At 62.8% G+C, this 55,957-nt stretch carries 53 protein-coding genes, 1 pseudogene and 1 riboswitch (2 of these 55 only partly in view); of the genes and pseudogenes, 30 read left to right on the top strand and 24 right to left on the bottom strand.

All coding sequences use genetic code 11. From position 1 onward, the window contains the following. The 5 genes and pseudogenes from dnaN to BVH06_RS12900 all read left to right on the top strand — a co-directional run. Positions 1-47 carry the 3' end of a DNA polymerase III subunit beta gene (gene dnaN / locus BVH06_RS12920; protein ID WP_027904129.1) on the top strand. 1,057 nt of this gene lie to the left of the window's left edge, so the window shows 47 of its 1,104 coding nt (coding positions 1,058-1,104); its start codon lies beyond the left edge, outside the window; the stop codon is at positions 45-47. A gap of 136 nt (positions 48-183) precedes the next feature. Continuing rightward, positions 184-1,287, top strand: a complete 1,104-nt coding sequence (gene recF, locus BVH06_RS12915) for a DNA replication/repair protein RecF (protein ID WP_027904128.1) — start codon at positions 184-186, stop codon at positions 1,285-1,287. A 3-nt stretch (positions 1,288-1,290) separates the two neighbouring features. After that, the gene (gyrB, locus tag BVH06_RS12910) at positions 1,291-3,708 is read left to right on the top strand and encodes a DNA topoisomerase (ATP-hydrolyzing) subunit B (protein ID WP_075929006.1); all 2,418 of its coding nucleotides are present in this window, start codon (positions 1,291-1,293) and stop codon (positions 3,706-3,708) included. Positions 3,709-3,839: 131 nt separating this feature from the next. Further along, complete coding sequence (locus tag BVH06_RS12905; RefSeq protein WP_075929144.1) at positions 3,840-4,079, top strand: type II toxin-antitoxin system RelB/DinJ family antitoxin; 240 nt, start codon at positions 3,840-3,842, stop codon at positions 4,077-4,079. Beyond that, positions 4,069-4,355 (top strand): annotated as a pseudogene (locus tag BVH06_RS12900) (type II toxin-antitoxin system RelE/ParE family toxin). The gene BVH06_RS12905 and the pseudogene BVH06_RS12900 overlap by 11 nt, the downstream one beginning before the upstream one ends. A 120-nt stretch (positions 4,356-4,475) precedes the next feature. Here BVH06_RS12900 and BVH06_RS12895 read toward each other — a convergent pair. The 10 genes from BVH06_RS12895 to glyQ all read right to left on the bottom strand — a co-directional run bounded on the left by BVH06_RS12895 (position 4,476) and on the right by glyQ (position 15,122). Further along, on the bottom strand, positions 4,476-5,408 hold the full coding sequence (locus tag BVH06_RS12895) for a phosphatidate cytidylyltransferase (RefSeq protein WP_075929005.1): 933 nt from the start codon (positions 5,406-5,408) through the stop codon (positions 4,476-4,478). A 1-nt stretch (position 5,409) separates the two neighbouring features. Then, entirely contained in the window at positions 5,410-6,030 is a 621-nt protein-coding gene (locus BVH06_RS12890) for a lysophospholipid acyltransferase family protein (RefSeq protein WP_075934316.1), read from the bottom strand. Between the two features lie 10 nt (positions 6,031-6,040). Further along, positions 6,041-6,496: a hypothetical protein gene (locus BVH06_RS12885; RefSeq protein ID WP_075934315.1), complete on the bottom strand. Its 456-nt coding sequence runs from the start codon at positions 6,494-6,496 to the stop codon at positions 6,041-6,043. Further along, on the bottom strand, positions 6,486-7,835 hold the full coding sequence (locus BVH06_RS12880) for a phosphatase PAP2/dual specificity phosphatase family protein (protein WP_075934314.1): 1,350 nt from the start codon (positions 7,833-7,835) through the stop codon (positions 6,486-6,488). The genes BVH06_RS12885 and BVH06_RS12880 overlap by 11 nt, the downstream gene beginning before the upstream one ends. Further along, a complete protein-coding gene (locus BVH06_RS12875; protein WP_075934313.1) occupies positions 7,835-9,592 on the bottom strand; it encodes a bifunctional alpha/beta hydrolase/class I SAM-dependent methyltransferase in 1,758 nt (585 codons plus the stop codon). The genes BVH06_RS12880 and BVH06_RS12875 overlap by 1 nt, the downstream gene beginning before the upstream one ends. A 10-nt stretch (positions 9,593-9,602) precedes the next feature. Further along, the gene (locus tag BVH06_RS12870) at positions 9,603-10,220 is read right to left on the bottom strand and encodes a CDP-alcohol phosphatidyltransferase family protein (RefSeq protein WP_075934312.1); all 618 of its coding nucleotides are present in this window, start codon (positions 10,218-10,220) and stop codon (positions 9,603-9,605) included. Between the two features lie 369 nt (positions 10,221-10,589). Continuing rightward, a complete protein-coding gene (locus tag BVH06_RS12865) occupies positions 10,590-11,366 on the bottom strand; it encodes a 1-acyl-sn-glycerol-3-phosphate acyltransferase (protein ID WP_075928999.1) in 777 nt (258 codons plus the stop codon). A gap of 35 nt (positions 11,367-11,401) precedes the next feature. Further along, on the bottom strand, positions 11,402-11,935 hold the full coding sequence (gmhB, locus tag BVH06_RS12860; protein ID WP_075928998.1) for a D-glycero-beta-D-manno-heptose 1,7-bisphosphate 7-phosphatase: 534 nt from the start codon (positions 11,933-11,935) through the stop codon (positions 11,402-11,404). A gap of 188 nt (positions 11,936-12,123) precedes the next feature. Next, the gene (gene glyS, locus BVH06_RS12855) at positions 12,124-14,178 is read right to left on the bottom strand and encodes a glycine--tRNA ligase subunit beta (protein ID WP_075934311.1); all 2,055 of its coding nucleotides are present in this window, start codon (positions 14,176-14,178) and stop codon (positions 12,124-12,126) included. Continuing rightward, a complete protein-coding gene (gene glyQ, locus BVH06_RS12850) occupies positions 14,175-15,122 on the bottom strand; it encodes a glycine--tRNA ligase subunit alpha (RefSeq protein ID WP_073263672.1) in 948 nt (315 codons plus the stop codon). Before glyQ ends, glyS begins: the two co-directional genes overlap by 4 nt. A 316-nt stretch (positions 15,123-15,438) precedes the next feature. Between glyQ and BVH06_RS12845 the strand changes: the two genes are divergently transcribed. The 7 genes from BVH06_RS12845 (at position 15,439) to BVH06_RS12815 (ending at position 20,791) form a co-directional block, all read left to right on the top strand. Continuing rightward, positions 15,439-17,085 (top strand): PepSY domain-containing protein, encoded by a 1,647-nt coding sequence (locus BVH06_RS12845; RefSeq protein ID WP_075934310.1) that lies wholly within the window; start codon positions 15,439-15,441, stop codon positions 17,083-17,085. After that, a complete protein-coding gene (locus BVH06_RS12840; protein ID WP_075928995.1) occupies positions 17,082-17,378 on the top strand; it encodes a DUF3649 domain-containing protein in 297 nt (98 codons plus the stop codon). The genes BVH06_RS12845 and BVH06_RS12840 overlap by 4 nt, the downstream gene beginning before the upstream one ends. Beyond that, entirely contained in the window at positions 17,375-18,181 is an 807-nt protein-coding gene (locus tag BVH06_RS12835) for a DUF3325 domain-containing protein (RefSeq protein ID WP_075928994.1), read from the top strand. Before BVH06_RS12840 ends, BVH06_RS12835 begins: the two co-directional genes overlap by 4 nt. Before the next feature lie 99 nt (positions 18,182-18,280). Then, positions 18,281-18,844, top strand: coding sequence for a DNA-3-methyladenine glycosylase I (locus tag BVH06_RS12830; protein ID WP_075928993.1), 564 nt, complete (start codon positions 18,281-18,283; stop codon positions 18,842-18,844). Beyond that, the gene (locus BVH06_RS12825; protein WP_075928992.1) at positions 18,841-19,455 is read left to right on the top strand and encodes a pyridoxamine 5'-phosphate oxidase family protein; all 615 of its coding nucleotides are present in this window, start codon (positions 18,841-18,843) and stop codon (positions 19,453-19,455) included. The genes BVH06_RS12830 and BVH06_RS12825 overlap by 4 nt, the downstream gene beginning before the upstream one ends. A gap of 86 nt (positions 19,456-19,541) precedes the next feature. Then, positions 19,542-20,429 (top strand): lysophospholipid acyltransferase, encoded by an 888-nt coding sequence (locus BVH06_RS12820; RefSeq protein WP_075928991.1) that lies wholly within the window; start codon positions 19,542-19,544, stop codon positions 20,427-20,429. A 95-nt stretch (positions 20,430-20,524) separates the two neighbouring features. Then, the gene (locus BVH06_RS12815) at positions 20,525-20,791 is read left to right on the top strand and encodes a PilZ domain-containing protein (protein ID WP_075928990.1); all 267 of its coding nucleotides are present in this window, start codon (positions 20,525-20,527) and stop codon (positions 20,789-20,791) included. Between the two features lie 45 nt (positions 20,792-20,836). Here the strand turns inward: BVH06_RS12815 and choX are convergent, their stop codons facing one another. Further along, positions 20,837-21,763, bottom strand: a complete 927-nt coding sequence (gene choX, locus BVH06_RS12810; RefSeq protein ID WP_075928989.1) for a choline ABC transporter substrate-binding protein — start codon at positions 21,761-21,763, stop codon at positions 20,837-20,839. Positions 21,764-22,099: 336 nt separating this feature from the next. On the opposite strand from choX, the gene BVH06_RS12805 reads away from it, so the two are divergent. Then, on the top strand, positions 22,100-22,555 hold the full coding sequence (locus BVH06_RS12805) for a C40 family peptidase (RefSeq protein WP_371915289.1): 456 nt from the start codon (positions 22,100-22,102) through the stop codon (positions 22,553-22,555). A 288-nt stretch (positions 22,556-22,843) separates the two neighbouring features. Then, positions 22,844-23,494: a 7-cyano-7-deazaguanine/7-aminomethyl-7-deazaguanine transporter gene (locus BVH06_RS12800; protein WP_075934308.1), complete on the top strand. Its 651-nt coding sequence runs from the start codon at positions 22,844-22,846 to the stop codon at positions 23,492-23,494. A gap of 70 nt (positions 23,495-23,564) precedes the next feature. On the opposite strand, the gene BVH06_RS12795 is transcribed toward BVH06_RS12800, so the two are convergent. Beyond that, complete coding sequence (locus BVH06_RS12795) at positions 23,565-24,719, bottom strand: MFS transporter (protein WP_256575176.1); 1,155 nt, start codon at positions 24,717-24,719, stop codon at positions 23,565-23,567. Positions 24,720-25,027: 308 nt separating this feature from the next. On the opposite strand from BVH06_RS12795, the gene BVH06_RS12790 reads away from it, so the two are divergent. Then, on the top strand, positions 25,028-25,927 hold the full coding sequence (locus BVH06_RS12790) for a LysR family transcriptional regulator (protein ID WP_075934307.1): 900 nt from the start codon (positions 25,028-25,030) through the stop codon (positions 25,925-25,927). Positions 25,928-25,949: 22 nt separating this feature from the next. Here the strand turns inward: BVH06_RS12790 and BVH06_RS12785 are convergent, their stop codons facing one another. The 5 genes from BVH06_RS12785 to def form a co-directional block, all read right to left on the bottom strand. Next, positions 25,950-26,267, bottom strand: a complete 318-nt coding sequence (locus tag BVH06_RS12785) for a lipopolysaccharide assembly protein LapB (RefSeq protein WP_075934306.1) — start codon at positions 26,265-26,267, stop codon at positions 25,950-25,952. Positions 26,268-26,278: 11 nt separating this feature from the next. Next, positions 26,279-27,652: a Trk system potassium transporter TrkA gene (gene trkA, locus BVH06_RS12780; RefSeq protein WP_013789171.1), complete on the bottom strand. Its 1,374-nt coding sequence runs from the start codon at positions 27,650-27,652 to the stop codon at positions 26,279-26,281. Continuing rightward, positions 27,649-28,965: a 16S rRNA (cytosine(967)-C(5))-methyltransferase RsmB gene (gene rsmB, locus BVH06_RS12775; RefSeq protein ID WP_075934305.1), complete on the bottom strand. Its 1,317-nt coding sequence runs from the start codon at positions 28,963-28,965 to the stop codon at positions 27,649-27,651. Before rsmB ends, trkA begins: the two co-directional genes overlap by 4 nt. Then, positions 28,962-29,903 carry a methionyl-tRNA formyltransferase gene (gene fmt / locus BVH06_RS12770; protein WP_075934304.1) on the bottom strand — a complete coding sequence of 314 codons (942 nt, stop codon included), beginning with the start codon at positions 29,901-29,903 and terminating at the stop codon, positions 28,962-28,964. Before fmt ends, rsmB begins: the two co-directional genes overlap by 4 nt. A gap of 70 nt (positions 29,904-29,973) precedes the next feature. Further along, complete coding sequence (gene def, locus BVH06_RS12765; RefSeq protein ID WP_027904102.1) at positions 29,974-30,480, bottom strand: peptide deformylase; 507 nt, start codon at positions 30,478-30,480, stop codon at positions 29,974-29,976. A gap of 153 nt (positions 30,481-30,633) precedes the next feature. Between def and BVH06_RS12760 the strand changes: the two genes are divergently transcribed. From BVH06_RS12760 to BVH06_RS12750, 3 genes are all read left to right on the top strand, one after another. Continuing rightward, the gene (locus BVH06_RS12760; RefSeq protein ID WP_075934303.1) at positions 30,634-31,668 is read left to right on the top strand and encodes a LysM peptidoglycan-binding domain-containing protein; all 1,035 of its coding nucleotides are present in this window, start codon (positions 30,634-30,636) and stop codon (positions 31,666-31,668) included. 69 nt (positions 31,669-31,737) lie between these two features. Next, a complete protein-coding gene (gene dprA, locus BVH06_RS12755) occupies positions 31,738-32,838 on the top strand; it encodes a DNA-processing protein DprA (RefSeq protein WP_075928980.1) in 1,101 nt (366 codons plus the stop codon). Positions 32,839-32,873: 35 nt separating this feature from the next. Further along, positions 32,874-33,431: an L-threonylcarbamoyladenylate synthase gene (locus BVH06_RS12750; RefSeq protein ID WP_075928979.1), complete on the top strand. Its 558-nt coding sequence runs from the start codon at positions 32,874-32,876 to the stop codon at positions 33,429-33,431. Between the two features lie 306 nt (positions 33,432-33,737). On the opposite strand, the gene BVH06_RS12745 is transcribed toward BVH06_RS12750, so the two are convergent. After that, the gene (locus BVH06_RS12745; protein WP_075934302.1) at positions 33,738-34,715 is read right to left on the bottom strand and encodes an NADPH:quinone reductase; all 978 of its coding nucleotides are present in this window, start codon (positions 34,713-34,715) and stop codon (positions 33,738-33,740) included. Positions 34,716-34,887: 172 nt separating this feature from the next. On the opposite strand from BVH06_RS12745, the gene hemF reads away from it, so the two are divergent. From hemF to BVH06_RS12730, 3 genes are all read left to right on the top strand, one after another. After that, entirely contained in the window at positions 34,888-35,808 is a 921-nt protein-coding gene (gene hemF / locus BVH06_RS12740; RefSeq protein ID WP_075934301.1) for an oxygen-dependent coproporphyrinogen oxidase, read from the top strand. Positions 35,809-35,866: 58 nt separating this feature from the next. Then, complete coding sequence (aroE, locus tag BVH06_RS12735) at positions 35,867-36,691, top strand: shikimate dehydrogenase (protein WP_075934300.1); 825 nt, start codon at positions 35,867-35,869, stop codon at positions 36,689-36,691. Between the two features lie 130 nt (positions 36,692-36,821). After that, positions 36,822-37,826 carry an Ldh family oxidoreductase gene (locus tag BVH06_RS12730; RefSeq protein WP_075934366.1) on the top strand — a complete coding sequence of 335 codons (1,005 nt, stop codon included), beginning with the start codon at positions 36,822-36,824 and terminating at the stop codon, positions 37,824-37,826. Here BVH06_RS12730 and BVH06_RS12725 read toward each other — a convergent pair. The 6 genes from BVH06_RS12725 to cobG all read right to left on the bottom strand — a co-directional run bounded on the left by BVH06_RS12725 (position 37,819) and on the right by cobG (position 43,344). Further along, positions 37,819-38,319 carry a hypothetical protein gene (locus tag BVH06_RS12725; protein ID WP_075934299.1) on the bottom strand — a complete coding sequence of 167 codons (501 nt, stop codon included), beginning with the start codon at positions 38,317-38,319 and terminating at the stop codon, positions 37,819-37,821. The genes BVH06_RS12730 and BVH06_RS12725 overlap by 8 nt on opposite strands. 110 nt (positions 38,320-38,429) lie before the next feature. Further along, positions 38,430-38,759, bottom strand: coding sequence for a low molecular weight protein tyrosine phosphatase family protein (locus BVH06_RS12720; RefSeq protein WP_075934298.1), 330 nt, complete (start codon positions 38,757-38,759; stop codon positions 38,430-38,432). 3 nt (positions 38,760-38,762) lie between these two features. Continuing rightward, positions 38,763-40,421 carry a precorrin-3B C(17)-methyltransferase gene (cobJ, locus tag BVH06_RS12715; RefSeq protein WP_075934297.1) on the bottom strand — a complete coding sequence of 553 codons (1,659 nt, stop codon included), beginning with the start codon at positions 40,419-40,421 and terminating at the stop codon, positions 38,763-38,765. 162 nt (positions 40,422-40,583) lie between these two features. Beyond that, positions 40,584-41,336 (bottom strand): precorrin-2 C(20)-methyltransferase, encoded by a 753-nt coding sequence (locus BVH06_RS12710; RefSeq protein ID WP_075934365.1) that lies wholly within the window; start codon positions 41,334-41,336, stop codon positions 40,584-40,586. A gap of 23 nt (positions 41,337-41,359) precedes the next feature. Next, positions 41,360-41,992, bottom strand: coding sequence for a precorrin-8X methylmutase (locus BVH06_RS12705; RefSeq protein WP_075934296.1), 633 nt, complete (start codon positions 41,990-41,992; stop codon positions 41,360-41,362). Continuing rightward, entirely contained in the window at positions 41,989-43,344 is a 1,356-nt protein-coding gene (gene cobG / locus BVH06_RS12700; RefSeq protein ID WP_075934295.1) for a precorrin-3B synthase, read from the bottom strand. The genes BVH06_RS12705 and cobG overlap by 4 nt, the downstream gene beginning before the upstream one ends. 95 nt (positions 43,345-43,439) lie before the next feature. Continuing rightward, a riboswitch (cobalamin riboswitch) is annotated at positions 43,440-43,773 on the bottom strand. A gap of 162 nt (positions 43,774-43,935) precedes the next feature. Between cobG and cbiE the strand changes: the two genes are divergently transcribed. The 9 genes from cbiE to BVH06_RS12655 form a co-directional block, all read left to right on the top strand. Beyond that, positions 43,936-45,141 carry a precorrin-6y C5,15-methyltransferase (decarboxylating) subunit CbiE gene (gene cbiE, locus BVH06_RS12695; protein WP_075934294.1) on the top strand — a complete coding sequence of 402 codons (1,206 nt, stop codon included), beginning with the start codon at positions 43,936-43,938 and terminating at the stop codon, positions 45,139-45,141. Continuing rightward, positions 45,138-45,863 carry a cobalt-precorrin-6A reductase gene (locus BVH06_RS12690; RefSeq protein WP_075928971.1) on the top strand — a complete coding sequence of 242 codons (726 nt, stop codon included), beginning with the start codon at positions 45,138-45,140 and terminating at the stop codon, positions 45,861-45,863. Before cbiE ends, BVH06_RS12690 begins: the two co-directional genes overlap by 4 nt. Before the next feature lie 140 nt (positions 45,864-46,003). Then, positions 46,004-46,714 carry a ferredoxin gene (locus tag BVH06_RS12685; RefSeq protein WP_075934293.1) on the top strand — a complete coding sequence of 237 codons (711 nt, stop codon included), beginning with the start codon at positions 46,004-46,006 and terminating at the stop codon, positions 46,712-46,714. Between the two features lie 82 nt (positions 46,715-46,796). Then, positions 46,797-48,554, top strand: coding sequence for an ATP-binding protein (locus tag BVH06_RS12680; RefSeq protein WP_075934292.1), 1,758 nt, complete (start codon positions 46,797-46,799; stop codon positions 48,552-48,554). A 346-nt stretch (positions 48,555-48,900) separates the two neighbouring features. Further along, positions 48,901-50,085, top strand: a complete 1,185-nt coding sequence (locus BVH06_RS12675; protein ID WP_083652019.1) for an HlyD family secretion protein — start codon at positions 48,901-48,903, stop codon at positions 50,083-50,085. An 892-nt stretch (positions 50,086-50,977) separates the two neighbouring features. Continuing rightward, positions 50,978-51,313 carry a hypothetical protein gene (locus BVH06_RS25405; protein ID WP_139315632.1) on the top strand — a complete coding sequence of 112 codons (336 nt, stop codon included), beginning with the start codon at positions 50,978-50,980 and terminating at the stop codon, positions 51,311-51,313. Between the two features lie 169 nt (positions 51,314-51,482). After that, complete coding sequence (locus tag BVH06_RS12665; RefSeq protein WP_075934289.1) at positions 51,483-52,637, top strand: JmjC domain-containing protein; 1,155 nt, start codon at positions 51,483-51,485, stop codon at positions 52,635-52,637. Between the two features lie 12 nt (positions 52,638-52,649). Then, entirely contained in the window at positions 52,650-54,737 is a 2,088-nt protein-coding gene (locus BVH06_RS12660) for a peptidase domain-containing ABC transporter (RefSeq protein ID WP_075934288.1), read from the top strand. Positions 54,738-54,796: 59 nt separating this feature from the next. Then, positions 54,797-55,957 carry the 5' portion of a TolC family outer membrane protein gene (locus BVH06_RS12655; RefSeq protein WP_168172909.1) on the top strand. Its footprint extends 93 nt past the window's final position, so only the first 1,161 of its 1,254 coding nucleotides appear in the window; the start codon lies at positions 54,797-54,799; its stop codon lies off the right edge, out of view.

Below are 55,957 nucleotides of genomic sequence, written 5' to 3'. Positions count from 1 at the left end.
CCGACAATGATGACTCCGCTTACGTCGTCATGCCGATGCGTCTGTAATTCAAGCTGCTGAAAGGCAGCTATCCAGTGTCAGATAATCAGCCTTGGTGTGTTCGGATGCAGCTCTGATCCGTAACATCCAAGGCTGATTTCGTTTCAGGTGGCGTGATCGCTGCCCTTCTCTTCCGGCCTGTTCATGTCCCTGACCCGCATCAATTTCACTGCCGTTCGCAATCTTGAGCCGTCGACCCTGTTGCCCTCGCCACGCATCAATATCCTGTATGGCGATAACGGCAGCGGCAAGACCAGCGTGCTCGAGGGCATTCACCTGCTCGGTTTAGCGCGTTCCTTTCGCAGCGCTCGCCTGCTGCCGGTGATCCAGTATGAGCAGCAGGTTTGTACCTTGTTCGGGCAGGTGCAGCTAAATGACGGTCGGCTTAGCAACCTCGGCGTATCACGGGATCGGCAGGGTGAATTTCAAATTCGCATCGATGGGCAGAATGCGCGTAGCGCTGCGCAGCTTGCCGAAACGTTGCCATTGCAGCTAATCAATCCGGATAGCTTCAGGTTGCTTGAGGGCTCACCAAAGATCCGCCGGCAGTTCCTCGATTGGGGAGTGTTCCACGTGGAACAGCGATTTCTGCCCGCCTGGCAGCGCCTGCAGAAGGCCCTCAAGCAGCGTAATTCCTGGCTTCGCCGTGGTACACTTGACGCCGTTTCTCAAGCGGCCTGGGATCGCGAGTTGTGCTTGGCCAGCGACGAAATAGACAGTTTTCGGCGATCCTACATACAGCAATTGAAGCCCGTCTTCGAGCGTACCCTCAGTGAACTGGTTGATCTGCAGGGGCTCACATTGAGCTATTACCGGGGATGGGATAAAGAGCGTCCCCTGAGTGAAGTGCTGACGTCGTCGTTATTGCGTGACCAACAGATTGGGCACACCCAATCCGGACCGCAACGCGCCGATCTCAGGTTAAGGTTGGGTGCGCACAACGCGGCAGATATCCTCTCCCGTGGCCAGCAGAAGTTGGTGGTGTGTGCCTTGCGAATCGCCCAGGGGCATCTGGTTGATCAGGCCAAGCGCGGCCAATGCATTTATCTGGTGGATGACCTGCCGTCAGAACTGGATGAACAGCATCGCCGCGCCTTGTGTCGTTTGTTGGAAGATTTGAACTGCCAGGTATTCATCACCTGTGTAGACCATGAATTGTTGAGCGATGGCTGGCAAACGGATACGCCAGTTTCCATGTTCCACGTGGAACATGGGCGTATCACCCAGACCCACGACCACCGGGAGTAAGGCATGAGCGAAAACCAAACGTACGACTCCAACAGTATCAAGGTACTGAAAGGCCTGGATGCCGTACGCAAGCGGCCAGGCATGTACATCGGTGACACCGACGATGGCAGCGGCCTGCACCACATGGTCTTCGAGGTGGTCGACAACTCCATCGACGAAGCCTTGGCTGGCCACTGCAGCGAGATCACCATCACCATCCATCCGGATGAGTCGATCAGTGTGCGCGACAACGGCCGTGGTATTCCGGTCGATATGCACAAGGAAGAAGGCGTCTCGGCAGCCGAGGTCATCATGACCGTGCTGCACGCTGGCGGTAAGTTCGACGACAACAGCTACAAGGTATCCGGCGGCCTGCACGGCGTGGGCGTATCCGTGGTGAACGCCCTCTCCAAGGAGCTGGTGCTGACCATTCGCCGTAGCGGGAAGATCTGGGAGCAGACCTACGTCCACGGCGTGCCCCAGGCACCTCTGGCGGCGGTTGGCGACACCGATGGCACGGGTACCCAGATCCACTTCAAACCGTCCGAAGATACCTTCGCCAACATTCACTTCAGCTGGGACATCCTCGCCAAGCGTCTGCGCGAACTGTCGTTCCTGAACTCAGGTGTCGGTATCCTGCTCAAGGACGAACGCACCGCCAAGGAAGAGCTGTTCAAGTACGAGGGCGGCCTGCGGGCGTTCGTCGAGTACCTGAACGTCAACAAGACCGCGGTGAACCAGGTGTTCCACTTCAACGTTCAGCGTGACGATGGCGTGGGTGTGGAAGTCGCCCTGCAGTGGAACGACAGCTTCAACGAGAACCTGCTGTGCTTCACCAACAATATTCCGCAGCGTGACGGTGGTACCCACCTGGCGGGCTTCCGCTCGGCGCTGACCCGTAACCTGAACAACTATATCGAGCAGGAAGGTCTGGCCAAGAAGCACAAGGTCTCGACCACCGGTGATGACGCTCGTGAGGGCCTGACCGCAATCATTTCGGTGAAGGTGCCGGATCCGAAGTTCAGCTCTCAGACCAAGGACAAGCTGGTCTCCTCCGAGGTGAAAACCGCGGTGGAACAGGAGATGGGCAAGTACTTCGCCGATTTCCTGCTCGAGCACCCGAACGAAGCCAAGGCGGTGGTCGGCAAGATGATCGACGCTGCCCGCGCCCGTGAAGCGGCCCGCAAGGCCCGCGAGATGACCCGCCGCAAAGGTGCTCTGGATATCGCTGGCCTGCCCGGCAAACTGGCCGACTGCCAGGAGAAAGACCCTGCCCTCTCCGAACTGTACATCGTGGAGGGTGACTCCGCGGGCGGTTCTGCCAAGCAGGGCCGTAACCGCAAGACCCAGGCCATCCTGCCGCTCAAGGGCAAGATCCTCAACGTCGAGAAGGCGCGCTTCGACAAGATGATTTCCTCCCAGGAGGTTGGCACGCTGATTACCGCCCTGGGCTGTGGCATCGGCCGCGAGGAATACAACATCGACAAGCTGCGTTACCACAACATCATCATCATGACCGATGCTGACGTCGACGGTTCGCACATCCGTACCCTGCTGCTGACCTTCTTCTTCCGTCAGCTGCCGGAGCTGGTCGAGCGCGGCTACATCTACATCGCCCAGCCGCCGCTGTACAAGGTCAAGAAGGGCAAGCAGGAGCAATACATCAAGGACGACGAGGCCATGGAGGAATACATGACCCAGTCGGCTCTGGAAGACGCCAGCCTGCACGTCAACGAAGCGGCCCCTGGCCTCTCCGGTGAGTCCCTGCAGCGCCTTGTCGGTGATTACCGTACGGTGATGAAGACCCTCAAGCGTCTGTCGCGCCTGTACCCGGAAGAGATCACCGAGCACTTCGTCTACCTGCAAGGCGTGACCCAGGAGATGCTCGCCGACCAGGACGTCATGGAAGCCTGGCGCCTGAAGTTCGATGCTCGCCTGAAAACCATGGAGCGTTCCGGCCTGGCCTACAAGACCAGCCTGCGCGAAGACACCGAGCGCCACCTGTGGCTGCCCGAGGTCGAGCTGATCTCCCACGGCAACTCCAGCTACATCACCTTCAACCGTGATTTCTTCACCAGCAACGATTACAAGACCGTCACCAGCCTGGGCGACCAGCTGAACAGTCTGTTGGAAGAAGGCGCCTACGTGCAGCGTGGCGAGCGCAAGAAGCCGGTCACCACCTTCAAGGAAGCCCTGAGCTGGCTGATGGCCGAAAGCACCAAGCGCCACAGCATCCAGCGATACAAAGGTCTTGGCGAAATGAACCCGGACCAGCTGTGGGAAACCACCATGGATCCGGAAGTGCGCCGCATGCTCAAGGTACGTATCGAGGACGCCATCGCCGCGGACCAGATCTTCAACACCCTGATGGGCGACGAAGTCGAGCCGCGTCGTGACTTCATCGAGACCAACGCCCTGGCGGTGTCTAACCTCGACGTCTGACCATCGCTTCAGGGGGCTACCGTTCTGGTAGCCCCCTCTTCTACCGGCCAGCAGACAGCCTGTTAGCTCGGTTGCCAAGCCTGTGCAAGACTGGCATCGTAATGACAATTGTCATTACAGAGTCTGAAGCCATGGCTTCCATCAATATCCGTATCGACGACGAACTCAAAGTTCGTGCTTTTCGCGAGCTGGAAAAACTCGGCGTCACTCCCTCCGAACTTATGCGTCAAGCCTTGCAGTACGTTGCCGAGCGTGGGCAACTGCCATTTCGCCCGGTGTTGATGACTGAAGAAGATGAAGCATTGATTGCTACTGTCCGGGAGCGTCTCGCAGCCCCTCAGCGCGTCAAGGTAACGCTGGATGATCTATAGCCTGGAGTTCGACGCGCGCGCACTCAAGGAGTGGAACAAGCTGGGCGATACCGTTCGACAACAGCTCAAGAAAAAACTGGCTGAGATACTACTTAGCCCACGAATCGAAGCGAGCCGCCTAAGCTCGCTACCCGACTGCTACAAGATCAAGTTGCGCAATAGCGGCTACCGGTGGTGTATCAGGTGCTCGATGAGGAAGTGGTGGTTCTGGTAATCGCTGTCGACCGCCGCGATCGAGAGAAGGCCTACCGCAAGGCAAGTGACCGGTTCAGCTAGCTACGTGTTCTGTATTGATCGAGACCCCGAGATGGCCCCGGTCATTTCTCGCCGAGGCCGACGCTACTCAGGTTTAGCCTGCGCTTCTGGTAGCAAAGACCCGCTTGGCTGAAGCGAGCCTCAGCCCCACCAGTAACGCACCATATGGAAGAACACCGGCGCGGCAAAGCAGACCGAGTCGAGGCGGTCGAGCATGCCGCCGTGGCCCTCGATCATGTGGCCCCAGTCCTTCACGCCGCGGTCGCGTTTGATCGCCGACATCACCAGGCCGCCGGCGAAGCCGAGCAGGCACACCAGCAGGGCGAACAGGGCGGCCTGCCAGAAGGCGAACGGGGTGATCCAGTACAGCGAGGCGCCGACCAGGGTGGCCAGGGCCACGCCGCCAAAGAAGCCTTCCACGGTTTTCGACGGCGACAGGTTGGGGGCGATCTTGCGCTTTCCGGCCAGCTTGCCGCACACGTACTGCAGCACGTCGGAGATCTGCACGACGATCACCAGCCAGGCGATCAGCAGCAGGTTGCGGCCTTCATAGCCGGCGATCTCCAGGGTCAGCAGCGCCGGTACGGTGGATATGCAGTACACCGCGATCATCAGGCCCCACTGCACCTTGGACGTGCGTTCGAGGAAGCGTGTGGTATCACCACCCAGAGACGACAGGATCGGCAGCAGCAGAAACACATAGACTGGAATGAAGATGGCGAACAGGCCGTACCAGCCGATGCCGATCAGCAGGTACTGCATCGGCAGCGCGAAGTAGAAGGCGGCAACCAGCGCCGGGTAGTCGCTGCGCCGGGTGGGGGTGAGCGTCATGAACTCGCGCAGGGCGTAGAACGACACGCAGTAGAACAGCACCACCACGCCGATATTGCCGAACAGGAAAGCGAAGCCGATCACCGCCACCATCGCCCACCAGGCATTGATGCGTGCGTTGAGGTTGTCGATGACCGAATGGGGCCCTGGGCCGGCACGCAGCTTGAGCAACCAGCCGATCAGGCTGGCGAGCAACAGCAGGCCACCGATACCGGCGAACAGCAGCAAGGTATTACGATCCATCTCAAGCCTCCTCGGGAGCCAGGGCCAGCAGGCTGTTGCGGGCGCGTTCGAGATAGGCGTCTTTGCCCTCCTCCTCACCCATGCCCAGTGGCGCGCCGAAATTCAGGGTGCACAGCAACGGCAGTGGCAAGGCACGGCCCTTGGGCATCACCCGGTTGAGGTTGGCGATCCATACCGGAATCACCTCGACATCCGGGCGTGCCTTGGCCAGGTGGTAGAGGCCGCTCTTGAACGGCAGCAGGCCGTCTTCGAGGTTGCGCGTGCCTTCGGGAAAGACGATCAGTGAGTCGCCTTCGCCCAGCGCATCGAGCATCGCCTGCAGCGGGTTGGCGCCGGGGTCGCTGCGTTGTCGATCGACCAGCACGCCGTTGAACACGCGTTGGATCAGAAAGCTGCGCAGTGCGCCCTTCATCCAGTAATCGGAGCCGGCCACCGGGCGGGTTCGCTTGCGCAGCTCGGCGGGCAGCGATGCCCAGAGCAGCACGAAGTCGCCGTGGCTGCTGTGGTTGGCGTAGTAGATGCGTTGAACCGGCTGCGCGGTGCTGCCGAGCCATAAGGCTCGAGCACCGGTGAGCAGTCGCGCACCAGAGGTGATGATAAAGGCGACCAGCGAGGCGAGCATGACAGAGTCCTTATCCGAATCGAATGTGTGAGAGCCATGGCATCAGCACGATGGCTGCCAGTGCGACCAACAGTTGCAGAGCCAGCCACAGCGCCTGCAAACGCAGCAGGCGCACGGCACCCTGGGTGCGTTGTTCCCAGCTGCGCGCTGGCTCGATCTGGCGGCCCAGGGACGCCAGCGCCTGGTCGAGCTCTGCGGTACGCCGATCCAGCTGCTCGGGCGCTGCAGCCAGGCTGGCGAGCAGCTCGGCATCGAGGGCGACGCGCAGGGCGTAATACTTCTGGATCAGCCCGCACGCCAGCAGTGCGATGCATACGGCCGCGCCCGTGCTCAGCGCCATGAAACCGAGCAAGGGGCCCAGACCGATGACCAGCGCCAACAGGCTCAGGGCGCTGGATGCGCGGTCGAGGGCTTTACCGCGGCGCAGCATGGCGGCGATCAGCCTGAGGTGCATCTCACTGGCCATGCAGCACGCCTCCGTCTGTGGATAAGTATGGCGCTGGAAGGCCTTCCAGCGCCTGCAGATGCACGCTTCCCAGTACGACCTGTGGGCGAGCCTGGCGCAGCGTCGAAACGGCCTCTGCGACGCTCCTGCAGCGACCGCTGTGCAGTAACCAGGCGGCGATGGCGGTGGCGCTGCGTGAGTAGCCCAGGGCGCAACACACCAGCACCGGCCCGTGACGACGCAGATCCTCGATGGCCAGGGCCGCCTGCAGGCAATGTTTGCTGCTGGGGGCGATCAGGTCGAGGTTGCCCAGTTCGCGGTAGGCCTTGCCCTCGACCCGGCACGGCAGCTCGGCGCAGAGATCAGCGATGGCGGCGAAGTTCTGCGCTTCCTCCCTGCCGGGAATACGCCCCAGCCATACGCCATCGGCCACTTCATCGGGCTGCGGATGCTTGCGCGTCCAGGCACGGGAATTGATCCAGGCGGCGGCCAGATAGGGGGCCAACAGCCAGGTGCTGGCGGCGCTTAGGCGGCCATCGGCACGCTTCTGGAAACCCGCGGCGCCGAACAGCGCGTAATTGAGCGCCACCATCAGCAGCGACAAGGCCGGCCACAGCAACCACAGGGCCGCGCCGCTGAAATGGATCGCCAGCGCGCTGCACAAAGCCGCGCCAAAGGCATAGCGCAGGGCCAGCCGCCAGCGCTTCGGATCACGTGCCAGGCGCCAGGTCAGCAGCGGGCTGCGGCCTTCGCTGGGCCACAGCCATAGACACAGGAAGCCGGCGAGCATGCCGGTCGGTACGTCGATGAAATGGTGCTGCCAGGTGGTCAGTACCGACAGGCCGATCAAGAAAAACCAGATGTGCACAACCACGCGCCGCAGGCCACTGGCGTGCTGAGCAAAGCACGCCCAGAGCACCACCAGCAGGGTGATATGCAGCGAAGGCGCTTGGTTGAACGGTTTGTCGAAACCCATCAGCACATCGAACATCAGCCCGAACAGCCCATCCAGCGCCGGCCGGTCGAAGGTGAAACGCAACGGCCAGAGCAAAAAGCAGGTGATGCAGATCACCTGCGCGGTGAGCAGTCGCAGGCCGAGGCGATCCACCGCAGTACGGGTAGCCGGTAGCAGGAAGGCCAGGCCGTAGAGCAGGTCGATCGACCAGTAGGGAATGATCGTCCACGGCCATAGGGGAATCTGCCGCTCCCAGCCGAACACCAGGCTGCCGACGTCGTCGCGTTGGGCGGTGTAACCGTTGGCGAAGCCGTAGGTGCCAAAGAACAGCGGCGCGAGCAGCAGCAGCCAGAGTACGCCGCGCTTCCATAGGCCGGTTTCCGGGGCGACCGCTACGGGCGCCATCAGGACACCCGCTGCGCCAGGGACACGCTGAAGATGCCCCACTCGTCGATGCGCTGGGTGATCTTGCGAAAACCGGCCGCCTCGACCAATTGGTCCATCTCCGCCTGGCTGCGCCGGCGCATCACCCAGGCTTCGCCGCCGCGGTGGCTGGTCAGGGCACGGGCAATCAGCTCCAATTGCGGGTGCCAGGGTTGGCCGGTGTAGATCAGGTAACCGCCCTCTTCCAAGGCCTCGGCCAGACCAGCCAGCGAGTTGCTGACCATCGCGTTGCTGGCGAACAGTTCATAGAGGCCGGAGACCACCGCCAGGGTCGGTTTGGGATCCAGCGCTGCCAGGTCGGCCTTGTCGAAAGCGTCGCCTTTGACGAAGCGGGCGATTCTGCCCAGGCCTTTCTGCTCGATCAATGCCGAGCCGTCACGTACGTTGATGTCGCTGTAGTCGCGCAGCAGGATCGAATCCGGCTTGTCGTTGCCCTGCTCCAGTGCTTCGAGGATGTAGCGGCCATGACCGGCAGCGATGTCGACGATACGCACCTCGCTGCCGCTCTCGCGCAGTTTGCCCATGGCCAGACGCAGCAGCTCCTCGGCGTGCACCTTGCGCTGGCGAATGCCCCGCCAGCCGATGGAGTTCAGGTAGTTGCGGTCGATCAGCCGACCAATCGGCGAGCTACCGGTCGGCGTGTTGCGGTACACGTAGTCCAGGGTGCTGCCCGAATCGAAGCCAGTCTCGAAGCCCAGTTTCACACCAGCGGAAAGGTTACTGCCGAGGCGCATGCTGGCCCGCGTAGCGCGCCAGTAAAGGTCGCGCGGGGAGTTTACTGGTAGCGGCGCCGCCAGCTCTTCGGCTTCGGCACAGCTCCAGCCGAGTCGGTCAGCATTGAGCAGTGAAGGGCGCTGCAGCGACTGCTCGAACGCCTTGAGCACGAATCGGCGGACGCGACTGAGGGCATGGGCACGATCACGCTCGCCCAGGGTGTCGTGAAAGAACCCGGGCAGGATGTGCATTTCCTTGTCCAGGCTGCCCAGACGTGCGAAGAATTGCTCCTGGGGTTTGCGGTGCACCACGAAGTCGCTGCCGGAGATCAGCAACTGGGTGGGAATCTGAATCGCCTGGGCATCGGCGACCACACGTTCGGCAGCGTCGTAGAGGCCCAGCAGCATGTTCACCGAAATCGGTCGGCTGATCAGTGGGTCGGCCTCGAAGGAGGCGATGCGCTGCGGGTCGTGGCTGAGAAACCTGGCCTTCACGTAGCTGTTGACGAAGAAATTGCCGCGCCAGGCGCGCATCAGCTTCAGGCCCGGGCGAGCGAAGGGTACGTACAGCTTGACCTTGAAGGCTGGTGAGGCGAGCACCAGAGCACGGATCTTCGGTGCATAGTCGTGGGCCCAGGTAGAAATCACCACGGCGCCAACGCTCTGGGCCAGCACCACCATGTCCGCGGTGTCGATACCGTAGGTGGCCGCGATATGGTCGATGAAGGTCTGCACGTCGCGCACGCTGGTGGCGAAGCTCGGGCTGTCGCCCCGCTCCCCAGGCGATTCGCCATGGCCACGGGCGTCCCAGGCGAAGAAGTCGAAGCCCTGCAGGCCCAGTTCCTCGACCAGGTGGGCCATGCGCCCGCCATGCTCGTGGCCGCGGTGAAACATCACGATAGCGCGGCGGGCTGCCTCCGGCTGCATAGCCTCCGCTGGCCAGTGCCGGTAGAACAGGCTTACGCCGTCGTGGGTCGTGAAGGAATTGGAGCGAACTTCAGTCATCGAGGCATTCCTATTGCGCAGAAGAAGACGCTTGCGCCAGACCCTGGCGTACGCGGTTGAACAGCGTGTACAGCAGCAGCGCGGTGATCACCGCCAGAATCGGATCGATCCAGCCCAGCGGCAGCAGCGCGCTGGCGACCCCGGCACCGAGCACGCCGAAGCAGAAGGCGCGGTCGCTCTTGCCCATCGGGCCGTCGTAGCGGCGTGAGGCGCCGACCATGGGGCCCATTACCCCGGCGTACTCGCTGATCAGCGCGAACAGCACCAGCACCACGACCAAGGTCGGCGACACGCCAGGCAGCAAGGCGAAAGGCAGGAACAGGGCGGCATCGGCGATCACGTCGCACAGTTCGTTGAGGTAGGCGCCCAAAGTGGATTGCTGGCCGAACTCGCGGGCCAGCATGCCGTCCACGGCGTTGAGGGCCATGCGCAGAATCATCCACAGCGGGATCAGTGCGAACAGCCAGAGGCGGTCGGGAAAGAGCGCCAACAGCAGGCCGATGAGCACCGACACCATGGCAGCGGCCAGCGTCACCTGGTTGGCAGTGACGCCACGGTCGTAGAGGCGTTGCACCAAGGGGCGCAGCAGATTCTGAAAGCGAGGTTTCAACTGATAGATCGAAAGCATGAACACGAACTCCGTTTCGCCATGTTTCTCAGAACGTGCCACAGCCTGCTGCGCGTCCGCGCTGCGGCGTTTAACGCGGGCTTCAGATGCTCATTTACCGCAGTAAACTCCGCTTCCTCGCCCGCGCTTGCCTTAAACCGCGATAGCTCGCGAGGCTGTGAACACGTTCTGCAATAATTTGCGTCAGCTTAGCCGTTTAGGCCCCTGCCAGGCGATATGCCAACGTGAACATCGTCATGTGCCGCGCAAAAAACTTATGCCCACTTTATCGACAGAATGGGTACCTATAAAAATCCTTATTTATCAGTACCCTGGATGCGAAAACTCAATTAAATGGGAAATTGCTCAACAGGTTATCCACAGAACGCGTCAGGCTAGATCGTTGGCCGTTTCCACCGCTTCTGTCTGTGGGTTGAGCGCGCCGATCTGGCACTGGGCCTGGCTGACCCATTCGAAGACGCGATCGTTGAGGTTGGCGATTGCCCGCGGGCCCTCGCCCTCGGCGTACATCGCCGGGCCGATCACCACCTGTACCACGCCCGGTTTCTTGCTCCAGCCGTCCTTCGGCCAGAACTGCCCGGCGTTGTGGGCAATCGGCAGCACCGGCAGATTGCTGTTCACCGCCAGAGCGGTGCCGCCGCGGGAGAACTTGCCGATCTGGCCATCGGGAATGCGCGTGCCTTCCGGGAACACCAGCACCCAAGCGCCCTGCTCCAGACGCGTACGGCCCTGTTGGGCGAGTTGCTTGAGTGCGGCCTTGGGGTTGCTGCGGTCGATGGCGATGGGCTTGAGCATGGACAGCGCCCAGCCGAAAAACGGCACGTACATCAGTTCGCGCTTGATGACCTGGCTCAACGGCTCGAAGTAGGCGCACAGGAAGAAGGTCTCCCAAGTGCTCTGGTGCTTGGCGAGAATCACACAGGGGCGCTCAGGGACGTTTTCTGCACCCGTGACCTCGTACTTGATGCCGGCAACCACCTTGGCCAGCCAGACCGCACTGCGGCACCAGGCCTGCACCACGAAGCGGTAGCGGGCACGGAACGGCAGGAAGGGTGCGACGAACACGCTGATGATGCACCAGACGAACGAGCTGGAAGACAGCAGCAGGTAGAAGAGTACGGTTCTGAGGGACTGCACTGGCGACATGGGAGCGATTACCGTGGCAGGGCGTGCCTGCGCTATCAAGTGAGAAGCCGGGCAGCCACGGCCGCCAGGTCGTCGAATATCAGGGTGCCGGTTGGCAGAACAGCTTTGGCCAGGGTGCGTTCGCCCTTGCCGGTTTTCACCAGCACGGGCTGACAGTCGACGGCGAGCGCCGTTTCCAGGTCACTGGCGCTGTCGCCGACGAACCACACGCTGGCGAGCGGCACATCATAGTGCGCGCCAATCTGGCGCAGCATGCCAGGCTTGGGCTTGCGGCAATCGCAGCCGTCGTTCGGGCCGTGGGGGCATTGCACGATCAGGCCGACTTCACCGCCCTGCTCCGCCACCAGCTCACGCAACCGCGCATGCATGGCTTCCAGCACGCTCAGCGGGTAATAGCCGCGGGCGATGCCGGACTGGTTGGTGGCCACGGCCACGGTCCAGCCCGCCTTGCTCAGCGCGGCGATGGCCTCGATGGAGCCGGGGATCGGAATCCACTCCTCGAGGCTTTTGATATAGGCGTCGGAATCCTGGTTGATGACCCCGTCGCGGTCCAGAATGATCAGCTTCACGCATGTTCCTTCGCAGGTTTTTGAAAAACGTAGGTGAGGCAGCTAGCGCAAGGCAAAAGCAGGCGAGAAAGCGGAGTGTACGAGTAGTACATGAGCATTTGGAGCCTGCTTTTAACGCCGCGATAGCAACGCAAGTAGTTTTTCAGCAACCTGTTAGTGCCCGGCCCTGCGTGGGCCGGGCAAGGTCATCAGCCCAGTACCGAGATGTCGGCGACGCCCAGGAACAACCCACGCAGACGAGCCAGCAGCGCATAGCGGTTGGCACGAACCTTGGGGTCTTCGGCGTTGACCAGCACCGCTTCGAAGAAGGCGTCCACCGGCGTGCGCAGCGAAGCCAGCTGAGCCAGCGCCTCGCGGTACTGACGCGATTGCGCCAGTGGCTGCACGGCGTTGTCGGCCTTCTGGATCGCAGCGTTGAGGGTGAACTCGGCCGGTGTATCGAAGTAGTGAGCTTCGATGCTGCTCGCCACTTGCCCGTCGGCCTTGCTCAGCAGGTTGGACACACGCTTGTTGGCGGCGGCCAGTGCTTCGGCTTCAGGCAGCTTGCGGAAGGCCTGTACGGCCTGCACGCGTTGGTCGAAGTCCAGCGGCGACAGCGGGTTCACGGCGCGCACGGCCTGGTAGACGGACACATCCACGCCTTCGTCTTCGTAGCGCGCACGCAGGCGGTCGAAGATGAACTCCAGCACCTGCGGAGCCAGGCCGGCAGCCTTGACCTTGCTGGCGTACTGGCGCACGGCAAACTCGACGGTGGCGCCCAGATCCAGCTCCAAACCCTTCTCGATGAGGATGCGCAGCACGCCCAGCGCAGCGCGGCGCAGGGCGTAGGGGTCCTTGCTGCCGGTGGGCAGCATGCCGATACCGAAGATGCCGACCAGGGTGTCGAGCTTGTCAGCCAGGGCCACCGCCGCGCCGGTCAGGGTGCTCGGTAGCTCGGCGCCCGCGCCACGTGGCATGTACTGCTCGTTCAGGGCCAGGGCGACGTCTTCCGGCTCGCCGTCGTTCAGCGCGTAGTAGTAGCCGGCGATGCCCTGCATCTCCGGGAACTCGCCGACCATTTCGCTGGCCAGGTCGCACTTGCTCAGCAGGCCGGCGCGGGCACCACGCTTGGCGTCGCCACCGATACGCCCGGCGATGAAGCCGGCCAGGGCCGAGACGCGCTGGGCCTTGTCGTAGACGGTGCCGAGCTGAGCCTGGAACACCACGTTGGCCAGGCGCTGATTGAACGCTTCCAGCGGCTGCTTCTTGTCCTGCTTGAAGAAGAACTCGGCGTCGGTGAGGCGCGGGCGCACGACCTTCTCGTTACCGGAAATGATCTGGCTCGGGTCCTTGCTCTCGACGTTGGCCACGGTGATGAAGCGCGGCAGCAGCTTGCCGTCGGCATCGAGCAGGCAGAAGTACTTCTGGTTGTCCTGCATGGTGGTGATCAGTGCTTCCTGGGGTACTTCCAGGAAGCGCTCCTCGAAGGAGCAGACCAGCGGCACCGGCCATTCGACCAGGGCGCTGACTTCGTCGAGCAGCGCCGGCGGCACGATGGCGGTGCCCTGCTGCTCGGCGGCCAGCTGTTCGATGCGCTTGGCGATCTGCTCGCGGCGCTCGGCGACGTCGGCGATCACGTAGGCGGCGCGCAGCTCCTGGGCGTACATGGCGGGCGCAGAGATGCGCACTTCATGGTTGGCGTGGAAGCGGTGGCCGCGGGAGAAACGGTTGGCCTTCTGGGTGAGGATCTCGCAGTCGACGATCTGATCGCCGAACAGCATCACCAGCCATTGGCTCGGGCGTACGAATTCGGTCTTGCGGGCACCCCAGCGCATGCGCTTGGGAATCGGCAGCTCGTTCAGCGAGTTTTCCACGATGCCGGGCAGCAGCGTGTAGGCGCGCTGGCCAGGGATGTGCTGGCTGAATTTCAGCTTAGGCCCGCTCTGGTCGATGGCCGACAATTCCACGCCGCACTTCTTGGCGAAGCCCAGCGCGGCCTGGGTCGGGTTGCCTTCGGCGTCGAAGGCGGCCTGTACGGGTGGGCCGTCGAGGTTGACGGTGCGGTCCGGCTGCTCGGTGGCCAGTTGCTCGACCAGCACGGCCAGGCGGCGCGGCGCGGCGTAGTAACGTGCGCCACGGTAGCTCAGGCCGGCGGCCTTGAGGCCTTTCTCGATACCGGCGAGGAAGGATTCGCCCAGGGTTTTCAGGGCTTTGGGTGGCAGCTCTTCGGTGCCCAGTTCAACCAGAAAATCGAGCGCACTCATTCTGCTGCCTCCAGCTTGGCCAGTACTTCATCACGCAGATCGGGGGCGGCGAGCGGGAAGCCCAGGCGGCGACGGGCCTGCAGATAACTCTGCGCCACGGCGCGGGCCAGGGTGCGCACGCGCAGGATGTACTGCTGGCGCGCGGTCACCGAAATGGCGCGGCGGGCATCCAGCAGGTTGAAGGTGTGCGAAGCCTTGAGGACCATCTCGTAGGTCGGCAGCGGCAGTTCCAGTTCGATCAGGCGGTTGGCTTCGCTTTCATAGAAGTCGAACAGCTCGAACAGCTTCTCGACGTTGGCATGTTCGAAGTTGTAGGTCGACTGCTCCACTTCGTTCTGGTGGAACACGTCGCCGTAGGTCACCTTGCCGAACTGGCCGTCAGCCCATACCAGGTCGTACACGGAGTCGACGCCCTGGATATACATGGCCAGGCGCTCGAGGCCGTAGGTGATCTCGCCGGTTACCGGGTAGCACTCGATGCCGCCGACTTGCTGGAAATAAGTGAACTGGGTGACTTCCATGCCGTTGAGCCAGATTTCCCAGCCCAGACCCCAGGCGCCGAGGGTCGGCGATTCCCAGTTGTCTTCGACGAAACGGATGTCGTGCACCAGCGGGTCGATACCGATGGCCTTCAACGAGCCCAGGTACAGCTCTTGGAAGTTTTCCGGGTTCGGTTTGAGCACCACTTGGAACTGGTAATAGTGCTGCAGGCGGTTGGGGTTCTCGCCGTAGCGGCCGTCGGTGGGGCGGCGCGATGGCTGCACGTAAGCGGCGTTCCAGGTTTCCGGGCCGATGGCGCGCAGGAACGTGGCGGTGTGGAAGGTACCGGCGCCCACTTCCATGTCATAGGGTTGCAGTACCACACAGCCCTGCTCTGCCCAGTATTGTTGCAGGGCGAGGATCAGGTCCTGGAAGGTGCGCACGGCAGGCGTTGTCTGGCTCACGAAAAATTCACCTGTTGGGGCTGCGACAGAAAGCCGGAGAGTATACCCGAAGCAAGGCGCAGCCCGCATGCTGCGCCGTCTCGACTGATGAAAGTGCGACTCGGGTGATGGCAGGCTGCTGGCGCTGGCGATGGGTTTTCACGCCACCCGCCCGTGCACTGGAAAAAATCTGCCTGGTCGACCTGCGGGTTTGGCGGTGCTCGCGCGTCTTATAGGGAAACGCTGCCGTTTGCGGTGCACAACGGCAGCCGTCGTCGATCAGCCGCCCCACGGCCGGGGGCCTGATCGTGTACAGAGCAGCAGGCAAGGTGTATCGATGAAAGAGGGATTTCGCCAGTCCATGGCCTGGTTGCATACCTGGACGGGGCTGGTGGTGGGCTGGGTATTGTTCTTCGTGTTCGTGACCGGCACCGCCGGTTATGTGGACGATGAGATCACCCGCTGGATGCAGCCCGAGCGGCCGCTGCAGGTGCACGTCGAGAGCGTCGAGAGCGTCGAGAGCGTCGAGCGTGGGCGGATGATCGAAATGGCCCTTGCCCGCCTGGAGCAGGTGGCCACCAAGGCGCAATCGTGGACCATCACCCTGCCGCACACACCGTTGCGCTTTCGCGGTGACCAGGGCCTGGAAATTGCCTGGGAGGACCTTCCAGAGCGCGGTCACGACTACGGGCGCCGCGGATACGAAGACCTGGACGCGCGAACCGGTCTGTTGCGCCAGGGCATCGAACCACGGGAAACCGGTGGTGGTACCACGCTGTACCGCATGCACTATGCGTTGCACTACATTCCCTACGATGTGGCGATCTACATCGTCGGCGTATGCACCCTGCTTATGCTGCTGGCGATCCTCAGCGGGGTGATCACCCACAAGAAGATCTTCAAGGATTTCTTCACCTTCCGGCCTGGCAAGGGCCAGCGTTCCTGGCTTGACGCTCACAACGTGGTCAGCGTCATGGCCCTGCCCTTCTTTCTGATGATCACCTACAGCGGGCTGCTGTTCTATACGTTCGACTACATGCCGGCCGGCGCCGCTGTCGTTTATGGCACCAGTGACCTGCAGCGTCGGGCGATGTACGACGAGCTCTACGAGCGAGACCGGCGCGAGTATCTGCCGGCCCGTCGTCCACAGGCCGACCTCGAACCGCTGCTGCAGCGCGCCGAGGCCACGTGGCAGGCGCCGGGTGTGGCGGCATTGACCATCCGTCAGGTCAAGGGCGAGCCAGCCCGCGTCGATGTGCAACGAATGCCTGGTGGGCGGGTGAACATCTACGACCCGGAGGTGATGAGTTTCGATGCCGTCAATGGCACGCCGATCGTCTATGACCGTCAGCCCAACGCCACCATTACGACGCTGGACACCTTCTATGGTCTGCATGAGGGGCTGTTCGCCGACTGGTGGCTGCGTTGGCTGTACCTCATCGCAGGCCTGCTTGGTTGCGCGATGATCGGCACCGGCCTGGTATTGTGGACGGTCAAACGGCGCCACCAGCACCGCAAGCGCAACGATGCAGCGGCATTGTTCGACGCCTATGGCCTGCGCCTGGTGGAGGTGCTCAATGCCGGTACCCTGGTCGGCCTGCCGATCGCGGTCGCCGCCTACTTCTGGGCCAATCGCCTGTTGCCGGTGGGCATGGCCGACCGCGCCGCCTGGGAAATGCACTGCCTGTTCCTGACGTGGGGCTGGCTGTTCCTCTACGCCGCGCTGCGACCCTTGAAGAGAGCCTGGCTGGAACTGGCCTGGATGGCGGTGGCGGCCTATGCCCTGATTCCGGCACTCAACGCCCTGACCACGGATCGCCACCTGGGCGTGACCCTTGCCGAAGGCGACTGGGTGCTGGCCGGCTTCGACCTGAGCATGTTCGGCCTGGCGGCGCTGTTCGCCTACGCTGCCATGAAGATCCGCCGCCGCTGGCTGAAGGCCGACGCGACTATGGCGCCGAGCAGCAAGGAGGCGCTGGCATGAAGAAGGGTTCGACAGCCGCCTATCGCTGGGCGGTCGCCTCGCGGGTACTGGCGGCAGCATTGGGCGGCTATGCACTGGCCTCGGCGTTGACCGTGCTGTTGGCGCTGATCTGGCCGCTGCCGAAAAGCCAGGCCGTGCTGGCCGCCACCATGCTCAGCTTTACCCTGTATGCCGTGGCGGTGATCTGGGTGTTCAGCGTACGCAGCGTGACCCGCGCCTGGCTGGGCATGCTGATCCCCACTGGCGTGGCAGCGCTGTCGTGCTGGGCGTTGCAGTCGGGAGGCGCGGGATGATCCTCAACCTGTCTCTTCTGCTGGCCAGCCTGGGCGGTTTCATCGCCCTGGCGCTGGCCATGGAAAAACACTGCCGGCAGCTGCTGCATCGCGTGCTCTCGCCATGGTGGATGCGTGCGCTGCGCAGTTTCGGCTGGCTGCTGCTGGCCGCGGCGTTGGTGCTGAGCCTGGGGCAGCTGGGCTGGAGCATCGGCGCGGCCGCCTGGTTCGGTTGGCTGTCGGTCGCCGGCGTGGTGCTGGCTTTCTACCTGCCCAAGTGGCCCGGGCAGCGCGAGCCCGCCAAGGCGCCGCCGCGTCGCGACAAGCATCCGGCCATGCAGCCACCAGCCGAACGCTTGCTAGGCCTGCGCCGCGCTGCCACAGCGTTGCTGTTGCTGGTGCCCGTGGTGGTGCTCGGCCTGTTGCTGAGCGCTGCGCCGAAACCACTGCATAGCGATGAAGCCGTACATGGCCAGGTCGGGCCCTGGCCGTTCGCCCTCGCCCAGGCCCAGCGCAAGGCGCCGCATCAGGTACTGGGTACGCCCTTCAAGGCCTTCGAAGTGCGTTTCTGCGAGCGCTGCGACGACCAGATCCGCGCGGCCTACCTCAAGATCCGCAAGCCGCGCTCGCTGCGGGCCGCCGGCCTGGTGTTCAGCGGCGAGCGCTGGGATCGCCGGGTGGAGATCCAGATTCCCGCCAAGGCCAGGGTCAGCGACGGGCTGTGGCTGACCGTCGAAGGCAAGGACGGCAGCGTGCACCACGCCGCTGTGGATATCGACAAGGTATCGCCCGAGTTGGCGGCCTACCTGAAGGACGAATCCTGAGTGGCCGGCTTCGGGCGCGGCGCGTTCCCGAGGCGGATTGCACCCGTTGCGGCAATGCGCGGTTATAGTCTCCCCTCGCCCCTCACCGAGCCGACTGCCATGCCCCGCTGTTTCTGGTGTAACGACGATCCGCTGTATCAGGCCTACCACGACAGGGAATGGGGTGTGGCATCGCGCGATCCCCAGCACCTGTTCGAGATGCTGATACTCGAAGGCGCCCAGGCCGGGTTGTCGTGGATCACCGTACTGAAGAAGCGCGAGCGGTATCGCGAAGTGCTGTTCGGCTTCGATGCCGAGCGCCTGGCCGTGATGAGCGACGCCTACATCGAGACCCTGATGCAGGACCCCGGCATCATCCGTAATCGCCTCAAGCTGCAGGCCGCACGCAAGAACGCCCAGGCCTGGCTGCGCCTGGACGACCCGGTGGCGTTGCTCTGGTCGTTCGTTGGCGGCCAGCCGAAGATCAACCATTTCGAGGGCCGTGGCGACGTACCGGCCGTCACGCCTGAAGCCGAGGCCATGAGCAAGGCGTTGAAGAAGGCCGGCTTCACCTTCGTCGGCCCGACCATCTGCTACGCCTTCATGCAGGCCACCGGCATGGTCATGGACCATACCCGCGATTGCGATCGCTACGCCCAACTGCAACAGGAGGCCCGACCATGAGCACCACCATCGATACGCTCGAACAATTGCAGGCGCTGTACGGCGTGCCCCACGAGCGCTCGCTGCGCAAGGAGCTGCCCTACCTGAGCGCGCCCTACCAGGCACTGGTGGCCGCCTCGCCGTTCGTGGTGCTGGGCACTCGCGGCCCGGACGGGCTGGACTGCTCGCCGCGGGGCGACGCAGCGGGTTTCGTGCGCGTTCTCGATGAGCGCACCCTGCTGCTGCCGGATCGCCCCGGCAACAACCGCATCGACAGCCTGCGCAACATCATCCACGACCCCCACGTGGCGCTGCTGTTCCTGATCCCCGGCGTCGGCGAGAGCTTCCGGGTCAATGGCCGCGCGACCATCTCGCTGGAGCCCGAGCTGCTGGCGCTGTGCGAGGCGCAAGGCAAACTGCCGCGCAGCGTGCTGCGCATCAGCATCGATACCTGCTACTTCCAGTGTTCCAAGGCGGCGGTGCGCTCGGGCTTGTGGGAGGCCGAACGGCAGGTCGAACGAGCCAGCCTGCCGTCAGCCGGCGATTTGCTCAAGGCGGTGATGGATCCGCAGTTCGACGTGCAGGCCTATGAGCAGCAACTGCAGGAACGCCTGAAAACGCAGCTTTATTGAACGTTTCATCGTTTCTGCCCGTGTATGTAACAGCCAGGCCGGCCCCAGACAGTTACAATACGCGCCCTTTTTAACGGGAGCTGCTTGTGGAAAAGCTCAAAGGCGCGCTGGTGGTCGGATCCCTGCGCTTGTTTGCCCTCCTGCCTTGGCGTGCCGTGCAGTCGCTGGGTGCGATGATCGGCTGGTTGATGTGGAAGCTGCCGAATGGCTCGCGCGAAGTCGTGCGCATCAATCTCGCCAAGTGTTTCCCTGAACTGACTGCCGCCGAGCACGACAAACTGGTCGGCCGCAGCCTCATGGATATCGGCCGTACCCTGACCGAGAGTGCCTGCGCCTGGGTCTGGCCGGCGCACAAATCCCTGGCGCGCGTGCGTGAGGTCGAGGGCCTGGAAGTGCTCGAGGCGGCGCTGGCCTCCGGCAAGGGCGTGGTCGGCATCACCAGCCACCTGGGCAACTGGGAAGTGCTCAACCACTTCTACTGCTCGCAGTGCAAACCGATCATTTTCTACCGCCCACCCAAGCTCAAGGCAGTCGACGACCTGCTGCGCGAGCAGCGCGTGCAACTGGGCAACCGCGTGGCACCGTCGACCAAGGAAGGCATCCTCAGCGTCATCAAGGAAGTGCGCAAGGGCGGCGCGGTGGGCATTCCCGCCGACCCGGAGCCGAGCCTCTCGGCTGGCATCTTCGTGCCCTTCTGCGGCACCGTTGCGCTGACCAGCAAGTTCGTGCCGGGCATGCTCGCCGGGCACAAGGCAGTTGGCGTTTTCCTGCATGCGCTGCGCCTGGAAGACGGCTCGGGCTACAAGGTGATCCTCGAAGCCGCACCGGAAGGCATGTACAGCGATGATCCCTACACCGCCGTGGCGGCCATGAGCGGCGTGGTCGAGAAGTACGTGCGCGCCTACCCCAGCCAGTACATGTGGAGCATGAAGCGCTTCAAGAAACGCCCCGAGGGCGAAGAGCGCTGGTACTGAAACCGGCGGCGCCTCGCAACGTGGCGCCGCTTCGCTGGGCTTGTGGGGCGATTTGAGTTATTAACGGAGCACATCTTTCTCGAGGCTGCCAGGACATGTCCGCCAACCAGCGTCAGCATCCCCGTACACCGATGAAATGCCGCATCAAGATCTGCCATCCGAGCTTCGGTGAGCTGGTCGCCCAGACCCGCGACCTCTCCGACGGTGGTGTGTACGTCAAGCATGACGACCTGGCCGCCCTGGAGCCCGGAACCCGGGTAACCGGCCAGGTGCAGGATCTGCCCATCGAAGCGCCGATCCTGGAGATGGAAGTCATGCGCGTCACCCCTGACGGCGTGGGTCTGCGCTTCGTTCGCGATTGAGTTCGGCAGGCCGGCACTCTGCTCCGCCGGCCTGCTCCCTTCTGCCTACAGCTTGGCCTTGACCGCCGCCAGCCCGTCACCGCCATCGCGGGTTTTCACGCCTTCCAGCCAGCCATCGAGCACCTGCGGGTTGGCCTTGATCCAGTTTTTGATCGCCGTGGCATTGGCCACCTTGCGGTTGAGCACGTCGTCCATGATGGTGTTTTCCATCTCCTGAGTGAACTTCAGGTTGGTCAGCAGCTTGCCCACGTTCGGGCATTCGGCAACAAAGCCCTTGCGGGCCAGGGTGTTGACCGAACCGGTGCTGCCGAAGAATTTCTCGCCGCCCTTGAGGTACTGCATGTCGAACTGTACGTTCATGGGGTGCGGCGTCCAGCCCAGGAACACCACGAACTCATCGCGTTTCACCGCCCGGCCGACCTGCACCAGCATGGCCTGCTCGCTCGACTCCACCAGTTTCCAATCGCCCAGGCCGAACTCGTTGCCCGCGATCATCTGGCGGATGTAGTCGTTGGCTGGCGAGCCCGAGCCAATGCCATAGATCTTCTTGCCGAACTTGTCGGCGAATTTGGCGAGGTCGTTGAAATCCTTCACGCCGGCTTCATGGGCGTAGGTCGGCACGGCCAGGGTGTATTCGGTGCCGCCCAGGTTCTCCACCACCTTGTCGATCTGCCCGCTGGCCACGTAGCGGTCGTAGTCGTGCTGGCCGGCCGGCATCCAGTTGCCGAGAAACACGTCGACCTGCCCTTTTTGCAGCCCGGCGAAGATGATCGGCACGGCCAGGGTACGGGTCTGCGCTTTGTAGCCCAGGCCATCGAGCAGTAGGCTGGCGATGCCGTTGGTGACCGCAATGTCGCTCCAGCCTGGGTCGGCCAGGCTGACGCTGGCGCATTTGGCGTCTTCGGCCTGGGCATACAGGCTGGCGCTCAGGGCCAGCAGGCTGGCGGTAATCACGGTCTTGAAGGGCTTCATCGGCATGATCCTTGTGCGTGAGGGAGCTGTAACCCTAGCAGACAACGGGGCGATTTTTGCGACTCGAAAAGCCGCTGGCGGTACATACCGTTCGTCGTTGAAAACCAGAAAAAATGAACCTGACGCAGTTTTTAACTGTCCGTCCACGGGACGTGCGGAGCACTCTCTTAGTTCATTGTTTAGGTTGCAAGTGGCTGATTTCAGGAAGGGATTCGCGGCGGCTTGAGTCTTATTCCCAAGGTCATCGAATTGAATAAACTGATCCTCTCTCTGATTTTAGGCAGCACCCTGTTATGTGCTGCAGCTGGAAACGCATCCGCCAGCTTCCGAGTTCACATGCAGGACGGCAGCAGCCGTGTCGTCGCACCCTCCAAGGTCGATCCGAACTCTTCCCAGGCCGTGGTCAACCGGGCGCTGACCGCGTTGGGCACGCCGTACCGCTGGGGCGGCACCAGCCTCGAACATGGTTTCGACTGCAGCGGCCTGGTCAACTATGCGTTCAAGAAGGTCGATGACCTCGACCTGCCCCGTACCTCCCGTGCGCTCTCCCGCGTTGATGGTCCCAAGGTGGCCAAGGGTGATCTCGAGCCGGGTGACCTGCTGTTCTTCCGTATCCGTGGGCGCGGTGTCGACCACGTGGCCATCTACCTGGGCAACGATCGCTTCATCCACGCACCACGCCGCGGCACCAACGTACGCATCGACAAGCTCAGCGACGGCTACTGGAAAAAGCACTTCCAATTGGCCCGCCGGGTGATGCCGGAAGATACGCAGCTGGCCAGCAATGGTTGAGGGATCGGCGAAGCGACAGTGGCGTGGCGGAAGCGGACATTTGTAGGGTGGACGACGCTTCATCCGTCCACCGCCCGTGATCGCAAGGGTGGATGAAAGGAGCGTCGGTTACGCGCCCCGATCCACCTTACCGTCCGCTTCTACCTTCAAGCATCACCAGTCAAAGGCTCGCCATCCGCCGGACGGGCTGTTCCGGCAAGGGTGCAGGCAGTACACTGCGCGCCGCTCGCCGCCATGTCGGTTGCGGCAATGGGTTCCCTAACCCCATTTCACGAAAAAGGACATCCCATGACCCTGCTTCCCGCCTCGGTCAGCCGCCCTGTATTGGCTGCGCTGATCGCGTTTCACATCCTCATCATCATCGCCAGCAACTACCTGGTGCAGCTGCCGATCACCCTGTTCGGCTGGCACACCACCTGGGGCGCGTTCAGCTTCCCGTTCATCTTCCTGGCTACCGACCTCACCGTTCGCCTGATCGGCAAGCACGCCGCACGCGTGGTCATCGCTCGGGTGATGGTGCCGGCGTTGATCGCGTCCTACATCGTCTCGGTGCTGTTTCACGAAGGCGCCTTCGGCGGCCTGGCGGCGCTGGGCGAATTCAACCTGTTCGTGTTCCGTATCGCCCTGGCCAGCTTTCTCGCCTACGTGCTTGGCCAACTGCTCGACATCCAGGTGTTCGACCGCCTGCGCCAGCTCAAGCAGTGGTGGGTCGCCCCGGCTGCGTCGAGCGTCTTTGGCCAGGCCATGGACACCCTGGCGTTCTTCTCCATCGCCTTCTGGCAGAGCAGTGACCCGTTCATGGCCGCCAACTGGGTGGAGATCGCCGTGGTCGACTACGTGATCAAGCTGGCGGTCAGCCTGGCGCTGTTCGTGCCGCTGTACGGCATGCTGCTTAGCGCCATCGTGCGGCGAGTACCGCAGCGCACCGTACTCAACTGAAGCAGGCCCGAACGAAAACGCCGGATCCCCTCTCGGGCATCCGGCGTTTTTCATGGTGCGATCGGCTGGCCTAGCGCGCCGCCACTGCTATGGGCAACGCCTGCAGGCGCGACAGGTGCAGCGCCACGGCCAGGGAAATCAGCAGCAGCGAGCCGATGAACAGGCCCAGGCCGTCCCAGCCGCCAGCCTGCCAGAACACGCCGCCCAGGGTGCCGGCGACGCTGGAGCCCAGGTAGTAGCAGAACAGGTACAGCGACGATGCCTGGCCCTTGGCCTGGGTAGCGCGGCGACCGATCCAGCTGCTCGACACCGAGTGGGCGCCGAAGAAGCCGAAGGTGAACAGCAGCATGCCGACCAGAATCACCGGCAGCACGTCGAACAGGGTCAGCACCAGGCCGCCCAGCATCAGGCCGATCACCGCCCATAGCACCTTGCGACGGCCCAGCTTGTCGGCCAGGGCGCCGACTTGCGCGGAGCTGTAGATACCCGACAGGTAGACGATCGACAGCAGGCCGATACTGGTCTGGTCGAGCTTGAACGGCGCCTCGATCAGCCGGTAACCGATGTAGTTGAACAGGGTCACGAAGGCGCCCATCAGCAGGAAGCCCTGGAGGAACAGCCACGGCAGGCCGGCATCGCGGAATTGCAGGGTGTAGCCCTGCAGCAGGCTGCGCGGGCGCAACGAGCGGGGGCGGAAGTTGCGTGACTCGGGCAGCAGGCGCCAGAACGCGGCGCCGGCCAGCAGGCCCAGGCCACCCAGGGTGCCGAGCACCGCGTGCCAGGACATGAAGTCAACCAGTACGCCACTGAGCAGGCGCCCGCTCATGCCACCGATGGCGTTGCCACCGATGTAAACGCCCATGGCCAGGCCCAGGTGCAGCGGATCGATTTCCTCGCTCAGGTAGCTCATGGCCACGGCGGCCAAACCGCTGAGTGCCAGGCCGACCAGCGCGCGCATCACCAGCACGCCTTCCCAGGTCGGCATCAGCGCACTGCCCACGGTGAACAGAGCGGCGGCGAGCAGCGACACGACCATCACCGGTTTGCGGCCCAGTGCATCGGACAGCGGCCCGGTTATCAACAGGCCGAGGGCCAGGGTGATGGTGGAAACGGAGAGGATCAGGCTGCTTTGTGCGGCGCTCAGATCGAACTGCTGCGCCAGCATCGGCATCATTGGCTGTACGCAATAGAGCAGCGCGAAGGTGGCGAAGCCGCCGCTGCACATGGCGAGAATGGTGCGCAGAAAGGCGCGGGTGCCCTTCTGGATATAAATGGGCTCCAGCGGAGCGCTGCGGGAGGCAGGTTCCTCATTAACGGGGCTGACGCACTCTTCCGGTGCGTGTGGAACGGGCTGACTCATTACGACCTCTTTAACACTCGATTCCCAGGCGAAGCGCCGCCGCATGCGCTGACGAATGCCGGCATGGGTGGTTGTTGTTATTGGGAATGGTCACAAGGATAAATAGGCGAGCAATTTCTTTCCAATATAATATTCGACACGATCGATATGTTTCTCGACCTATTGGAGCAAACATGGAACTGCGTCATCTGCGCTACTTCGTGGCGGTTGCCGAGGAGTTGCATTTTGGCCGCGCTGCCGACCTGCTGGGCATTTCCCAACCGCCGCTGAGCCAGCAGATCCAGGCGTTGGAGCAGGAACTCGGGGTGCGTCTGTTCGAGCGCAGCAACCGCCACGTAGCACTCACCGATGCCGGGCGGCTGTTTCTCGAGGAGACGCGGCAGACCCTGGCTCAGGTCAGCAAGTCGGTGGACGTGGTGCGCCGCGCCGAACAGGGTGAAATTGGCGAACTGCAGATCGGCTTCACCGCCTCGGCGCCCTTCGTGTCGATCATTCCGCGTGCGGTATTCGCCTTTCGCCAGGCGTTTCCGGCGGTGCACCTGGACTTGCAGGAAATGACCAGCAGCCAGGTTTGCCAGGCACTGATGGAAAAGAAGCTGCAGATCGGCATGATCCGCCCGCTGGAGCTGCCGGGCGAACTGGATGCCGTGGAGTTGCTCCGCGAGCCGCTGGTGGCGCTATTGCATGCCGGGCATCCGCTGGCGGGCGAACAGAACGGTGGGCTGGCGCTGGCCGAACTGGCCGACCAGCCGTTCGTGTTCTTTCCGCGCAGCTACGGCACCGGCCTGTATGCCCAGCTGTTCAGCCTGGCCCGCCAGGCCGGCTTCACCCCGCGCATCACCCAGGAGGCCCACGAGGCATTGACCATCATCGGCCTGGTGGCCGCGGGGCTTGGGGTTTCGGTGCTGCCGGCGTCGTTTCGGCGCATTCGTATCGATGGCGTGGTGTTTCGCACCCTGACCGATACCGACGCCACCACCGCGGTGTGGCTGATCAAACGCCGCCAGGAACGCTCGCCCCTGGCCCAGGCCTTCATCGATCTGCTGACCCGCGAGGTGCAGGCGCTCAAGTAGCTTTGCTGATCTGGACTACGGCTTACTGAGCGGCTTTATCCAGCTTGCGCAGAAACACCGTCATTTCCTTTTCCGCCTGCTTGTCGCCCTTGGCCTGCGCCGCCTGCAAGCCTTTTTGCCAGGCGTTGCGGGCAGCGTCCGGGTTGCCGGCAGATTGCTGGGCCTTGCCGAGCAGCTTCCACGCCGCCGAATACTGCGGGTCGTGCTCGACGCAGCGTTGCAGGTGTTCGGCAGCCTTGCTGGCATTGCCGGCATCCAGGTAACCCTTGCCCAGGCCGAAGCGCAGCAGTGAGTTATCCACACCCTTGGCCAGCATTTTTTCCAGTGCGTCGGTAGTCATGAAAGGCTCCCCTAGAAGAAGGTCAGGCCGACCTGGAACAGCCGCTCCACGTCGCGGATGTGCTTCTTGTCCATCAGGAACAGGATCACGTGGTCGCCGGATTCGATCACCGTCACGTCGTGGGCGATCAGCACTTCTTCGTCGCGGATGATCGCGCCGATGGTGGTGCCCGGCGGCAGCGAGATGTCCTTGATCGCCTTGCCGACCACCTTGCTCGAGCGCGCGTCGCCGTGGGCGATGGCCTCGATGGCTTCGGCGGCGCCCCGGCGCAGCGAGTGCACGCTCTCGATGTCGCCGCGGCGCACGTGGGTCAGCAGGCTGCCGATGGTGGCCAGCTGCGGGCTGATGGCGATGTCGATCTCGCCGCCCTGGATCAGGTCGACGTAGGCCGGGTTGTTGATCAGCGTCATCACCTTGCGCGCGCCCAGGCGCTTGGCCAGCAGCGACGACATGATGTTGGCTTCGTCGTCGTTGGTCAGGGCCAGGAATATGTCGGCGTCCTTGATGTTCTCTTCCACCAGCAGGTCGCGGTCCGATGAGCTGCCCTGCAGCACGATGGTGCTTTCCAGGTTCTCGGAGAGGTAGCGGCAGCGCGCCGGGTTCATCTCGATGATCTTCACCTGGTAGCGGCTCTCGATGGCTTCGGCCAGGCGCTCGCCGATATGCCCGCCGCCGGCGATCACCACTCGCTTGTATTCGTTCTCGACGCGGCGCATTTCGCTCATCACCGCGCGGATGTCCGCCTTGGCGGCGATGAAGAACACTTCGTCATCGGCTTCGATCACCGTATCGCCCTGGGGCATGATCGCCCGGTCACGGCGGAAGATCGCCGCCACCCGGGTGTCGACCTTGGGCATGTGCTGGCGGATCTGCTTGAGCTGCTGGCCGACCAGCGGGCCGCCGTAGTACGCCTTGACGCCGACCAGCTGGGCCTTGCCCTCGGCGAAGTCGATCACCTGCAGGGCGCCGGGGTATTCGATCAGGCGCTTGATGTAATTGGTCACCACCTGCTCGGGGCTGATCAGCACGTCGACCGGAATGGCTTCGTTGTCGAACAGCGCCTCGCGGGTCAGGTAGGCCGCTTCGCGCACCCGGGCGATGCGCGTCGGCGTATGGAACAGGGTGTAGGCGACCTGGCAGGCGATCATGTTGACTTCGTCGCTGTTGGTCACCGCCACCAGCATGTCGGCATCGTCGGCGCCGGCCTGGCGCAGCACGGTCGGGAATGAACCCTTGCCCTGCACGGTGCGGATGTCGAGGCGATCCCCGAGGGCGCGCAGGCGATCACCGTCGGTGTCCACCACGGTGATGTCGTTGGCCTCGCTGGCCAGGTGCTCGGCCAGGGTGCCGCCGACCTGGCCGGCGCCGAGGATGATGATCTTCATCGGGTTGCTCCAGCGGCTGCGATCTTGATCAGCTTGGCATAGTAGAAACCATCATGGCCGTCCTGCTGGGCGAGCAGTTGCCGGCCATGGGGCTGCTTGAGGCCGAACGGGCCGGCGATGTCCAGCTCGCGGGCGCCGGGCGTGCGAGCGAGAAAGGCCTCGATGACCTCGGTGTTTTCCGTCGGCAGCGTCGAGCAGGTGGCGTACAGCAGGATGCCGCCGACCTCCAGGGTCGGCCACATGGCGTCGAGCAGTTCGCCCTGCAGCGTGGCCAGCGCCGGAATGTCATCGGCCTTGCGGGTCAGCTTGATGTCCGGGTGGCGGCGGATCACGCCGGTGGCCGAGCAGGGCGCGTCGAGCAGGATGCGCTGGAACGGCTTGCCGTCCCACCAGGCGGCCGTGTCGCGGCCATCGGCGGCGATCAGGGTGGCCTCGAGCCCGAGACGATCGAGGTTCTCGCGTACCCGCGCCAGGCGCTTGGCTTCCAGGTCCACGGCGACTACCTCGCTCAGCGCCGGCTCGGCTTCCAGCAAATGGCAGGTCTTGCCACCGGGCGCTGCGCAGGCATCCAGCACGCGCTGGCCGGGCGCCAGTTGCAGCAGGTCGGCGGCCAGTTGCGCGGCTTCGTCCTGCACGCTCACGTGGCCCTCGGCGAAGCCGGGCAGCAGGGTGACGTCGCAGGCTTGCAAGAGGCGGATGCCGTCGCGGCTGAAGGTGCAGGGCTCGGCTTCGAAACCGACCTGGCGCAGTCGTGCCAGGTAGTCATCGCGACTGCCGTGGCGGCGGTTGACCCGCAGGATCAATGGCGGGTGGGCGTTGTTGGCGGCGCATACAGCCTGCCAATGCTCGGGCCAGAAGGCCTTGAGCTGCTTCTGCAGCCAACGCGGATGGGCGGTGTGCAGCACCGGGTCGCGATCCAGCTCCTGGATCAGGCTGTCGCCCTCGCGCTGGGCGTTGCGCAGCACGGCGTTGAGCAGGCCCTTGGCCGAGGTCTTCTTCAGCTTGTCGACGCAGCCGACCGTCTCGCCGATTGCCGCGTGGGCGGGTATGCGCGTGTAGAACAGCTGGTAGAGGCCGACCAGCAGCAGGGCTTCGAGGTCGCGATCACCTTCCTTGAAGGGCTTGCGCAGCAGCTTGCCGGCGATCAGTTCGAGGCGTGGCTGCCAGCGTGCGGCGCCAAAGGCCAGATCCTGGGCGAGGCCGCGGTCGCGGGCTTCGACCTTGTCGAGCAGCGGCGGCAGGCTGGTGCCCAGCGACGCCTTGCCGTCGAGCACCGCGGCCAGGGCGCGGGCCGCTGCCAGCCTGGGGTTCATGCCAGCACCGTGCCGACGGCGAACTGCTCGCGGCGGCTGTTGTACAGATCGCTGAAGTTCAGCGCCTTGCCGCCGGGCAATTGCAGGCGGGTGAGCAGCAGGGCGCCGCTGCCGCAGGCGACGGTCAGGCCGTCCTTGCTGGCGGCGAGAATTTCCCCGGGCTGGCCCTGGCCTTCGCCGATACGAGCGGCCAGCACCTTGAGCGGCGCCTCGTTGAGCGTGCTGTGGCAGATCGGCCAGGGGTTGAAGGCGCGGATCAGTCGCTCCAGATCAATGGCCGGGCGGCTCCAGTCGATGCGCGCTTCATCCTTGTTCAGTTTGTGGGCGTAGTTGGCCTGGGCGTCGTCCTGCGCTTCGCCCATCAGGGTGCCGCTGGCGAGACCCGCGATGGCCTCGATTACCGCCGGCGGGCCGAGCTCGGCCAGGCGGTCGTGCAGGCTGCCACCGGTGTCTTCGGCTGTGATCGGGGTGCGTACCTTGAGCAGCATCGGCCCGGTGTCGAGGCCGGCTTCCATCTGCATCACGGTCACGCCGCTTTCGGCATCGCCTGCCTGCACGGCGCGCTGGATCGGCGCCGCACCGCGCCAGCGCGGCAGCAGCGAGGCATGGCTGTTGATGCAGCCGAAGCGCGGGATATCCAGCACCGCCTGGGGCAGGATCAGGCCGTAGGCGACCACCACCAGCAGGTCCGGCTGCAGCGCCGCCAGTTCGGCCTGGGCGGCGGCATCCTTGAGGCTTGGCGGCTGCAATACGGGAATGCAGTTTTCCACAGCGAGCTGTTTGACCGGGCTGGGCATCAGCTTCTGGCCACGGCCGGCCGGGCGATCCGGCTGGGTGTACACGGCGACGATCTGGTGGTCGGTGCCGAGCAGCGCCTTGAGGTGGGCGGCGGCGAATTCCGGGGTGCCGGCGAATACGATACGCAGAGCTTCGGTCATGGGGTCTCGCTTTGACTGGGTGCTGGAAAAACAAAAGGCTTGCCGCGGCAAGCCTTTGTTGGAGGCCCGATCAGGCCTGCTGGCGGTGCTGCTTTTCCAGCTTCTTCTTGATGCGGTCGCGCTTGAGCGTGGACAGGTAGTCGACGAACAGCTTGCCGTTGAGGTGATCGCACTCGTGCTGGATGCACACGGCGAGCAGGCCCTCGGCGATCATCTCGAACGGCTTGCCGTCGCGATCCAGGGCGTTGATCTTCACCTTCTGCGGGCGGTCGACGTTTTCGTAGAAACCGGGCACCGACAGGCAGCCTTCCTGGTACTGGTCCATCTCCTCGGTCAGCGACTCGAAGGTGGGGTTGATGAAGACCAGCGGCTCGCTCTTGTCTTCGGACAGATCCATCACCACCACGCGCTTGTGCACATTCACCTGGGTGGCGGCGAGGCCGATCCCGGGGGCGTCGTACATGGTTTCGAACATGTCGTCGATCAGCTGACGCAGGGCGTCGTCGACCACATCCACCGGCTTGGCGATGGTGCGCAGGCGCGGATCGGGAAATTCGAGAATGTTTAAAATCGCCATAATGCGTTTGTGATGCACTTGTGGAATAAATTCAAAATCCGCTGCTAAGATGACGCAAGCATTCAAAAAACGGCGTCAAGCCGCGGATTTACTGGGCTCTGTCGCAGCGCTAGGGCGCTTCACGCGAAGGCACATCATAAAGGGATTCACCGCATGAGGAAATCACTACTCGCCCTGCTGCTGGTCGGCGCGAGCAGCCTGGCGCAGACCGGGATGGCCGAGGTGCAGCTCAAGGAAGGCCACCCCGACCGCTATACGGTCGTGAAGGGCGATACCCTGTGGGATATCTCTGGCAAGTTTCTGCGTCAGCCCTGGAAGTGGCCGGAGATCTGGCACGCCAACCCGCAGGTGCAGAACCCGCACCTGATCTACCCCGGTGACGTGCTCAGCCTGGTCTACATCGATGGTCAGCCTCGCCTGATGCTGGGTCGCGGTGAATCGCGCGGCACCATCAAGCTGTCGCCGAAGGTACGCAGCACGCCGATGGCCGAAGCCATCCCGACCATCCCGCTGGAGGCGATCAACAGCTTCCTGCTCAAGAACCGTATCGTCGACTCTCCGGAACAGTTCCAGGGCGCCCCATACATCGTCGCCGGCAACGCCGAGCGCGTGGTCAGCGGCGCTGGCGACCGCGTCTATGCCCGCGGCAGCTTCGACCCGAGCGCGCCGGTGTACGGCATCTTCCGCCAGGGCAAGACCTACACCGACCCGGAAACCAAGGAGTTTCTGGGTATCAACGCCGATGACATCGGCGGTGGCGAAATCGTCGCCGAGGAAGAGGGCGTAGGCACCCTCAACCTGACCCGCACCACCCAGGAAGTGCGCAACGGCGACCGCCTGTTCCCCACCGAGGAACGCGCGATCAATTCGACCTTCATGCCCAGCGAGCCGAAAACCGAGATCAAGGGCCTGATCCTCGACGTGCCGCGCGGTGTGAGCCAGATCGGCCAGTTCGACGTGGTGACCCTGAACAAGGGCATCCGCGACGGCCTGGAAATCGGCAACGTACTGGCCGTCTACAAGACTGGCGAAACGGTACGCGACCGGGTCACCGGTGAGTCGGTGAAGATCCCGGACGAGCGCGCTGGCCTGTTGATGGTGTTCCGCACCTACGAGAAGCTCAGCTACGGCATGATCCTCAATGCCTCCAGGCAACTGGCGGTGATGGACAAGGTACGTAACCCGTAACACCTGCAAGCCCCGCCGATGCGGGGCTTGTGCTATTCGATAGGGCTTTCGATCACGGATCGATCCGCCATGTCGACCTGCCATTCCCCCGCCGAACTCGAAGCCCGCCTGCGCCTGCATTGCCTACCGGAACTGGGGCCCAGGCGCTTCCAAAAATTGCTCAGCGCCTTCGACAGTGCGTCGGCCGCCCTCAGTGCCCCGGCCAGCGCCTGGCGTTCGCTCGGCCTGCCGCTGGCCTGCAGCGAAGCGCGGCGCAGCCCCGAGATTCGTGAGCGGGCACGCCTGGCCCTCGAGTGGTTGCAGGCGCCCAGCCAGCACCTGGTGATGTGGGACGAGCCGGGTTATCCGGCCCTGCTGGCGGAACTTGCCGATGCGCCACCACTGCTTTTCGTGGCCGGCGATGCGAGCCTCCTGGAGCGGCCGCAATTGGCCATGGTCGGCAGCCGCCGGGCCTCGCGGCCAGGACTGGACACCGCCCACAGTTTCGCGCGGAGCCTGGCGCGTGGTGGTTTCGTGGTCACCAGCGGGCTGGCGTTGGGCATCGATGGTGCAGCCCACCAGGGCGCCCTGGATGCCGAAGGGCATACCGTGGCGGTGCTCGGCACCGGATTGCAGTGCCTGTACCCGGCGCGCCACAAGCGCCTGGCCCGCGACATCGTCGAGCGCGGTGGGGCACTGGTGTCGGAGTTGCCGCTGGACAGCCCGCCCCAGGCTGCCAATTTCCCTCGCCGTAACAGAATCATTTCGGGCCTGTCGCTGGGCGTTCTGGTGGTCGAAGCCAGCCCGTCGAGCGGCTCGCTGATCACCGCACGCCTGGCCGCCGAGCAGGGCCGAGAGGTGTACGCGATTCCCGGCTCCATTCACCACCCCGGTGCCAAGGGCTGCCACCAGCTGATCCGCGACGGCGCCACGCTGGTGGAAAGCATCGAGCATATTCTCGAAGCCCTGCGCGGTTGGCACCAGATGCCGGCGGTCGAGCAGGCCAGTGCCGCGTCGCCAACGGCCACCCATCCTCTGCTGGCGTTGTTGTACGCCGCGCCCCATAGCAGCGAAGCCCTGGCCCATGCCGCAGGCTGGCCGCTGCCCGAGGTGCTGGCGGCACTGACCGAGCTGGAGCTCGACGGCCTGGTCGCCTGCGAAGCCGGGCTTTGGGTGGGCCGCAAGCCGTAATACACTGCGCCGAGTGTTTTTCGGCGGAGGTATGCATGGTCACCAGTTGGCAGGTTCAGCAGGCAGCGCGCGTGGTGCGCGCCGGTGGTGTGATCGCCTACCCGACCGAGGCGGTCTGGGGGCTGGGGTGCGACCCATGGGACGAGATGGCCGTGGACCGGCTGCTGGCCCTGAAAGAGCGGCCCGTGCACAAGGGGCTGATTCTGGTGGCCGATACCATTCGCCAGTTCGACTTCCTGCTCGAAGACCTGCCCGAGGCCTGGCAGGATCGGCTGGCCAGCACCTGGCCCGGCCCGAATACCTGGCTGGTGCCGCACCAGAATCGCCTGCCGCAGTGGATCACCGGTCAGCACGATACCGTGGCCCTGAGGGTCAGTGATCATCCGCGGGTGCGTGAGCTCTGTGCGCTGACCGGGCCGCTGGTATCGACCTCGGCCAATCCCGCCGGCCGCCCGGCGGCGCGCTCGCGGTTGCGGGTCGAGCAGTATTTCCCGAGGCAACTGGATGCGGTGCTGGGTGGCGCCCTGGGCGGGCGGCGCAATCCGAGCGTGATTCGAGATTTGGTGACTGGTGACGTGCGCAGACCGGCCTGATGCTTGAAGGCAAGAGCAGCCGCTCTCTAGGTAGGGTGGATGACGCTCTTTTCATCCACCATTGCGATCGCAGATCGGTGGACGGGTCGGGCCGCGTAGGTGAAGCGTCGTCTACGCGACCCGGTCCACCCTACAAAAGGCTGCTTCCGTCACTTTCCGGCCTATAGAGGTAAACCTCTACAAAACGAAAGCAACCGTAGGGTGGATCACGCTTCACCGATCCACCACTGCGCCCGTCCATCCCCAACAAAAGCTCGCCACCTTTCGCGGTAGAGAAAACGCAAAGGCAGCGAATAGCGCCCCGACTTACGGCAACAGAATCGTCGAGCCCGTGGTCTTGCGCTCGCTGAGCAGCGTCTGGGCGGTGGCGGCTTCGCTGAGCGGGTAGCGCCCGGCGATTTCCACGTCGAGTTTGCCCTTGGCGATCATGCCGAACAGTTCGTCGGCCATCTTCTGCAGGCGCTCCGGGGTGTCGGCGTAGCTGGCCAGGGTCGGGCGGGTGACGTACAGCGAGCCCTTTTGCGAGAGAATGCCTAGATTGACGCCGGTGACCGCGCCCGAGGCATTGCCGAAGCTGACCAACAGGCCACGTGGCGCCACGCAGCCGAGCGAGGTTTCCCAGGTGTCCTTGCCGACGCCGTCGTAGACCACCGGGCATTTCTTGCCATCGGTCAGCTCCAGCACGCGCTGAGCGACGTTCTCATGGCTGTAGTCGATGGTCGCCCAGGCGCCTTTTTGCTTGGCGTACTCGGCCTTTTTCGCCGAACTCACGGTGCCGATCAGCTTGACGCCCAGGGCCTTGGCCCACTGGCAGGCGAAGGAGCCGACACCACCGGCGGCGGCATGGAACAGGATGATGTCGCCGCTCTTCAGGTCGGCGGTCTGGCGCAGCAGGTACTGAACGGTCAGGCCCTTGAGCATCACCGCGGCGGCCTGCTCGAAACTGATGGCGTCAGGCAGCTTGACCAGTTTCTCTGCCGGCAGCACGTGCAGCTCGCTATAGCCGCCCAGCGGGCCGGTGGCGTAGGCGACGCGGTCACCGACCTGCAGGCCTTTGACTTCTGAGCCGATGGCGTCGACGAAACCGGCGCCTTCGGTGCCCAGGCTGGAGGGCAGCGAGGGCGGCGCGTACAGGCCGTTGCGGAAATAGGTGTCGATGAAGTTGAGGCCGATGGCCTGGTTGTGCACACGCACCTCGTGCGGGCCGGGAGCGGCGGGTTGGTAGTCGACGTATTCGAGTACCTCGGGGCCACCGTGGCGGCTGAACTGGATGCGTTTGGCCATCGTCTTGCTCCTGTTTGAAGAGTGAGTGCAATAGACCCCGAGTTCCCCACGGGGTTGAAGCGATTTTGCTCAGCGGCTGAACGTCGCACCTCTCGTTGACCGGCGTCAACTGCGGAGCGCGGATACCGGGTGCTATGCTAGCCGCCGATTTCGCCGCAACCAGGGTAAGCCCGTGAGTGACCAGACCGAGGCCGTGAAGGCCTACCTGCTCGACCTGCAAGACCGTATCTGCGCCGCCCTGCAAAACGAGGATGGCCAGGCCAGCTTCGTCGAAGACGCCTGGCAGCGGCCGGGTGGCGGTGGCGGACGTACGCGGGTGATCGGCGACGGCGCGGTGATCGAAAAGGGCGGCGTCAACTTCTCCCACGTGTTCGGCGAAAATCTGCCGCCGTCGGCCAGCGCCCATCGCCCCGAGCTGGCCGGTCGTGGCTTCCAGGCCCTTGGCGTGTCGCTGGTGATCCACCCGCACAACCCGCACGTGCCCACGTCCCACGCCAACGTGCGCTTCTTCAGCGCCGAGAAGGAAGGCGAGGAGCCGGTGTGGTGGTTCGGTGGCGGCTTCGACCTGACGCCTTACTACGGCAGCGAAGAAGATTGCGTGCACTGGCACCGCGTCGCCGAGCAGGCCTGTGCGCCTTTCGGTGCCGACGTCTACCCGCGCTACAAGGCCTGGTGCGACCGTTACTTTCACCTCAAGCACCGCGGCGAGCCACGGGGCATCGGCGGGTTGTTCTTCGACGACCTCAACGAATGGGGTTTCGACACCTGCTTCGCCTTCATCCGCGCCATCGGCGACGCCTACATCGACGCTTACCTGCCCATCGTGCAACGCCGCAAGGCCACGCCCTACACGCCGGCGCAACGCGAATTCCAGGAGTATCGCCGTGGCCGCTACGTGGAGTTCAACCTGGTGTTCGACCGCGGCACGCTGTTCGGCCTGCAGTCGGGCGGGCGCACCGAGTCGATCCTCATGTCGCTGCCGCCGCAGGTGCGTTGGGCCTATGACTGGAAGCCGGAACCGGGCAGCGAGGAAGCGCGCCTGACCGAGTACTTCCTGACCGACCGCGACTGGCTCGGCCTGCAGCAGGCTTGAAGCGCGCCGCCAAAAGCTGCAGGCTTGCCGCTTTTGGCTTTTACCGGCGGAAACTTCAATGGATCGCTACGGTGTATTCGGCAACCCCATCGGCCACAGCAAGTCGCCGCTGATCCACCGGCTGTTCGCCGAACAGACCGGTCAGCAGCTCAGCTACGAGGCGCTGCTGGCGCCGCTGGAGGATTTCGAGGGCTATGCCCGCGCTTTCTTCGTTCAGGGCCTGGGCGGCAACGTCACGGTGCCGTTCAAGGAGCAGGCATTCGCCTTGGCCGACAGCCTGACCGAGCGCGCCCGCCGCGCCGGTGCGGTGAATACCCTGAAGAGGCTCGACGACGGCAGCCTGCTCGGTGACAACACCGACGGCGCTGGCCTGGTGCGCGACCTGACCGTGAACGCCGGCATTGAGCTGCGCGGCAAGCGCATCCTGCTGCTCGGCGCCGGTGGCGCGGTGCGCGGCATTCTCGAACCCTTCCTGGCGCAGCAGCCGCAAACCCTGGTGATCGCCAACCGCACGGTGGAAAAGGCCGAGCAACTGGCCCGCCAGTTCGCCGATCTCGGCCCGGTGGTGGCCAGCGGCTTCGACTGGATCGACGCGCCGGTGGACCTGATCGTCAATGGCACCTCGGCCAGCCTGGCCGGCGAGTTGCCGCCGATCTCCGCCAGCCTGATCCAGCCCGGTCATACCTGTTGCTACGACATGATGTACGGCGCCGGCCCCACGGCGTTCAATCGCTGGGCCGCGGAGCAGGGCGCCGCGCGTACCCTGGATGGCCTCGGCATGCTGGTCGAGCAGGCCGTGGAAGCCTTCCACCTGTGGCGCGGCGTGCGCCCGGACAGCGCCCCGGTGCTCGCCGAGTTGCGCCGGCAACTGGCGGCCGGCTGATCCCGGCCGCGCGGCTGTGCCGAAATCGGCAACGCCATGGGGCAAAGCGATCAAGCCAGTGGGCGGCCGCGGCGCCAGTGTATAAGGTCGGCATATGCCGCTGACCGCCTACCTGCCCAAGGAGCCCACGATGATTCGACTGACCCTGGACGAAGCCCGCACGCTATCGCTGTCCATCCTGCGCCATGCCGGTTTCAGCGAGGCCCAGGCCCAGGCGGTGACCGCCACCGTGGTGGCCGGCGAGCGCGATGGCTGCGCGTCCCATGGTTTGTACCGGGTACTGGGCTGCGTCAGTTCGCTGAAGGCCGGCAAGGTGGTCGCCGATGCCGAGCCGGAGGTGATCGACCAGGCGCCGTCGATCGTGCGCGTCGATGCCCGCGGTGGCTTCTCGCAACTGGCTTTCCAGGCTGGGCTGCCAGTGCTGGCCGACAAGGCCAGGGCCAATGGCATCGCCGCCTTGGCGATCAACCGCTGCGTGCATTTCTCCGCGCTGTGGGTGGAGATCGAGCAGCTCACCGAACTCGGCCTCGTCGCTCTGGCCTGTAACCCCAGCCACGCCTGGGTCGCGCCGGCTGGCGGCAGCAAGCCGATCTTCGGTACCAACCCCATTGCGTTCGGCTGGCCGCGTGCCGGCAAGCCCCCGTTCATCTTCGACTTCGCCACCAGCGCCATCGCCCGCGGTGACATCGAGCTGCATCGCCGCGCCGGCAAGCCGATTCCCGAAGGCTGGGGCATCGATGCCAGCGGCCAGCCCAGCACCAGTGCCGAAGCGGTGATGAACGGCGCCATGCTGACCTTCGGCGGGCACAAGGGCTCGGCGCTGGCGGCCATGGTGGAGCTGATCGCCGGGCCGCTGATCGGCGACCTGACCAGTGCCGAGTCGCTGGCCTACGACGCTGGCAGCAAGTCGTCGCCTTACCATGGTGAGCTGATCATTGCCCTCGATCCGCAGCGCTTTCTCGGCGCTGCGGCCGACGAGCACCTGGCGCGGGCCGAAGCGCTATTCGACGGTATCGAAGGGCAGGGCGCGCGACTGCCATCGCAGCGCCGCTACGATGCCCGCGCCGGCAGCCTCGCTGACGGTGTACGGATTCCCCAGGCGCTCTACGACGACCTCAACGCGCTGCTCAGTTGACGCTGTAGCCGCGCCCGCTCAGGCAGGCGCCCAGAGCGCGCCGGTAAGTGTCGCTGGCGTTGACCGGCGGCGCGCTGTAGGCGGTGGCTGGGTCGAAGCCGCTCTGGCTGACCGCCCAGCTGTGGCACTCGTAGCGGTCGCGGGCTTGCAGGTCGGCGTTCTGGCCACGGGCCGGGTAGGCGATCACGTCGTAGTTAGCGGTGGGTGCCGCGCGGATCACTGGCGGCGCCTCGACCACGATGTACTGGCGGCGGTCGGCGTTCCACATGTAGTAGCTGCCGGCGGCAACGAAGTACAGCGCACTGCCTATCCACAGCTCGCGGGCATGATCTGGCAGACCGTGACCATGCCGCGGCCCGGGGCCGCCCCAACCCGGGCCTGGGCCGCCGCGCCAGCCCGGACCGCCACCTGGCCCACTAGGGCCAGCCAGGGCATTGACGGAAAGCGAGAGCAGCAAGGCGGCAACCGCGAGGCGAGGGAGTCGGGCGTTCATCATGGGCTCCAGAGAATGCGATGGCCCGGCCAGATGGCGGGGCAGCATCGATTATCCGGACGCCTGTGCAAGGTGCCGTCAGGCCGATGTAAAGACCCTGTAAAGGTCGCTCAGTCGAGGCCCAGGCAGGCGGCGACGCTCGTCTCGAGCATCTGCACCAGCTCGGCGTCCATGTAGCGGTACTCGTCCGGTATATCCAGCACGTGCAGGGGCTTGTGGGTCAGCAGCCGATTGAAGTCCGCCATCAGCCGGCTCTTGTGCTTGTGCTCCATGACGATCACCACGTCGGCCCACTGGATGTCGCCGGCGCTTACCGTTCGGCGGGCCTTCGGGCTGGTGCCGGCCGAGCGCACGCTGAGCCCTGGACGTTTGCGCCAGAGCGTCTCGGCAGTGGGGCTGCGCCACTGGTTGCGGCCGCAAATGAACAGGATATTGGTCATCGGTTACGGCTGTGGATAACTGCGTGGCGTGTACACCCATTCGCCGCCGTCGCCACGGGGCAATCGCCGGGTCTGGCTGGACCCGATGATCACCAGGGTGCGCATGTCGACCATCTCCGGCGTCAGCTCGCCAAGGCTGACCACTCGCAGCGCTTCGGCAGGGCGGCCGATGTCGCGGCCCAGTACCACCACGGTGTCCGGCGTGCGATGGGTGCGGACGATTTCCAGGGCGCGGCCGAGCTGCCAGGGGCGCGCCTTGGAGATCGGGTTGTAGAAGGCCATGGCGAGGTCCGCGGTGCCGGCGTGGTCGAGACGGCTCTCGATCACCGTCCAGGGTTTTAGGTTATCCGACAGGGAGATCAGGCAGAAATCGTGGCCCAGCGGCGCCCCGGCCTTGGCAGCAGTGGCCAGGGCCGCGGAGACGCCGGGCAGCACTTGCAGCTCGACGGCGTGCCAACTGGCCGGCGCCTCGGCCTCTTCGAGCGCTTCCAGCACCGCCGCCGCCATGGCGAACACGCCAGGGTCGCCAGAGGAAACAACCACCACCCGGCGGCCGCTGGCTGCCAGCTCGAAGGCGTGCCGCGCGCGCTGCAGCTCCTCGCGGTTATCGCTGCAATGGCGCACCTGATCATCACGCAGTGGTTCGGCCATGCGCACGTAGGTTTCGTAACCGAGCAGATCCTGGGCTTCATCCAGGGCGCGGCGTACGGCGGGTGTCATGTGTTCCGCCGCGCCCGGGCCGAGGCCGATCACGCTCAGGCGCCCGCGGGGGCGGCCGATGGCCTGGGCGGCGGCCGGCGACTGCGCCTGCAGCACCTGTAGACCGTCGTGCCGTGCGATGACCGCCGGCAGCGCGGTATCCGGTGTGATGAAGCGCAGCGCCACGTTCAGTTCACGGGCCGCGTCGGCCAGCGCCTTGTCGGTCATCAGCGCGGTGGGTGCGAGCAGGGCGGCCAGGGCCTTGGCTGCGAGGCCCGAACGCTCGAGCAACTGGTGGACACGCGCCGGCAGATCTTCCGTGCCCTCGACGCGCACCAGCAGGCTGCGCGGATGGATCAGCAGCTCGTCCGGCCGGGCGGCGCGTTGCAGGGGCGTGATATGCAGCGTCCGGCGACCATCTTCGGCCAACGGCAGCTTGCTCTGATCCAGCCAGGACGCATCACCGTCGATGCGCAGGTTTTCGCCGCCGAGCAGGTCGGAAACGAAGCGCTTGCCCTGTTCCAGATCGGCCAGGGCATAGCCGCTCGGCGGGTCGAGCAGGCAGGTGCCGAAGCGCAGCTCACCGCTGGTGGTGATTGCGGCGCTGACCTGCAGGCTTGCCGCGATCTCCCGGGCCATACGGTTGACGCCACCCAAGCCACCCAGCAGCGGTACCACGGCGCTGCCGTCTTCGGCCACGGCCAGCACCGGCGGCTCGGCGCCCTTGCTGGCGAGCAGCGGCGCCAGGCTGCGAATGACGATACCGGCGGCGCACAGGGCGATGATCGGCGTGCCGCTGCGATACAGGCCGCGCAGGGTGTCGCCGAAGTCGTCATAGGCCGCATCGGCCTCGACCCGATCGCGCAGGCCATGGATCAGCGCCTGTGGATAAAGCGCCTGGATGCGCCGGGCGGTAGCCAGGGCCGAGGAGCCAAGGATGACGATGGCGGGGGAGGAAGTCATTGAAGTTTCACTGTTCATGGCGAGCACGGTGCATGTCGCGGTGAAGTAGAGCCTGTAGGAGCCGCGAGCCCGCGGCGAATGGCACGGGCAACGCGCAAACGGCGTTGCAGCCACCATCGATTCGCCCCGAGGCCGGGGCTCCGACAAGGCCGTTGTGTTCGCTCAACCGCGCCACTTGATGCCCGGCACCACGATCATCGAAAAATACGGCGAAGCCATCGGCTCGACTTCATCGAGCGGCACGATGCGCTGGTCGGCCATGGTCGCCCGTTCCACGTAGTGAGCACGGTCGTGCAGGCCGAGATCTTCCAGCACACGGCGGACTTTCTCGAAGTTGCGGCCGAGTTTCATCACCACGGCGGCTTCGGCATCACGCAGGCGCTCGCGCAACTCGTCTTCGGGCAGCACGCCGGAGAGCACCGACAGGCTCTGGTTGCGGTACACCAGGGGTACGCCGAGCACCGCGGCGCTGCCGAGCATCGAGCAGACGCCGGGGATCACCTCGGCCTCGTAACGCTCGGCCAGGCGGTCGTGCAGGTACATGTAGGAGCCGTAGAAGAACGGGTCGCCCTCGCAGATCACCGCCACGTCGCGACCGGCGTCCAGGTGTTCGGCGATCTGCACCGCGCAGGTGTCGTAGAAATCGCTGATCACGCCTTCGTAGGTCAGTGGCGGCTCGAGTTTTTCGGTGGTTACCGGGTAGACCAGCGGCAGGCGTTGCTGGCTGTCTTGCAGGTGCGCCTCGATGATGCCGAAGGCATTGCCGCCCTGGCCGACGTTGGCCTTGGCCTTGGCCACGAAATAGCCGACCACCGGCGCCGACTTGAGCAGCCGCAGGGCCTTGAGGGTGATCAGTTCCGGGTCGCCGGGGCCAACGCCCAGGCCGAGCAGGCGGCCCTTGCCGTGGCGGTCCATACCGGGGAGGTCAATACCGCTCATCACTCGACCTCCGTGGCCAGGGCGTTGACTGCCGCGGCGGCCATGGCGCTGCCACCGCGGCGGCCCTGGACGATCACGTAGGGCACGCCATGCTCGGCATAGGTAGCGGCGAGCAGATCCTTGGATTCGGCAGCGCCGACGAAGCCCACCGGGAAGCCGAGGATCAGCGCCGGCTTGGGCGCGCCGGCGGCGAGCATGTCGAGCAGGTAGAACAGCGCCGTCGGCGCGTTGCCGATCACCACCACGGAGCCTTCCAGGTGTTCGCGCCAGTGTTCCAGGGCCACCGCCGAGCGGGTATTGCCGAGCTGCTTGGCCAGCTCCGGTACGCCGGCATCGTTGAGGGTGCAGATCACCGGGTTGGCGACCTGCAGCCGCGTGCGGGTGACGCCCTCGGCAACCATCCGTGCGTCACAAAGAATCGCCGCGCCCCTGGCCAGTGCTTCACGCCCTGCCGTACCGGCACCCGGCGAGAAGCGCAGATCCTGCACCACGTCGACCATGCCGCAGGCGTGGATGACCCGCACCGCGAGCTTTTCCAGATCCGCCGGAATGGCGCTCAGGTCGGCCTCGGCGCGGATGATGGAAAAGGAATTGCGATAGATCTCCTGACCATCGCGGATGTAATCGGTCATCGGGTGAAACTCCGGGTAGCGGTGAGCGAGGCGAGCAGGGCGCCGGCTTCGTCAGGTGTCAGGTGATGGCCCAGCAACTGGCCGAAGCCACTGCCGAGAGGCTGGCGGGCGAACAGGTCGTAGCGACCTTCGGCCACGGCCAGCAGGGTGAAGGGCGTGCGGTGGGCGGCGGCGCAAGAGCGGCTGCAGCCCGTGAGGTGAATGCCCGGTCGTTCACTGCCGGCGGGCAGCCGTTCGGCCAGACGCAGGGCATCGGCCTTGGTGTCGGCCAACCCCTTGGCGCAGCCGCTGGCGCCGGTACAGGCGATGATCCGCGCCAGCGGCGCGGCGGCGTCGGTCAATAGGCCGAGACCTTGCAGGCTGTGGATAACCTCATCGACAGCGGCTTTGGGAATATTCGGCAGTAGCACGCTTTGCCAAGGCGTCAGGCGCAGGCTGCCATCGCCATGGCGGCGGGCGAGTGCTGCCAGGCCGAGCAGCTGTTCGGCCGCCAGCCGACCAAGGGCAGGGCTGGCGCCGATATGCACGAGACCAGGCTGATGCTGCTCATGGATGCCGAGATGGGCATTGGCGTGCGCCGGCGCCCGGCGCCACTCGTTTATCGGTAGCAGCACATCGCCCAGCCGAACCTGCAAGCGCTGCAGCAGCTCGGCAGGCGCATGGTTTTCCAGCAGATGGCGCATGCGCGTCTGCTCGGGTGTGGCCAGCTCGAGAAACAGTTCGAGCAGGGCAGTCACCAGATCATGGGCCGCGGCCTGTGGCACGACAGCCAGCGCGGGTGCATCGTCTGTCGTCGTGGGCGGGCAACCGGCAAGACCGAAGGCGTAGCCGATCCCATCTTCCAGGGGCAGGGCGCTGAGCCAGATATCGTGAGGGTGTTCGAGCATCGCCAGGCGTTCGCCGCCGTCGAGCAGCAGGGCGAACTTCGGTGACAAGGCATGCAGGCGCGGCGTGTTCTCCAGGGTCGCCAGCAGTTGCTCGGCCAGCGGCGAGATATCCACAAGCGCCTGCGGGTCGAGGCCGGCTGCCGGGCTGACCATCAGGTTGCGCACGTCATCGGCGGCCGGCGAGCGCGGGCCCAGGCCAGCGTCCAGCAGCTCGCTTATCAGCGCGTTTTCACAACCGGCGCGGATGCCGCGAATCTGCAAGTTGCCGCGGTTGGTGGCCTCGATCACCCCGCCGGCATGGCGCTGAGCGGCCTTGGAAATGCGTTCGGCCTGCTCGGCTTCGAGGCGCCCGCAGGGCAGCTTGATGCGGCAGATGCCGCCGTCCTTCGCCTGCACGATACGCAGCAACCCCGGGCAGGCCGAGGGACGAACAGATAGCGATGGCGTGTGAGCAGGCTGTTTCAACGGATCACCGGAGTCGGGTCACATGGGCATCCGTTCGAGGATAGGCCAGAGAAGGGTCAGTTTCTCTCACCGGGACACCCCGCCCGGTGTGGGCGCATGCGACTGAATCGGTCGGCAGGTCTCCTGGCTCGCAGGTCATGGCGCCTGGCCGGCCTTCCCGGTTTCCCAGTGGCGATTGGCAAGGCGCTCGCTGCAACAGTTGCGGGGGCAGCCACGGCGGAAAACCTGCCCAACATCTGCTGCGCGTCGGCCCTGCTGCGTTAGAAAATGCCTCGTAATGCTCATGTACAGAAGTACACTCCGCTTCCTCGCCAATTTCTGCCTTGCAGGGCTCTAGCTCGCTAGCTATTGAACAGGTTTTCTCGTGTTCCCTCTTAGGCCGCATTGGCTCACATGTAGCCGCTGGGCACCGACAGAGGCGCTATTATGCCCGCTTTGCCCGCCGGGATGAAAAGCCGCGTCGTCGGATCGCCCAGAAGCATGGCTGCGATGTGTCGATGGCAGTCGCTGTGGAGAAGGCCATTGCTACAAATCGGGCGAATGGCCACTCCACCCAATCCACCGCTGGCTGCCAATGATGAGGACTGAGAAATGACACCCTGGCTGACCGTCGTGGGCATTGGTGAAGATGGCTACGCCGGCCTCGGCAAGGCAGCGCGGCATGCATTGCTGGCGGCCGAGCTGGTGGTCGGCAGCGAGCGTCAGCTGGCGCTGCTGCCCCACTGCATCCGTGCCACGCGCCTGCCCTGGCCGAAGCCGTTTTCCCTGACGCCGGTGCTCGAGCGCCGCGGCACGCCGGTCTGTGTGCTCGCCAGCGGTGACCCGATGTTCTTCGGCGTCGGCGCCAGCCTGGCTCGCGAGCTGGCGCCGGACGAGCTGCGCATCCTGCCGGCGCCATCGTCGGTGTCCCTGGCCGCTTCCCGTCTGGGCTGGCCGCTGCAGAGCACCGCCGTCGTATCGCTGGTCGCCCGGCCGCTGGCAGCGCTGCAGGTGCAAATCCATTCCGGCGCGCGCCTGCTGGTGCTGAGCAACGATGGCGACAGCCCGGCCGCCGTCGCCGAACTGCTGCGCGAGCGGGGCTTCGGCCCCAGCCGGCTGAGCGTGTTCGAGCACTTGGGCGGCGAACGCGAACGGCGCATCGATGGGCTCGCCGATGGCTGGTCCCTGGAGCGCGCAGCGGATCTCAATCTGGTGGCCATCGAGTGCGTTCCAGACTATGAAGCCATTCGCCTGCCGCTGACCCCCGGCTTGCCGGACGATGCCTATCGCCACGACGGCCAGCTGACCAAGCGTGATGTGCGGGCCATTACCCTGTCGCGGCTGGCGCCTTCACCGGGCGAGCTGCTCTGGGATGTCGGCGCCGGCTGCGGTTCCATCGGCATCGAATGGCTGCGCGCCCACCCCAGCTGCCGCGCCATCGCCATTGAGGCGGACGAAGGGCGTCAGGCGCATATCGCCCATAACCGTGATGCCCTTGGTGTGCCCGGCCTGCAACTGGTGGCCGGGCGGGCGCCCGAGGCGCTGGACGGGTTGGCCGCGCCGGATGCGGTCTTCATCGGCGGCGGCGTGACCGTACCTGGCGTGCTGCAGCGCTGCTGGCAGGCACTCAAGCCCGGCGGTCGGCTGGTGGCCAATGCCGTGACCTTGCAGAGCGAGGCAGCGCTGATCGCCTTTCGCGGCGAACACGGCGGCGAGCTGACCCGCATCGAGGTGGCCCAGGCCAAGCCGTTGGGCGGGTTCGACACCTGGCGCGGCGCGTTGCCGATCACCCTGCTCGACGTCAGCAAGCCGCGATGAGCCGCATCCTGCTGCTCGGCGGGATCGGCGAAGCGCTGAATCTCGCCCGCCGCCTCGGGCCTGAGCATGTCTACAGCCTCGCCGGGTTGGGCAAGGTGCCCGAGGATCTGGCCTGCCAGGTGCGCGTCGGCGGCTTTGGCGGTGCCGAGGGCCTGGCCGATTTTATCCACAGGGAGCGCATCGATTTGCTGGTCGATGCCACTCATCCCTATGCCGCGCAGATCAGCCATAACGCGGCACGCGCTGCCGAGCAGGCCGGCGTGCCCTGTTGGGCGCTGCGGCGTCCAGGCTGGACGGCATCGCCGGGTGATGACTGGCGCGAGGTGTTCGACTGGCCCTCGCTGATCGCCGCCCTGGCGCGATTCCGGCGCCCGCTGTTCACCTTGGGGCGCGAGCCGCTGGAGCATCTGCACGAGATTCCTGCCCATCAGCACTGGACGGTACGTTGCCTGCAAGGCCAGCCGACCAGCGAGCGGGCCGAGGTGATCGGTGCCCGCGGGCCGTTCAGCCTCAAGGACGAGCGCGTGCTGTTCGCGCGGCTGAACTGCGACGTGCTGGTCAGCAAGAACAGCGGCAGCGCGGCCACCGAGCACAAGCTGCAGGTTGCCCGCGAACGCGGTGTGCCGGTGCTGGTGTTGCAGCGGCCAGCGTTGCCGGCGGTGGACCGTGAGTTCGCCGAGCCTGAGGCGCTGTGGCAAGCATTGCAGGTAACCATCCCGTAGCCTGTGGTAGAGCGCAGCGAAACCCGGGGAACGTACGAGCCGGCCCAAAACCTCCCGGGTATCGCTGCGCTCAACCCAGGCCACGAAACGCTGTTCGTCACGACGCTGTTAAACTGCCGCACTTTTTGCGGAGCCCGACCATGACTGCCACGCCTTACGCCCAGGTATTGTTCGCCGGCCCTGATCTGCTCGACGGTTCGTTCGCCGAGCTGTTTCGCGCTCGGCTGGTCGAGCTGCGGGGCGAGGCGGCGCTGGCCGATATCGTCGACACTGGTGCGGGCTACGACGGCCTCTGGCAGCGCCTGGGCGAGGGCAGCGGCACCTGCCTGGTGATCGACCTGGAGTCACAGAGCAGCAGCCAGCATGTCGACTGGCTACGCAGTGAATTGGCGGCCAAGACCGATCCCCAGCGCATCTTCGTCACCAGCCTGTTCGGCCAGCTCGATGCCGACGCGGCTGGCGCTGCCTGCGCGCTGATCGATCGCCCGGAATTGCACCTCGGCTGCGTCGACGTGCCGGAACTGCCAGGCAGCCACGCCTGGTCGAAAATCCCCGCCCACCAATACCGCGTGCTGCTCTGCAACGGCCCGCGCTGCACCCGGCGCGGTGCGCTGCCCCTATGGAAAAAGCTGCGTGAACAGGTCAAGGCCGCCGGCAAGCTGGAGTGCGAAGGCGGTGTGCACATCACCCGCACACAGTGCCAGTTCCCCTGCGACCAGGGCCCGACACTGACGGTTTATCCACAGGGCCATTGGTACCAGCTGCGCAGCGACGAAGATGTGATCCGCCTGGTCGACGAGCAATTGGTCGCTGGGCGTGCGGTGCCCGAGTTGATGATGTCGCGGCCCTAGCCCAGTTTCACGCCGGCGGCATCTTCCCGACTCACGCATGTTTCGGGCTAACATGCCGGCATCACAAGAATTCGAGTCATGCATGACCGCCCTGTTTCTGCGCTATCGCATCGTTGCCATCGTGCTGCTGGTGATCGTCGGCCTGGCCGTCAGCCTGTGGCTGGCCAGCCGCTACGCCGAGCAGCGGGCCTGGGAGGATCGCAGCAGCGAGGCCCACGGCCAGTTGCAGCTCTATGCGCAATCGATCCAGACCCTGGTCGACCGCTTTCGCTCGGTACCGCAACTGCTATCGATGGACGGCGACATCCAGGCTCTGCTGCATGCACCGGATGATCCGCAACTGCGCGACAAGCTCAATCGCCGCTTCGAGATGCTCAACACCGCTGCCGGTGCCAGCGTGCTCTACCTGATCGACCGCCGCGGCCAGACCCTGGCGGCCAGCAACTGGAACGAGTGGAGCAGCTTCGTCGGTAGCAACTACGGCTTTCGTCCCTATTTCCAGGATGCCCTGCACCGCACCGCCGGCCGCTACTTCGCGGTCGGGGTGACCACCGGGGTGCCCGGCTACTTCCTTTCCCACGCGGTGTACGACGACGACGGCGCGGTGATCGGCGTGCTGGTGGTCAAGCTCGAACTCGAGGAACTGCAGCGCGAATGGGTCGGCCAGCCCGGTGTGCTGCTGGTCGCCGACAGCTATGGCGTGGTGATTCTCAGCAGCCGGCCTGCCTGGCGTTTCCTAGCGTTGGAGGAACTCGACGAGCTCGATCACGCCGAGCTGGTGGAGGTGCGCAAGTATGCCGAGCGCCCGCTGGAGGTGCTGTCCACCGAGCCGGGCCCGTACTTCGAGGGCAATGCCGACTGGATGAACATCGACGGCCCCGATGGCCGGCAGAGCTACCTGTGGCAGCGTCAGGAGCTGAGCAGCGAGCAGTGGACGCTGCACCTGCTGATCGAGGAAAGCAGCCTGGGCGACACCGCGCGCAGCTATCGACTGGCCGCCGCCGGCGTTTGGCTGACCCTGGTGTTCCTGGTGCTGTTCCTGCTGCAGCGGCGCAAGAACCAGCGTCTGCAGGCGAGCATTCGCGAGAATCTCGAGCGTGAGGTGACGCTGCGTACCGCCGAACTGCGCGAGGCCCAGGAAGGCCTGGTGCATGCGGCGAAGATGGCCGCGCTGGGGCAGATGTCGGCGGCCATGGCCCATGAGATCAACCAGCCGCTGACGGCCATCCAGATGCATCTCGGCAGCCTTGGCCTGCTGCTCGACAACGGCCGTGAAGCGGATGTACGCGCCGGCCTGACGCGCATCGACGGCCTGCTGCAGCGCATGGCCAGCCTGACCGGCCACCTGAAAACCTTCGCCCGCAAGAGCCCCGCCGGGCTCAACGAGCGGCTGCTGCTCAGCGATGTGCTGGAGCAGGCGTTGCTGCTGCTGGCGCCGCGGTTGCGCAGCGAGCAGGTCGAATTACGCCGCGAGATTCGCAGTGAGGCGCGGGTCTCCGGCGATGCCATCCGCCTCGAACAGGTGGTGCTCAACCTGCTCAACAATGCCCTGGACGCCATGGTCGACAGTCCGCGGAGCCTGCTCGGCGCCGCGATCGAAGTGCAGGGCGATAGCTGCGTGCTGCAGGTCAGCGACACGGGCGGCGGTATCCCCGAGGAGCATCTGGGCAACGTCTTCGAGCCATTCTTCACCACCAAGCCGGTGGGCGAGGGGCTGGGGCTGGGCCTGGCGATTTCCTACGGCATCGTGCGCGACCTGGGCGGCAGCCTGGAGGCACGCAATGGCCCGGACGGCGCGCTCTTCATCCTGCGTCTGCCGCGTGATTACTGCGTTGTGTAACTGGGTTTGAACTATATCTGAGTCAATAGGGTGGTAGGTTTCTTACCTGTTTCGAGCGGATACGGCTGAAATAGTTGCTTTTATAGAGGCTCAGATCATTTCTGGAGAGCTGTACTCAAAGTCTAGTTATAAAGTGAAGGCTCTAGTTACAGATGTTCTGTTGAATTGGGCCGTTAGCTCGGCGTAAAAATGCACAACGGATGAACCTTAAATACGGAAGCTGCTCTTGCTAGGATCAGCCAAAACATCGACTGCGAGCACGCCGCTCTTTCGCCCCGAGGTTAGTCCACTCGGCCAAACGCGTACGCTCGGTGCGGTTCTTATCCATCAGCCTCTTGGCTATTCGATGTCAGCATTACTTGCATTCTCGCTGGTGCTGTTAATCACGGCGTTCGCTTATTTTGGGTCTTACACTAGAAAGACCACCGTAATTGGACTATTAATGCCTGAGCAAGGCATGTTCCGGCTAGCCTCGAGTGGTGAGGGTTACATTACGAAGGTAAAGGTGAGAGAAGGTCAATCAGTTGAAGCAGGAGATGTTCTTTTTGTTCTGTCTGGCGAACGAATCAGTACCACTGGCAGTATCCATAAGTTTATTTCCGAGCAGCTTGAGCAAAGACAGCTTTTGCTCGAGCGTAATCGTGCATTGGTGAATGAACGCAGTCATGATCAACTCAGTATACTTAAACTGCGTGCTCGTACCATCGATGAAGAGCAAGCCCGTCTAAGTGAAGAAGTTTATTTGTTGGAGCGGCGTATTGAGCTCTCTCGAACAAATTTAGAGCGTCAGCAAGAATTGGTAGCAGAAAAATTTATCTCGTTAGCCCAGTTTCAGCAAAGCGAAGCGGATCTATTTACGTTACAGGGACAGCAACAGAGCTTGAAACGCACCCAAGCCAATCTGCGGCGTGAACGCACAGAGGTTCTGGCGCAACGGCGGGATATCGAACATCGTCATCAAGCCGAAATATTCGAAATTGACAGCACTATCGCTGTGATTCGGCAGGAGCAAGCTGAAAATGATGTGCGTACTGAGCAAATCATTGCAGCCCCCTTCAATGGTGTGGTGACTGGTTTAAATGTTCAACTTGGCCAGCAGGTAACTGCCGGTACGCTGCTAGCCAGTGTGGTTCCTAGTCAGGTAAAGCTGGCTGCGAGTGTTTATGTATCGGCCCGTAAAGTCGGTTTTATCGAGCGTGAGCAAGCGGCTCTAATTCGCTATGCTGCTTATCCTTATCAGAAATTCGGGTCGGCTCGAGCCGTGGTGCGGGACATTGTCCTTAGCCCTTATGCACTACAGGAACTACCTGCCCACGTCGCTAGCGTGTTGCAGACTGACGAAGGATTTGCAGAGCTATTTTATCGTGTAAGCCTAGAGATCGAATCCCAAGACTTTTTGGTTTACGCGGAGCATCAGCCTTTGCAGATGGGTATGTTACTGGAAGCAGATATTATTCAAGATAAACGCCGAATCTATGAGTGGGCCTTGGAACCAATTTATTCGGTTACCGGAAAATGGGTTGCTCAGTGAGAGGAATGATTTTTAAGCGATTTCGCTTCTTCCAGTGTCGTCTGTTTACCATCCAAGACCACTTCAAGAAGCTTTCCAGGTGGTGGTCGTTGTAACTATACACATTGCTAAGTACCGGCTGAGCAATGGTCAAGGTTATCTAAATCAGCGCTTAAGTATGTGTTGCGCCTGTACCTGATTACCGCATTGGCTTGTCTAGCTGGCTGCAGTTGAAGGTGACTATAACTGGTTTCGAGGGTGGAGAAATTAGCCAAGCATTCGAGGAATTAAACACGATGCAGGTTGGTTGGTTCTATTTAGAATTATTTCATGCCATTGGCGTTCAGGTTAATATCATTTCTTGTATGATCAAATGATCTTATACGTGCCCTATCATCATGTTCCGAATTGTGTGTCGACCTCGACCGTTCTTGAATCTGAGAAAAGCCCTTGCAACAGAAAACAATATGTTCGTCTGTTTCGACGGTATGTGTGAGTATTTTTTTACGTACAGCGGATTCTTCGCAAAGCTTTAAAAGCTATTGGCTTCGCGGCAATGGAATAACATTGTAGAGTGTAATTATTCTGTTCTCGATTTTCAAAATTGAGGTATCGATTAACTGCAGTATATGAACATACTGTAAGTGGGTTTTGACGGCGTATCCGATATTTTAGGAGGTTAAGTGTCTTTTTTTAGTGAGTTGATGTTGAACTTGTTAGTGATGGGGCTTGTTTGTTGCCTCCTGTATGGTAGCTATCAGGTTTTTTTATTTTTAACTAAAGGTATTAAAAGAAAAGAGTTAAGCTATTTGGAAACTATGATTTTAATCATATTGGCAATCATTTTAGGCAATATGATTATGTCGCTGGCTATCAAAGGTTGACTTTAAATCTGGAAAAAAGGAGTGTAATGATGCGTGAGTTAACAATGCAAGATATGCAGATGGTTGTCGGTGCGGTCGGGCCAGTCGGTGCTGTCATTGGCGCCGCGAGTGGAGCGGCGGCATATTATGGATATTCAGGTGCTTCAGGATCGGGAAGTTTGGCCGGGCTGGCAGGGGCCGTAGTTGTAGGCGGTATTACCGGCTTTATAACCGGCCCTGCTGTAACTGGCTTCATGCAAGGAGGCACTGCCACAATTGTGGGTACTCAGGCAGGATTCTATGGCGGTATGGCGGGGGGTATGGTCGAGCGCGGTTTTAATGCTGCAGGAACTAACTATAACATCTCTGGTACAGGGTATCAATAATAGTAATGTCCGTTATTGATATCTGGAGAATCCAATTTCATGGATGAATTTATGAAATTTTGCAGGTTTCATTGTTAATGCATCGTTTTACGATGATTTGGCACAGTATTAATTAGACCGAGGGTAGAGCTATGGCTAGTTGATAACTAGTCGCGGTTCGTTACGACCGATGAATATGAACTTTGGTTTGTCTGCAGCTCAATTTCATACGCAATATCAGGAGAAGAAACCTCTGCTGATAAAAAATGCTGTTTCACTCGGGTTGTTTGGGTGGGATGATGTTAACCAGATATTTGAGCGTAGCGATGTGGCTTCCGAGGATTTCAAGTTATCATATGACGGCATACGACCCAAGCAAGAGTACGTAGAAAGTTACTGGGATATCGGCACACTACGTCATCGCCTAATCAAGCCTGTGCTTTACGATTATCTTCGCCAAGGCGCAACATTGATCGCCAATAAAATTGCTAATGAGCCGCGAATAAACCTTTTTTCCCGGCAGATTGCACAGTTTACTGGTCGGCAAGTGGTCAATAGTGCCTACGCAGCATTTGGAAGTCGCGACTCATTTCGAGCCCATTGGGATACCCGGGATGTATTTGCTATTCAGCTGATTGGTCGCAAGCGCTGGATTGTGTACGAGCCAACATTTGAAGCGCCGCTATTTACTCAGCAAAGTAAAAATTACGAAGACCTCTATCCATGTCCGGAGGTACCGTATATGGACTTCATACTAGAAGCCGGAGACGTTTTTTATCTGCCGCGTGGCTGGTGGCACAATCCTTTGCCGCTGGGAGAGCCAACTTTTCATTTGGCGATGGGCACTTTCCCGGCATACACCATGGATTATCTTGGTTGGATCATGCATCAATTGCCACAGTTCGTAGAGGCGAGACAGTCATTAAGTCAGTGGCGAAGCGATCAATCTGCGCTTATCGATATGGCACGTTTGATTAATGGACTTATTAAGGATCCCAAAACATATCTGCAGTTCATGGACGATTTCACAAGCGCTACTAGGGTTGAGTCGCCTTTGGCAATCGAGATTTTCGGCGACCCGGCCAGCCGCCTATTAGATGATCAAGCGCGTTTACGCCTCAGTGCTCATCGTGTTCATGGCTTGGATGACGGGTATGTGATTGCCAACGGTTCCCGGCTAAGTTTGGACGAGGAGGGGATAAGTTTGATTCGCGCGATTGTTGAGCATCCCGATATCACTATTGCGCAGCTGAGGGCCGCCCAAGCAATGCCAGATGATGCACAGCTGCGCAAGCTGGTTGCCGATCTCTGCCGGCAGGACATTTTAGAGCTTGTGCGTGGCTGATCAGGCTATCTAATGAAATCTATTTTGCAAGCGGAAAGCCAGGAGTGTGGCTTGGCATGTCTGGCGATGATTGCGCATCACCATGGTCTACAGCTCGATTTGCCGAGCTTGCGGCGGCGCTTTTCGATTTCGCTCAAGGGCACCAATCTGATGCAGTTGGTGCAATACGCGCAGAACCTAGATTTTTCCTGTAGGCCCCTGCGTCTTGAGCTCGAAGAGATGGGCAAACTCAGGCTGCCTTGTATCTTGCACTGGAACATGAACCACTTTGTAGTACTGGAGAAATTTCAGCGTAACCGCTTGCACATCTTAGATCCTGCGAACGGTAGGCGCAGCCTATTCCTTTCAGAAGCTTCTGGATACTTCACCGGTGTGGCCCTAGAACTTAGCCCCAATGCCGCTTTTCAGACCACCGACCGCAAAGCACGGGTTCGACTTTCTGATCTGACTGGTCGGGTAACAGGGCTTAAGCGAGCGCTGAGTAACATTTTTTTACTAGCGCTTGCGCTTGAAATAGTGACACTCCTAGTTCCGCAGGTGACCCAATGGGTGGTCGATGGGGCACTAGTATCGGCAGATCGCGACTTATTGCTGATTGCCATACTCGGCGGATGTTTGTTGGTAATGACTGACTTCGTCCTCCGAATGGCTCGCGGCTGGATGGGGTTGCGTCTTAATCAGCAATTGGCCATGCAGTGGTCAGGTAACCTTTTCAGCCACTTACTACGTTTACCTTGGCAATTTTTCGAAAAGCGCCAACTGGGTGACATTACAGCCCGATTCCAGTCGATGTCAGCCATTCGTAGCGTGTTGACTAACGGCGCGACAATGGTGGTGCTCGATGGCCTCGTCACATTCATTACGCTTGGCATGATGTTGCTTTACAGCCCCAAGCTCAGTGCCATTGTAGTTGTGGCATTGCTATCGTACGGAATTTTGCGAATTATATTTTACCAACCGCTACGCACAGCTTCGGAAGAGCGCATTGTCATGGCCGCTCGCGAGAACTCCTATTTTCTGGAAACAATCCGTGCAGCGCAGTTACTCAAACTTTTCAATATCTCCTCGCTGCGCCTCGCTACTTGGCAAAATTTGTTAGCCGATGTGCAAAACCGTGATGTGGCTACGCAGAGGCTGTTGTTGATTTTTGCCAGCCTCAATACGTTGATCTTTGGACTAGAAGGGATGCTGTTGCTATATGTAGGCGGCGTTGCAGTACTGGAGCGTGAACTGTCACTGGGCATGTTGCTTGCCTTCATCGCCTATAAAAGTCAATTCACCAGCCGAGCCAGCCAACTAATCGACATGGGCGTGGAGATCCGTATGTTGTCGCTTCATGCCGAGCGGCTAGCGGACATCGCCTTAGAGCCGGCTGAACTGGATAGCAAGCTGGAAACTGATTTGACACGTCTTGAGCCGCGCATTGAGCTGCGTGATGTTTCATTTCGCTATGCCGGAGGTGAACCTTGGGTGTTGCGCAACCTGTCTCTGAGTATCGATGCTGGCGACAGTGTGGCGATCGTTGGGCGTTCCGGGTGTGGCAAAAGTACGCTGTTCAAGTTGCTGCTTGGTCTGTTGGCGCCTACCGAGGGCGAGATACTCATCGGCGGCATTCCCTTGCGACAGTTGGGACCGCAAGCGTTGCGAAGCTTGGTGGGTGCAGTAATGCAGGAAGATCAATTACTGGCCGGTTCGCTGGCGGAGAACATTGCCGCTTTTGATCCAAGCGCAGACCAGCAGCGGGTCGAGGAGGCGGCGCGTAAGGCGCATATTCATGAAGCCATCATCAGGATGCCTATGGGCTATCAGACATTAGTCGCAGAGATGGGCAGCGGTCTTTCGGGCGGACAGAAACAACGTTTATTGCTTGCTCGCGCTCTATATAAGCAGCCACGCATTCTCGCGTTGGACGAAGCGACAAGTCATCTTGATTTGCATAGTGAGCAGCACGTGGTGCAGGCGGTGCACCAGATGTCAGTAACACGGATCACTATCGCCCACCGACGCGAAACGATAGCTTTTGCTAGAAGGCTTATCTGTCTTGAGAAGGGTGATGTGGTTGAGGATGTGCGTCTCGATCAACAGCAGGCCATTACCTGATGTTCGGGGTGATTGCTCGGCTCCTGATAGTCGGAATTTTAGGAGTTATAGGAGCGACAATGGCGCAGGCAAATGATCTGTTGGGAGCTTATCGACAGGCATTAGAGAACGATGCTCTATATGCTGCAGCCCAAGCGGAGCGTCGTGCTGGTCAGGAGCGAGAGAGCATGGGCTGGGCCGGCATACTGCCGCAGATATCCTTCGATGCCCAGACCAGTTGGAGTGAGACTGAGTACGAAGTGGCCAATGGCAATGTGGAGCAGCGCCAGCAAAACCGAAGTTATGGCGTCCAATTAGTGCAGCCGCTGTTTCGTTGGCAGAACTGGATCGAGTACCAGCAGGGTAGCCTTCACAAGGCGTTGGCAGAACTGCGAACTCGCACTACTGTGCAAACGCTAATCATGCAGGTGGCGCGAGCCTATTTTGAGGTTTTGCATGCCCAAGATGTCATTGAGGCCATATTGCAGTTACGGGTCAGCGATTATGAGCAACTGGTCAGTGCGCGCAAAAATTTCGAGCTAGGCAGCACAACTATCGTCGATGTGCATGAGGCGCAGATGAGCTACGACAGTACTAACGCGCAACTGATCAAGGCCCGGAGCGATTTAGGTATAGCGCGTCACGCGTTATCGCGGATTACTGGCCGACCAGCACAGGAACTCGGTACGCTGCGTGAACGGATTAACCTCTTGTCGCCCGAACCCATTGATATCGAAACCTGGGTCAATGCGGCCGAGCGAAGCAGCCTTGAAGTGCAGATTCAGGAGCTGACGGCTGACATTGCAAAAAACGAGGTGCGCAGTCGCAAGGCTGAGCACCTGCCTAGCATCGACGTAATTCTCAGCCAGAACATGCAGCAGAACCCCAATGCCAACACCCGGCAAAGTGAGTCTGCAGCCATTGGTCTGCGCCTTAGTATGCCGTTGTACAGCGGTGGGCGGCTTTCGGCGTCAGCGCGCGAAGCGGTGGCGCTGCACCAGCAGGCTGAATATAAATTGTTGGACGCGCGCCGATCATCTGCACTGGCGACGCGTGAGGCCTGGGCAGGTGTAACCGACGGAGTGGCGCAAATCGAAGCTTTAAAAGTCGCGCGAGTTTCAGCCCAATCTGCGGTTGATTCCAATCTCTTGGGCTATAAAGCCGGCATGCGCGCCAGCGCCGATGTATTAAAGGTGCAGAGTCAACTTAGCGAAATCATTCGGCAACTGGCAAAAGCCCGC

Origin of the sequence: Pseudomonas sp. PA27(2017), assembly GCF_001945445.1 — a bacterium.
GTDB lineage: Bacteria > Pseudomonadota > Gammaproteobacteria > Pseudomonadales > Pseudomonadaceae > Aquipseudomonas.
Note: the sequence above shows the minus strand (reverse complement) of the source record. Positions and strands in the feature narration are given on the sequence as shown.

What these genes read in the sequence shown, in the direction of transcription:
- recF (WP_027904128.1), top strand. Translation starts at nt 184, where the DNA reads ATGTCCCTGACCCGCATCAATTTCACTGCCGTTCGCAATCTTGAGCCG.
- gyrB (WP_075929006.1), top strand. Translation starts at nt 1,291, where the DNA reads ATGAGCGAAAACCAAACGTACGACTCCAACAGTATCAAGGTACTGAAA.
- BVH06_RS12905 (WP_075929144.1), top strand. Translation starts at nt 3,840, where the DNA reads ATGGCTTCCATCAATATCCGTATCGACGACGAACTCAAAGTTCGTGCT.
- BVH06_RS12895 (WP_075929005.1), bottom strand. Translation starts at nt 5,408, where the DNA reads ATGGATCGTAATACCTTGCTGCTGTTCGCCGGTATCGGTGGCCTGCTG.
- BVH06_RS12890 (WP_075934316.1), bottom strand. Translation starts at nt 6,030, where the DNA reads ATGCTCGCCTCGCTGGTCGCCTTTATCATCACCTCTGGTGCGCGACTG.
- BVH06_RS12885 (WP_075934315.1), bottom strand. Translation starts at nt 6,496, where the DNA reads ATGGCCAGTGAGATGCACCTCAGGCTGATCGCCGCCATGCTGCGCCGC.
- BVH06_RS12880 (WP_075934314.1), bottom strand. Translation starts at nt 7,835, where the DNA reads ATGGCGCCCGTAGCGGTCGCCCCGGAAACCGGCCTATGGAAGCGCGGC.
- BVH06_RS12875 (WP_075934313.1), bottom strand. Translation starts at nt 9,592, where the DNA reads ATGACTGAAGTTCGCTCCAATTCCTTCACGACCCACGACGGCGTAAGC.
- BVH06_RS12870 (WP_075934312.1), bottom strand. Translation starts at nt 10,220, where the DNA reads ATGCTTTCGATCTATCAGTTGAAACCTCGCTTTCAGAATCTGCTGCGC.
- BVH06_RS12865 (WP_075928999.1), bottom strand. Translation starts at nt 11,366, where the DNA reads ATGTCGCCAGTGCAGTCCCTCAGAACCGTACTCTTCTACCTGCTGCTG.
- glyS (WP_075934311.1), bottom strand. Translation starts at nt 14,178, where the DNA reads ATGAGTGCGCTCGATTTTCTGGTTGAACTGGGCACCGAAGAGCTGCCA.
- BVH06_RS12845 (WP_075934310.1), top strand. Translation starts at nt 15,439, where the DNA reads ATGAAAGAGGGATTTCGCCAGTCCATGGCCTGGTTGCATACCTGGACG.
- BVH06_RS12840 (WP_075928995.1), top strand. Translation starts at nt 17,082, where the DNA reads ATGAAGAAGGGTTCGACAGCCGCCTATCGCTGGGCGGTCGCCTCGCGG.
- BVH06_RS12835 (WP_075928994.1), top strand. Translation starts at nt 17,375, where the DNA reads ATGATCCTCAACCTGTCTCTTCTGCTGGCCAGCCTGGGCGGTTTCATC.
- BVH06_RS12830 (WP_075928993.1), top strand. Translation starts at nt 18,281, where the DNA reads ATGCCCCGCTGTTTCTGGTGTAACGACGATCCGCTGTATCAGGCCTAC.
- BVH06_RS12825 (WP_075928992.1), top strand. Translation starts at nt 18,841, where the DNA reads ATGAGCACCACCATCGATACGCTCGAACAATTGCAGGCGCTGTACGGC.
- BVH06_RS12815 (WP_075928990.1), top strand. Translation starts at nt 20,525, where the DNA reads ATGTCCGCCAACCAGCGTCAGCATCCCCGTACACCGATGAAATGCCGC.
- choX (WP_075928989.1), bottom strand. Translation starts at nt 21,763, where the DNA reads ATGAAGCCCTTCAAGACCGTGATTACCGCCAGCCTGCTGGCCCTGAGC.
- BVH06_RS12805 (WP_371915289.1), top strand. Translation starts at nt 22,100, where the DNA reads ATGCAGGACGGCAGCAGCCGTGTCGTCGCACCCTCCAAGGTCGATCCG.
- BVH06_RS12800 (WP_075934308.1), top strand. Translation starts at nt 22,844, where the DNA reads ATGACCCTGCTTCCCGCCTCGGTCAGCCGCCCTGTATTGGCTGCGCTG.
- BVH06_RS12795 (WP_256575176.1), bottom strand. Translation starts at nt 24,719, where the DNA reads ATGTGCAGCGGCGGCTTCGCCACCTTCGCGCTGCTCTATTGCGTACAG.
- BVH06_RS12790 (WP_075934307.1), top strand. Translation starts at nt 25,028, where the DNA reads ATGGAACTGCGTCATCTGCGCTACTTCGTGGCGGTTGCCGAGGAGTTG.
- BVH06_RS12785 (WP_075934306.1), bottom strand. Translation starts at nt 26,267, where the DNA reads ATGACTACCGACGCACTGGAAAAAATGCTGGCCAAGGGTGTGGATAAC.
- trkA (WP_013789171.1), bottom strand. Translation starts at nt 27,652, where the DNA reads ATGAAGATCATCATCCTCGGCGCCGGCCAGGTCGGCGGCACCCTGGCC.
- rsmB (WP_075934305.1), bottom strand. Translation starts at nt 28,965, where the DNA reads ATGAACCCCAGGCTGGCAGCGGCCCGCGCCCTGGCCGCGGTGCTCGAC.
- fmt (WP_075934304.1), bottom strand. Translation starts at nt 29,903, where the DNA reads ATGACCGAAGCTCTGCGTATCGTATTCGCCGGCACCCCGGAATTCGCC.
- def (WP_027904102.1), bottom strand. Translation starts at nt 30,480, where the DNA reads ATGGCGATTTTAAACATTCTCGAATTTCCCGATCCGCGCCTGCGCACC.
- BVH06_RS12760 (WP_075934303.1), top strand. Translation starts at nt 30,634, where the DNA reads ATGAGGAAATCACTACTCGCCCTGCTGCTGGTCGGCGCGAGCAGCCTG.
- dprA (WP_075928980.1), top strand. Translation starts at nt 31,738, where the DNA reads ATGTCGACCTGCCATTCCCCCGCCGAACTCGAAGCCCGCCTGCGCCTG.
- BVH06_RS12750 (WP_075928979.1), top strand. Translation starts at nt 32,874, where the DNA reads ATGGTCACCAGTTGGCAGGTTCAGCAGGCAGCGCGCGTGGTGCGCGCC.
- BVH06_RS12745 (WP_075934302.1), bottom strand. Translation starts at nt 34,715, where the DNA reads ATGGCCAAACGCATCCAGTTCAGCCGCCACGGTGGCCCCGAGGTACTC.
- aroE (WP_075934300.1), top strand. Translation starts at nt 35,867, where the DNA reads ATGGATCGCTACGGTGTATTCGGCAACCCCATCGGCCACAGCAAGTCG.
- BVH06_RS12730 (WP_075934366.1), top strand. Translation starts at nt 36,822, where the DNA reads ATGATTCGACTGACCCTGGACGAAGCCCGCACGCTATCGCTGTCCATC.
- BVH06_RS12725 (WP_075934299.1), bottom strand. Translation starts at nt 38,319, where the DNA reads ATGAACGCCCGACTCCCTCGCCTCGCGGTTGCCGCCTTGCTGCTCTCG.
- BVH06_RS12720 (WP_075934298.1), bottom strand. Translation starts at nt 38,759, where the DNA reads ATGACCAATATCCTGTTCATTTGCGGCCGCAACCAGTGGCGCAGCCCC.
- cobJ (WP_075934297.1), bottom strand. Translation starts at nt 40,421, where the DNA reads ATGACTTCCTCCCCCGCCATCGTCATCCTTGGCTCCTCGGCCCTGGCT.
- BVH06_RS12710 (WP_075934365.1), bottom strand. Translation starts at nt 41,336, where the DNA reads ATGGACCGCCACGGCAAGGGCCGCCTGCTCGGCCTGGGCGTTGGCCCC.
- BVH06_RS12705 (WP_075934296.1), bottom strand. Translation starts at nt 41,992, where the DNA reads ATGACCGATTACATCCGCGATGGTCAGGAGATCTATCGCAATTCCTTT.
- cbiE (WP_075934294.1), top strand. Translation starts at nt 43,936, where the DNA reads ATGACACCCTGGCTGACCGTCGTGGGCATTGGTGAAGATGGCTACGCC.
- BVH06_RS12690 (WP_075928971.1), top strand. Translation starts at nt 45,138, where the DNA reads ATGAGCCGCATCCTGCTGCTCGGCGGGATCGGCGAAGCGCTGAATCTC.
- BVH06_RS12685 (WP_075934293.1), top strand. Translation starts at nt 46,004, where the DNA reads ATGACTGCCACGCCTTACGCCCAGGTATTGTTCGCCGGCCCTGATCTG.
- BVH06_RS12680 (WP_075934292.1), top strand. Translation starts at nt 46,797, where the DNA reads ATGACCGCCCTGTTTCTGCGCTATCGCATCGTTGCCATCGTGCTGCTG.
- BVH06_RS12675 (WP_083652019.1), top strand. Translation starts at nt 48,901, where the DNA reads ATGTCAGCATTACTTGCATTCTCGCTGGTGCTGTTAATCACGGCGTTC.
- BVH06_RS25405 (WP_139315632.1), top strand. Translation starts at nt 50,978, where the DNA reads ATGCGTGAGTTAACAATGCAAGATATGCAGATGGTTGTCGGTGCGGTC.
- BVH06_RS12665 (WP_075934289.1), top strand. Translation starts at nt 51,483, where the DNA reads ATGAATATGAACTTTGGTTTGTCTGCAGCTCAATTTCATACGCAATAT.
- BVH06_RS12660 (WP_075934288.1), top strand. Translation starts at nt 52,650, where the DNA reads ATGAAATCTATTTTGCAAGCGGAAAGCCAGGAGTGTGGCTTGGCATGT.